Annotated in this window: 49 protein-coding genes and 1 pseudogene (2 of these 50 cut by a window edge); 10 read left to right on the forward strand and 40 right to left on the reverse strand. The window is 48.8% G+C overall.

Annotation, left to right across the window (positions count from 1 at the left end; translation table 11 throughout):
- The 20 genes from spoVAD to NYE62_RS12255 all read right to left on the reverse strand — a co-directional run.
- Positions 1-779: the 5' portion of a stage V sporulation protein AD gene (spoVAD, locus tag NYE62_RS12160; RefSeq protein ID WP_015240132.1), read on the reverse strand. 238 nt of this gene lie to the left of the window's left edge; only the first 779 of its 1,017 coding nucleotides appear in the window; its start codon is at positions 777-779; its stop codon lies off the left edge, out of view.
- Between the two features lie 11 nt (positions 780-790).
- A complete protein-coding gene (gene spoVAC, locus NYE62_RS12165; protein ID WP_003153353.1) occupies positions 791-1,243 on the reverse strand; it encodes a stage V sporulation protein AC in 453 nt (150 codons plus the stop codon).
- A 12-nt stretch (positions 1,244-1,255) separates the two neighbouring features.
- A complete protein-coding gene (locus tag NYE62_RS12170; protein WP_029326122.1) occupies positions 1,256-1,681 on the reverse strand; it encodes a stage V sporulation protein AB in 426 nt (141 codons plus the stop codon).
- Positions 1,671-2,291: a stage V sporulation protein AA gene (locus tag NYE62_RS12175; protein ID WP_007409412.1), complete on the reverse strand. Its 621-nt coding sequence runs from the start codon at positions 2,289-2,291 to the stop codon at positions 1,671-1,673. The genes NYE62_RS12170 and NYE62_RS12175 overlap by 11 nt, the downstream gene beginning before the upstream one ends.
- A gap of 126 nt (positions 2,292-2,417) precedes the next feature.
- A complete protein-coding gene (sigF, locus tag NYE62_RS12180; RefSeq protein WP_003153348.1) occupies positions 2,418-3,185 on the reverse strand; it encodes an RNA polymerase sporulation sigma factor SigF in 768 nt (255 codons plus the stop codon).
- Positions 3,186-3,196: 11 nt separating this feature from the next.
- Positions 3,197-3,637 (reverse strand): anti-sigma F factor, encoded by a 441-nt coding sequence (spoIIAB, locus tag NYE62_RS12185; protein ID WP_003153347.1) that lies wholly within the window; start codon positions 3,635-3,637, stop codon positions 3,197-3,199.
- Entirely contained in the window at positions 3,634-3,987 is a 354-nt protein-coding gene (gene spoIIAA, locus NYE62_RS12190) for an anti-sigma F factor antagonist (RefSeq protein ID WP_007409411.1), read from the reverse strand. The genes spoIIAB and spoIIAA overlap by 4 nt, the downstream gene beginning before the upstream one ends.
- Before the next feature lie 95 nt (positions 3,988-4,082).
- Positions 4,083-5,252: a D-alanyl-D-alanine carboxypeptidase family protein gene (locus tag NYE62_RS12195; RefSeq protein ID WP_007409410.1), complete on the reverse strand. Its 1,170-nt coding sequence runs from the start codon at positions 5,250-5,252 to the stop codon at positions 4,083-4,085.
- 136 nt (positions 5,253-5,388) lie between these two features.
- A complete protein-coding gene (locus tag NYE62_RS12200; protein WP_007409407.1) occupies positions 5,389-6,207 on the reverse strand; it encodes a purine-nucleoside phosphorylase in 819 nt (272 codons plus the stop codon).
- Positions 6,208-6,218: 11 nt separating this feature from the next.
- A complete protein-coding gene (gene deoB, locus NYE62_RS12205) occupies positions 6,219-7,403 on the reverse strand; it encodes a phosphopentomutase (protein WP_015240135.1) in 1,185 nt (394 codons plus the stop codon).
- A gap of 167 nt (positions 7,404-7,570) precedes the next feature.
- Positions 7,571-8,461, reverse strand: coding sequence for a site-specific tyrosine recombinase XerD (gene xerD / locus NYE62_RS12210; protein ID WP_020956024.1), 891 nt, complete (start codon positions 8,459-8,461; stop codon positions 7,571-7,573).
- Between the two features lie 7 nt (positions 8,462-8,468).
- Positions 8,469-8,696 carry a YqzK family protein gene (locus tag NYE62_RS12215; RefSeq protein WP_003153331.1) on the reverse strand — a complete coding sequence of 76 codons (228 nt, stop codon included), beginning with the start codon at positions 8,694-8,696 and terminating at the stop codon, positions 8,469-8,471.
- A 115-nt stretch (positions 8,697-8,811) separates the two neighbouring features.
- The gene (gene fur, locus NYE62_RS12220; protein WP_003153330.1) at positions 8,812-9,261 is read right to left on the reverse strand and encodes a ferric iron uptake transcriptional regulator; all 450 of its coding nucleotides are present in this window, start codon (positions 9,259-9,261) and stop codon (positions 8,812-8,814) included.
- 112 nt (positions 9,262-9,373) lie between these two features.
- Positions 9,374-10,018 carry a stage II sporulation protein M gene (spoIIM, locus tag NYE62_RS12225; RefSeq protein ID WP_003153328.1) on the reverse strand — a complete coding sequence of 215 codons (645 nt, stop codon included), beginning with the start codon at positions 10,016-10,018 and terminating at the stop codon, positions 9,374-9,376.
- Positions 10,019-10,051: 33 nt separating this feature from the next.
- Entirely contained in the window at positions 10,052-10,321 is a 270-nt protein-coding gene (locus NYE62_RS12230) for a hypothetical protein (RefSeq protein ID WP_032862885.1), read from the reverse strand.
- A gap of 56 nt (positions 10,322-10,377) precedes the next feature.
- On the reverse strand, positions 10,378-10,668 hold the full coding sequence (locus tag NYE62_RS12235; protein ID WP_003153325.1) for a hypothetical protein: 291 nt from the start codon (positions 10,666-10,668) through the stop codon (positions 10,378-10,380).
- Between the two features lie 112 nt (positions 10,669-10,780).
- Positions 10,781-12,094 (reverse strand): NAD-dependent malic enzyme, encoded by a 1,314-nt coding sequence (locus NYE62_RS12240; protein ID WP_199022019.1) that lies wholly within the window; start codon positions 12,092-12,094, stop codon positions 10,781-10,783.
- Positions 12,095-12,106: 12 nt separating this feature from the next.
- Positions 12,107-13,513 carry a Na+/H+ antiporter NhaC gene (gene nhaC, locus NYE62_RS12245; protein ID WP_045208087.1) on the reverse strand — a complete coding sequence of 469 codons (1,407 nt, stop codon included), beginning with the start codon at positions 13,511-13,513 and terminating at the stop codon, positions 12,107-12,109.
- A gap of 141 nt (positions 13,514-13,654) precedes the next feature.
- Positions 13,655-15,082 (reverse strand): aspartate ammonia-lyase, encoded by a 1,428-nt coding sequence (aspA, locus tag NYE62_RS12250; protein ID WP_003153322.1) that lies wholly within the window; start codon positions 15,080-15,082, stop codon positions 13,655-13,657.
- Positions 15,083-15,119: 37 nt separating this feature from the next.
- The gene (locus NYE62_RS12255) at positions 15,120-16,109 is read right to left on the reverse strand and encodes a type I asparaginase (protein ID WP_022553011.1); all 990 of its coding nucleotides are present in this window, start codon (positions 16,107-16,109) and stop codon (positions 15,120-15,122) included.
- A 176-nt stretch (positions 16,110-16,285) separates the two neighbouring features.
- Between NYE62_RS12255 and NYE62_RS12260 the strand changes: the two genes are divergently transcribed.
- Positions 16,286-16,639 carry a helix-turn-helix transcriptional regulator gene (locus NYE62_RS12260; protein ID WP_007409399.1) on the forward strand — a complete coding sequence of 118 codons (354 nt, stop codon included), beginning with the start codon at positions 16,286-16,288 and terminating at the stop codon, positions 16,637-16,639.
- A gap of 10 nt (positions 16,640-16,649) precedes the next feature.
- Here NYE62_RS12260 and NYE62_RS12265 read toward each other — a convergent pair whose 3' ends face one another.
- A complete protein-coding gene (locus NYE62_RS12265) occupies positions 16,650-17,813 on the reverse strand; it encodes a TIGR00375 family protein (protein WP_032870112.1) in 1,164 nt (387 codons plus the stop codon).
- Positions 17,813-18,367: an NUDIX hydrolase gene (locus tag NYE62_RS12270; protein WP_047935913.1), complete on the reverse strand. Its 555-nt coding sequence runs from the start codon at positions 18,365-18,367 to the stop codon at positions 17,813-17,815. The genes NYE62_RS12265 and NYE62_RS12270 overlap by 1 nt, the downstream gene beginning before the upstream one ends.
- Positions 18,368-18,445: 78 nt before the next feature.
- Between NYE62_RS12270 and mciZ the strand changes: the two genes are divergently transcribed.
- Together mciZ and NYE62_RS12280 are read left to right on the forward strand one after the other, a co-directional pair.
- A complete protein-coding gene (gene mciZ / locus NYE62_RS12275; RefSeq protein WP_003153315.1) occupies positions 18,446-18,568 on the forward strand; it encodes a Z-ring formation inhibitor MciZ in 123 nt (40 codons plus the stop codon).
- A 62-nt stretch (positions 18,569-18,630) separates the two neighbouring features.
- Positions 18,631-19,551, forward strand: coding sequence for an aldo/keto reductase (locus NYE62_RS12280; RefSeq protein ID WP_144664570.1), 921 nt, complete (start codon positions 18,631-18,633; stop codon positions 19,549-19,551).
- Positions 19,552-19,583: 32 nt separating this feature from the next.
- On the opposite strand, the gene NYE62_RS12285 is transcribed toward NYE62_RS12280, so the two are convergent.
- The gene (locus tag NYE62_RS12285; protein ID WP_007409396.1) at positions 19,584-19,808 is read right to left on the reverse strand and encodes a YqkE family protein; all 225 of its coding nucleotides are present in this window, start codon (positions 19,806-19,808) and stop codon (positions 19,584-19,586) included.
- A gap of 122 nt (positions 19,809-19,930) precedes the next feature.
- On the opposite strand from NYE62_RS12285, the gene NYE62_RS12290 reads away from it, so the two are divergent.
- A complete protein-coding gene (locus NYE62_RS12290) occupies positions 19,931-20,845 on the forward strand; it encodes an alpha/beta hydrolase (protein ID WP_342496966.1) in 915 nt (304 codons plus the stop codon).
- Positions 20,846-20,884: 39 nt separating this feature from the next.
- On the opposite strand, the gene NYE62_RS12295 is transcribed toward NYE62_RS12290, so the two are convergent.
- The 5 genes and pseudogenes from NYE62_RS12295 to NYE62_RS12315 form a co-directional block, all read right to left on the reverse strand.
- Positions 20,885-21,124 carry a DUF2552 family protein gene (locus NYE62_RS12295; protein ID WP_342496967.1) on the reverse strand — a complete coding sequence of 80 codons (240 nt, stop codon included), beginning with the start codon at positions 21,122-21,124 and terminating at the stop codon, positions 20,885-20,887.
- Positions 21,099-21,461, reverse strand: a complete 363-nt coding sequence (locus NYE62_RS12300) for an iron-sulfur cluster biosynthesis family protein (protein WP_014305346.1) — start codon at positions 21,459-21,461, stop codon at positions 21,099-21,101. The genes NYE62_RS12295 and NYE62_RS12300 overlap by 26 nt, the downstream gene beginning before the upstream one ends.
- Before the next feature lie 74 nt (positions 21,462-21,535).
- A pseudogene (locus NYE62_RS12305) lies at positions 21,536-22,501 on the reverse strand (GNAT family N-acetyltransferase); the annotation flags it as partial.
- The gene (locus NYE62_RS12310) at positions 22,498-22,842 is read right to left on the reverse strand and encodes an antibiotic biosynthesis monooxygenase (protein WP_199022022.1); all 345 of its coding nucleotides are present in this window, start codon (positions 22,840-22,842) and stop codon (positions 22,498-22,500) included. The gene NYE62_RS12310 and the pseudogene NYE62_RS12305, both read right to left, overlap by 4 nt.
- A gap of 12 nt (positions 22,843-22,854) precedes the next feature.
- On the reverse strand, positions 22,855-23,325 hold the full coding sequence (locus NYE62_RS12315) for a GNAT family N-acetyltransferase (RefSeq protein ID WP_012117908.1): 471 nt from the start codon (positions 23,323-23,325) through the stop codon (positions 22,855-22,857).
- Between the two features lie 215 nt (positions 23,326-23,540).
- Here NYE62_RS12315 and NYE62_RS12320 point away from each other — a divergent pair, with 215 nt between their 5' ends.
- The 5 genes from NYE62_RS12320 to NYE62_RS12340 all read left to right on the forward strand — a co-directional run bounded on the left by NYE62_RS12320 (position 23,541) and on the right by NYE62_RS12340 (position 26,836).
- The gene (locus tag NYE62_RS12320) at positions 23,541-24,767 is read left to right on the forward strand and encodes a DNA polymerase IV (protein WP_015417758.1); all 1,227 of its coding nucleotides are present in this window, start codon (positions 23,541-23,543) and stop codon (positions 24,765-24,767) included.
- A gap of 15 nt (positions 24,768-24,782) precedes the next feature.
- Complete coding sequence (locus tag NYE62_RS12325) at positions 24,783-25,127, forward strand: YolD-like family protein (protein WP_017418082.1); 345 nt, start codon at positions 24,783-24,785, stop codon at positions 25,125-25,127.
- A 99-nt stretch (positions 25,128-25,226) separates the two neighbouring features.
- Positions 25,227-25,433 (forward strand): YqzH family protein, encoded by a 207-nt coding sequence (locus NYE62_RS12330; RefSeq protein ID WP_003153294.1) that lies wholly within the window; start codon positions 25,227-25,229, stop codon positions 25,431-25,433.
- A 73-nt stretch (positions 25,434-25,506) separates the two neighbouring features.
- The gene (locus NYE62_RS12335) at positions 25,507-26,577 is read left to right on the forward strand and encodes an AI-2E family transporter (protein WP_039063280.1); all 1,071 of its coding nucleotides are present in this window, start codon (positions 25,507-25,509) and stop codon (positions 26,575-26,577) included.
- A 91-nt stretch (positions 26,578-26,668) separates the two neighbouring features.
- Positions 26,669-26,836: a DUF4083 domain-containing protein gene (locus NYE62_RS12340; protein ID WP_094032266.1), complete on the forward strand. Its 168-nt coding sequence runs from the start codon at positions 26,669-26,671 to the stop codon at positions 26,834-26,836.
- A 1-nt stretch (position 26,837) separates the two neighbouring features.
- Here the strand turns inward: NYE62_RS12340 and NYE62_RS12345 are convergent, their stop codons facing one another.
- The 5 genes from NYE62_RS12345 to NYE62_RS12365 form a co-directional block, all read right to left on the reverse strand.
- Positions 26,838-27,227 (reverse strand): VOC family protein, encoded by a 390-nt coding sequence (locus NYE62_RS12345; protein ID WP_342497483.1) that lies wholly within the window; start codon positions 27,225-27,227, stop codon positions 26,838-26,840.
- Between the two features lie 24 nt (positions 27,228-27,251).
- Positions 27,252-28,211, reverse strand: a complete 960-nt coding sequence (gene coaA, locus NYE62_RS12350) for a type I pantothenate kinase (RefSeq protein ID WP_144664567.1) — start codon at positions 28,209-28,211, stop codon at positions 27,252-27,254.
- A 75-nt stretch (positions 28,212-28,286) separates the two neighbouring features.
- Complete coding sequence (gene dsdA / locus NYE62_RS12355) at positions 28,287-29,636, reverse strand: D-serine ammonia-lyase (RefSeq protein ID WP_199022023.1); 1,350 nt, start codon at positions 29,634-29,636, stop codon at positions 28,287-28,289.
- Between the two features lie 16 nt (positions 29,637-29,652).
- Positions 29,653-30,429, reverse strand: a complete 777-nt coding sequence (locus tag NYE62_RS12360) for an SDR family oxidoreductase (RefSeq protein WP_031378961.1) — start codon at positions 30,427-30,429, stop codon at positions 29,653-29,655.
- Positions 30,430-30,434: 5 nt separating this feature from the next.
- On the reverse strand, positions 30,435-31,394 hold the full coding sequence (locus tag NYE62_RS12365; protein ID WP_076851371.1) for an MBL fold metallo-hydrolase: 960 nt from the start codon (positions 31,392-31,394) through the stop codon (positions 30,435-30,437).
- 396 nt (positions 31,395-31,790) lie between these two features.
- On the opposite strand from NYE62_RS12365, the gene proC reads away from it, so the two are divergent.
- Entirely contained in the window at positions 31,791-32,630 is an 840-nt protein-coding gene (gene proC, locus NYE62_RS12370) for a pyrroline-5-carboxylate reductase (RefSeq protein WP_144464508.1), read from the forward strand.
- A 36-nt stretch (positions 32,631-32,666) separates the two neighbouring features.
- Here the strand turns inward: proC and NYE62_RS12375 are convergent, their stop codons facing one another.
- The 7 genes from NYE62_RS12375 to NYE62_RS12405 all read right to left on the reverse strand — a co-directional run.
- Positions 32,667-33,413 (reverse strand): polyketide synthase, encoded by a 747-nt coding sequence (locus NYE62_RS12375; protein ID WP_144664566.1) that lies wholly within the window; start codon positions 33,411-33,413, stop codon positions 32,667-32,669.
- Positions 33,414-33,472: 59 nt separating this feature from the next.
- Entirely contained in the window at positions 33,473-34,720 is a 1,248-nt protein-coding gene (locus NYE62_RS12380) for a hydroxymethylglutaryl-CoA synthase family protein (protein ID WP_007409381.1), read from the reverse strand.
- Positions 34,721-34,777: 57 nt separating this feature from the next.
- Positions 34,778-35,932 carry a cytochrome P450 gene (locus NYE62_RS12385; protein ID WP_144664565.1) on the reverse strand — a complete coding sequence of 385 codons (1,155 nt, stop codon included), beginning with the start codon at positions 35,930-35,932 and terminating at the stop codon, positions 34,778-34,780.
- A gap of 81 nt (positions 35,933-36,013) precedes the next feature.
- Positions 36,014-42,229, reverse strand: coding sequence for a beta-ketoacyl synthase N-terminal-like domain-containing protein (locus NYE62_RS12390; RefSeq protein ID WP_144664564.1), 6,216 nt, complete (start codon positions 42,227-42,229; stop codon positions 36,014-36,016).
- Entirely contained in the window at positions 42,226-48,375 is a 6,150-nt protein-coding gene (locus tag NYE62_RS12395; RefSeq protein ID WP_342496968.1) for a type I polyketide synthase, read from the reverse strand. Before NYE62_RS12395 ends, NYE62_RS12390 begins: the two co-directional genes overlap by 4 nt.
- Before the next feature lie 22 nt (positions 48,376-48,397).
- Positions 48,398-56,116: an SDR family NAD(P)-dependent oxidoreductase gene (locus NYE62_RS12400; RefSeq protein WP_144664562.1), complete on the reverse strand. Its 7,719-nt coding sequence runs from the start codon at positions 56,114-56,116 to the stop codon at positions 48,398-48,400.
- 4 nt (positions 56,117-56,120) lie between these two features.
- Positions 56,121-57,671 carry the end of an SDR family NAD(P)-dependent oxidoreductase gene (locus tag NYE62_RS12405; RefSeq protein ID WP_342496969.1) on the reverse strand. 14,064 nt of this gene lie beyond the right edge of the window, so the window shows 1,551 of its 15,615 coding nt (coding positions 14,065-15,615); its start codon lies beyond the right edge, outside the window; the stop codon is at positions 56,121-56,123.

A 57,671-nucleotide genomic window follows, 5' to 3' on the forward strand; every position in this document is an offset into this window, starting at 1 on the left:
TCATCGTGTTTCGTTCCCACGGGATAGCCTTCTTCTTTGAGCAAATCTTTTACGATCGGCGAGCCGACGCCTGAAAGGTCTCCCGTTAAAATCAGATCATAATCATCCGCCGTGCGGTTTAAGTCCTGCAGGTGCTGTTTGATTGTGTCGGCGGCAGCGGGCGCCATGGCGGATCCCATATCGAACGGATCTGTTATTCCGAGGTCGCTTACTTTTCCCACTGTTGCGCTTGTAATCTTGATATCAGAAGGGTTTTGACTGATGATGACCGCCCCGCCCCCCGTGACCGTTGAAGTGGCGGTATCCGGTTTTTGCCCGCCGTACTCCGTCGGATTGCGGAATTGCCGTTCTGCCGTCGCGTTATGGCTGCTCGTGGCTGCGATCGCCCGGTTCGCAAAACCGCCGTCAATGAGCGCGGATGCGACGGCAATCGTTTCCATTGATGTCGAACAGGCGCCGAACAGACAGAGGAACGGAATTTTCAGATGTCTGGCGACGTAGTTGGCGGTCACATTTTGATTTAAAAGATCCCCCGCGAGTAACAAATCAATATCGCTCTTTTTCAAATTCTGTTTTTGCAAAGCGGAGTTGATGGCATCTTCCATTAACTGACGTTCCGCCATTTCCCAGTTTTTCTGATTGCAATGCATTTCATCGTATGTCTTATCAAACAGCGAACCGAGCGGGCCGTCTTTTTCTTTCGGTCCGGCTGCCGTCCCCGCCGCATTTACAAATAACGGGTTTTCAAACACCCAGGTTTGCTTTCCGGTCAATTTCATTTTTTCTCCTCCTACGAAAACAGTTTTTCACAAGCAAACCGTATCAGGCCTACGATATAGGCTGCCACCACGCCGAATACAATGACGTTTCCCGCCAATTTAAACATGTTTGTCGCTACTCCGAGCACGAGTCCTTCACTTCTGTGTTCGAGAGCGGCGCTTGTCATACTGTTTGCAAAACCCGTCACCGGCACGGCTGAACCCGCTCCGGCAAACTGCCCGAGTCTGTCATAAATGCCGAATCCGGTCAAAAGGGCGGAAATTAAAATAAGAGTGGCGGCCGTCGGGTTGCCTGCTGTTTTTTCATTAAAATTAAAAAAGTGGATGTAAAAGTCTTGAAGAGCCTGCCCGATCAGACAGATCAAACCGCCGATTAGAAAGGCTTTGACGCAATTCCAAACATATGGCGGTTTCGGCTGATAGTCTTTCACTTTTGTTTTGTAATTTTCTTTTAAGTTTGTCATGTCGGTTCCTCCTTATGAATGATGGATAAAATACAGCCAATGAAATAAAGAGCCGGCTATTTTGCCGAACACAATGGCCATCAGCAATATGATGATTTTGCTGCCGAAGCCGATCCGTTTGGCAAGAATGGGAAGCACATTCAGCACTTCTGTAAGCGCGGCGGCCAGCATGCCGACAAACATGCCGGCCAAAAGCCCGACCGGAACGGCCAGCCATTCAGATAAAAAAAAATGATTCATATTTAAGGTTTCCCAGCCGCCGAACACAGCTCCTGAAATAACAGCTCCTTCGTAAGCCTGTACAAAGCGCATTGTTTTTGTCAGCTGCATAAGGCGGGGGACGATTCCCATAACGGTTAAAAAAGCCACAAAGCCCGCACCCACGGTCAGCCCTCCGCCAAGCCCGACAAATATAACGAAAAGAATGCTAACGATCATGCAGATCTTTCATCGTCTCTTCATTTTCGTGCATTGCGACATAATGATCGAGATCAAGCTGATAATTAAACATCTCGACTTCCAGCGGGCTTGGCTCTTCATTCAGGCGTTTTTTGAAGATGTGATTAAAAAAGACGATCATACCGAGACCGAGGCCGATGCTGTATGGAATCTGAAGCAGATACGGATATTCATTCCGTTCGCCCGTTATGATTTCATATAAGGCGATATGAACTTCTCTCATACTGACATCTTCATGAAAATTCATAATGGCAAGACATGAACCGATAAAAAGCAGGAGCCAGACACCGACGAACAAAACGGCTGACAGCTGCTTTTTTTGGTAATGGATTTCCACTATCGTTTCAGCTCCGCCGACGGTCTGTACATCAAGAGCGGGAAAAGCGGTATGAATGGTTTTCAGCACTTTTATGATGTCCAGCACGACGATATTTTTATCTTTTTTCGTGACCTTATACAGCGGCAGTGCCGACAGTTTTTTTTTCAGCTTTTGCTGTCCCGCGATCTGCGCGGCATCGCCGATTGTGATGATATCTCCGGTATGAGCCTTCACGCGGTGGCGAAGTCTGAGAAATATTCGTCTTTCCATCTTGCATCACCATCTTTCGGGTGGTTATATATGTAGTATGCGGTTCACTTTTGTTCTCATTCATCAGCGGCAAAAGACCATAAATTACCACCGATGCACAAATAAAAAAAGCCGGCCCGTAAAAGGTCAGCTTTCCGTATGATCCATTTGCACTTTAATCTGCTTTAATATTTTTTTCTCCAGCCTCGATACCTGGACTTGGGAAATCCCGAGCCGTTCGGCTACTTCCGACTGTGTCTGATCTTTATAATATCTCAGATAGACAATGAGTTTTTCCCGTTCTTCCAAATCACTGATCGCTTCCTTGAGGGCGATTTTGTCAAACCACTTCTCTTCTGAATGATCGGCGATCTGATCAAGCAGGGTGATCGGGTCTCCGTCATTTTCATACACGGTCTCATGAATGGATGAAGGCGCCCGCACCGCTTCCTGCGCAAGCACCACATCCTCCGCATCAATTTCTAAATGGTCCGCGATTTCCTGGACGGTCGGCACTCTTCCGTATGTTTTTGACAGTTCATCTTTCGCCCGGCGTATTTTATTGCCGAGCTCTTTTAAAGATCTTGAAACTTTGACGGTTCCGTCATCGCGGATGAAGCGCTGGATTTCTCCGATAATCATCGGCACGGCATAAGTTGAAAAACGGACATCATAGGACAAATCGAATTTATCAACGGATTTTAACAATCCGATACAGCCGATCTGAAACAGATCATCCGGCTCATAGCCTCTGTTTAAGAACCTTTGAACGACGGACCACACAAGACGCATGTTTTTTTCTATGAGGAGGTCTCTTGCCTGCTGGTCGCCCTCTTGGCTCTTTTTGATTAATTCTTTGACTTCATGGTCCTTGAGCTGCGCGTTTTTGCTGTTTTTCTTAACCTCCACATCCATAACAAATCTCCTTAATTACAAAGCGCTTTGCTTTTTGATAGGTGTTTTGTTAAGCGTATCGTCGTTCCCATCTCCGGCGAGGAATCAATCGTGACATCATCCATGAAGTTTTCCATAATGGTAAAGCCCATTCCGGAGCGCTCAAGCTCGGGTTTTGTCGTAAAGAGCGGCTGGCGCGCTTCCTCAAGATCCGTGATCCCGAGGCCTTCGTCACGTATGGTCAGATAGACGACATGATCCTCCAGCGTAACGGAGATGTACACCTTTCCGTCACAGTTTTCTTCATAGCCGTGGATGATCGCGTTTGTTACCGCTTCTGATACGACGGTCTTGATTTCCGTCAGCTCATCCATCGTCGGGTCGAGCTGTGCGATAAAAGAAGCAACTGTTACGCGCGCAAACGATTCGTTCTGACTGAGGGCTGAAAATTCAAGATGCATCTCGTTTTTCATGATGCCACCCCCAACGTTAAAAGCGCTTTTTGTTCTGATTGTTCGAACCTGATGATTTTAAACAGGCCGGACATGTCAAACAGACGTCTCACCGCGGGTGAAATCGCGCACACGACCATTTCTCCGCCGAGCTGTTTAATTTGTTTATAACGCCCTAAAATCACACCGAGGCCGGAGCTGTCCATGAAGGTAAGATCTTCAAGGTTCAGCACAATGTGACGGATGCCGTCAGCCTCCAGCGATTCAGTAACCTTTTGTTTTAATGATTCTGCCGTATGATGGTCGAGTTCACCTGTTAATCGAATACAAAGCACGGATTCTTTGACATGAAAGTCAATTCCAAGGCTCATGCTCATTCCTCCTTGATATGATCGGATAATGAGTGTTTCGATTTTCGGGAAAGCAATTCCTTCACTATGACAAAACTAGTGCCCGTTCGCCACGATTATTTAAATTTAGTCCAATCTCCCATCGTCCGCTTCAGAAAAGTGAGAAAACCCGCTTTTTCCATGTCGTCTTTTGCCGTGACCGGGCTTTCAACGAGCACCTTTCCGTCTTTTTTCAGAACGAGGCTGCCGAGCACTTCTCCTTTTTTAACCGGAGCCGTTACATTGCCGTTGATTTTCACTTCTTTTTTTACTTTGTCCATGTTCTCTCCCTTTTTGGCCAGAAGAGAAATCGGCTCAGATGTGGTCAGCTTGATCAGTTTCTGTTTTCCTTTTTTCACTTTTACCGTTCCGACGATTTGATCCCGTTTGTACAGCGGGTGTGTTTTAAACTGGCTGAAGGCGTAATCAAGCATTTTGGTCACTTGGGCATTTCTTTCTTTCGGAGTGCTGGCTCCGAAAACAACAGCAATGACCCTCATATTTCCTTTTTTAGCGGTGGCGGTTAAACAATACTTCGCTTCGCCTGTAAAGCCCGTCTTCACGCCGTCTACACCCGGATAAAATTTGATCAGCCGGTTTGTATTGACGAGCCAGAACTTTTTGTCTGTATTTTCTCTTAAATAATCCTCATACGTTCCCGTAAATTGAGTGATTTTATCATACTTTAATAATTCCTTCGCCATTTTCGCCATGTCATAAGCAGAGCTGTAATGGTCTTTTTCAGGCAGTCCCGTCGGGTTTTTGAAGGAGGTATCTTTCAATCCCAATTCTTTTGCTTTTTTGTTCATCCGGCTGACGAAATCCTCTTCTGAACCGGCAATATACTCCGCCATTGCGACGGATGCGTCATTTCCGGAAGCTATCGCAATTCCTTTGAGCATTTCTTTTACCGTCATTTCTTCTCCGGGTTCAAGGAAAATCTGTGATCCGCCCATGGACGCGGCATGTTCACTCGTCCTGACTTTATCGCTCATCTTTATTTTCCCTTTGTCAAGCGCTTCCATGATTAAAAGCATGGTCATAATTTTTGTCATGCTTGCCGGCGCCAGACGCTCCCGGCTGTTCTTGTTATAAAGAATGCTTCCCGTATCGCGTTCAATCAGCACGGCGCTTTTGGCTTCATGAGCGAGCTCCGATGTATGTTTTCCGTCCGGCTTTGCAAAAGCGGACGGTGCTGATGCCGTTAATAAAATGCCAATCAACAAAGTGGATATAAGACGTTTCATCTCCAAAGCCCTCCATTTCATAATCCTTTTTATTTTTTCCAAATCCGGTGGTTTTATACGCCTCATCTGGAAAATGTTTCGTGTTGAGGGCACAAAAAAACAGCTGCTTCCGAAGAAACAGCTGACTTATGCTGACTTATTTTTGAGATCGTGCGACTACGGCTTTTACAAGCTTCAAGAAGCCGCCTTTTACTTTTTCCGTCATTTCCATTACTTCTTCATGGGATAACGGCTGGTCAAGAATACCTGCCGCCGCGTTGGAAATGCATGAGATGCCGAGCACGCGCATCCCCGCGTGGTTGGCGACGATGACTTCCGGCACGGTCGACATGCCGACAGCGTCAGAACCCATCGTTCTTAAAAACCGAACCTCAGCAGGCGTTTCGTAAGACGGCCCCGTAACAGCTGTATACACCCCTTTTTGAACAGGAATGCCCAGCTCATCGGCCGTTTTTTCAGCCAAGCCTGACAGCTCTTTGTCATAGGCTTCTGACATGTCCGGGAATCTCGGTCCGAATTCAGCTTCGTTCGGCCCGATTAACGGGTTGGTGCCCGTAAAGTTGATGTGGTCTGTAATAATCATCAGATCGCCAGCGCGGAATTCAGTGTTGATACCGCCGGCTGCGTTCGTCACGACAAGAGATTCAACGCCGAGCGCCTTCATCACGCGGACGGGAAATGTGACCTGATCCATTGAGTAGCCTTCATAGTAATGAAAGCGGCCCTGCATCGCGATGACCTGCACGCCTTCAAGCGTTCCCATCACAAGCTGGCCGGCATGGCCTTCTACCGTTGAGACCGGAAAATCAGGGATCGTTTCATATGTAAGCTTGACAGCTCCTTCAATTTCATCGGCCAATACGCCGAGCCCTGACCCTAAAATCAGACCGATCTTTGGTGTTTCTTTCACGTGTTCTTTAATAAATGCAGCAGCACGTTCGATCTTTTGTTTCAAAAAAAGTCCCCCTACTGTAATCTTGATAAAAAGCTTTTTCCGTATTTCGGCTTTTCCGTTTTGAAATTATCCGCAATGGTTGCGCCGATATCGGCAAATGTATCCGCAAGCGGCAGCTGTTCAGTGTGTTTGTGCTTTTTGCTGTACACAAGAAGCGGCACATACTCCCGCGTGTGATCCGTGCCGTGATGGACAGGATCATTGCCGTGATCCGCAGTGATGATAAGCAGATCGTCTTCTTTCATTTTCTCAAACACTTCCGGAAGCCTTGCGTCGAATTCCTCGAGCGCTTTTCCGTACCCTTCCGGATCGCGGCGGTGTCCGTACAGCGCGTCAAAATCAACGAGATTGGCAAAGCTCAGGCCCGTGAACTCTTCACCGAGCGTTTCAATCACTTTGTCCATGCCGTCCATATTAGATACCGTCCGGCGGGAAGATGTAATGCCTTCTCCGTCATAAATATCAGAAATTTTGCCGATGGAAATGACGTCTAATCCGCTGTCTTTCATTCCGTTCATTACCGTGCGGCCGAACGGTTTGAGCGCATAATCATGACGGTTCGGCGTGCGTTTGAAGCTGCCCGGTTCTCCGACGAACGGTCTTGCGATAATCCGGCCGACCATGTACTTCGGATCAAGCGTCAGTTCTCTTGCCGTTTCACAGATGCTGTACAGTTCGTCAAGCGGAACGACATCTTCGTGAGCCGCAATCTGCAGTACGGAATCTGCTGATGTATAAACGATCAGCGCACCCGTTTCCATATGTTCTTTTCCGAGCTCATCCAGAATCGCCGTGCCTGAAGCCGGCTTATTTCCGATGATTTTCCGTCCTGAACGCCGCTCAAGTTCCTGAAGAAGTTCATCCGGAAATCCTTCCGGGAACACTTTAAACGGTTTTTCAATGTAGAGGCCCATAATCTCCCAGTGCCCCGTCATCGTATCTTTCCCGTTTGACGCCTCCTGCATTTTCCCGTAATACGCAAGAGGGTGCTCCGTTTTTTCCACGCCCTTAATGTCTCCGATCAGTCCGAGACCGAGCTGCGCCATATGGGGCATATGTAAGCCGTTCATGTGCTCTGCGATGTGTCCGAGCGTATTTGCGCCTATATCATTAAAATCGGCGGCGTCCGGCGCTTCACCGATTCCGACAGAATCCATTACGATCAAAAATACCCGGTTATATTTGTATTCAGACATCATAAAAGCCTCCTTTTCTTCCATCTGTCCATTGTAGCTTACAGAGGTCAGACAACTCAAGTATAAACCGTTTACATTCTTGTTGACAATGCCGATTCAAATAATTAGAACCTTCTCTGTATTCCGCCAATCCGGCAAAAAAGCCGCGGCCCCTCTGGCAGCGGCTCCTAAGCGCGCGGATGATACTGTTTGTACACGTCCTTCAGCCTTGTTTTCGTCACATGCGTATAAATTTGCGTCGTGGAAATATCGGCATGTCCGAGCATCTCCTGCACGGCGCGCAGATCCGCCCCGTTTTCGAGCAGGTGCGTTGCAAAGGAGTGCCGGAGCGTGTGCGGTGTCAGCTCTTTTTTAATCCCCGCTTCAAGGGCGATTTTTTTCAGGTTTTTCCAGAATCCCTGACGGCTGATCTGCCTGCCGTGATGATTCAAAAAAAGCGCTTCGGTTACATTTTTCTTTAATAATTTCCCTCTGGCTTTTTCAATGTATGCTTCTATCGCATGGGAAGCGGCTTCGCCAATCGGCACAATCCGCTCTTTCCGCCCTTTTCCGAAGCAGCGGACAAATCCCATCGTCAAATGGACGTCGGATAATTTCAGCTCGATCATCTCGCTGACCCTGATGCCGGTCGCGTACAGCAGTTCAAGCATGGCTTTATCCCTGAGGCCGAACGGACTGTCAAGCTTAGGCGTGTCCAATAACCGCTCAACTTCCTGAAGCGCCAATACTTTCGGAAGCGTCCGCTCTGTTTTTTGTGTTTCAATATGTACCGAAGGATCTTTATCCGCGGCTTTTTCCCTTAACAGAAATTGATGAAAAGACCGGATCGACGCCAAATGCCTCGCAGACGTCTTGCCGGATTTCCCGGAGTCCTTTATATGCTTTAAATACTGAATAATATGAAGACGGGTCACATCATTCCATGAAGTGATCTGAAGGGTTTCAGTTAAGAAGAGAGAATAACTTTTCAGATCACGCTCATAGGACATCATCGTATTTTGGGACAGCCCTCTTTCAACCCTCACATAATGGATGAAATCCTTAATTTGATCCTTCACTCTTGATCTACTCCCCGTTTTGGTAAAAAAAGATCAATCGGCCGAACCAGCCGTCTTTCTCCTCATGTTCCGTTTTGGCCACTTTGACGGCGGAGCCTTCCGGTTTATCGTACCGATGATAGTTTTCATACTCTGAATTCACCCATATCATAGCATAATAGAACAGCGCGGTAAAACCCGTGAACAGAATAAACACTTTGATCGTATCCGCGGCTGTTTTTAAGAATCTGCCCATCTTTCGATCGACCCTTTCTGTTGGCGGCTGTTAGTACACCTTATGCCAATTTCAAAGGCTTTTATACATAAAAACAGCAAAAAACCCTTTCCTGGCAGAAAAGGTTCGTAGGCTTTTACTCTGTTTCATCCCCGCGGCAGCGGTGGCAGATTCCGTGAAAAGTCAATCTATGATCTTTAATTTTAAATTTCCAATCACGTTCAATCACTTCTTCAACGTCTTCAAGCAGATCTTCTTCAATTTCATCGACGGCTCCGCACTCCATGCACACCAAATGGTGATGAAAGTGAGCCGCGCCTTCTTTGCGAAGGTCGTAGCGGGATACGCCGTCCCCGAAGTTAATTTTATCAACGACTTTTAATTCTGTTAATAATTCTAATGTACGGTATACTGTAGCGAGACCAATTTCAGGAGATTTCTCTTTTACGAGGAGGTATACATCTTCTGCGCTTAAATGGTCTTCTTCGTTTTCAAGCAGCACTCTTACCGTTGCTTCCCGCTGTGGCGTAAGCTTGTAGCTTGACGAGTGCAGCTGCTTTTTAATTCGATCAATACGGTTTTCCATGTCTTTCCCTCCTACGCCGCATTCCATGACTCATTATAACAAAATACGCGCAGAGTTCCAACTATAATTATTATAAACTGATAAATAAAAGTATTATTTTGTGATAATCATTCTAAAATATGCGTGATGACAGCTTTTCCATAAACAGCGGAGACACGTACGCCTCGAGCAGCGAAGCGATGACCGAGAAGAAAACGATGAGAATCAGCACGAAGGCGTAGCGTCCGAACCATTGGATCGGCGCGTCATGAAGGCTGCGTTTGACAAACAGCTGCCGGATCAGTTTCAGTGAAAAAGCGATAGAGCATGTCCCCATGATAAGATACGCCGGAATGAGAACGACGTTTTGCGGCAGAACCGAAATAAATGACAGGAAAAACCCGTTCATCCCCATTTGATTCACTAAAAAACCGACCGTGAAGCCGACGACGATTCCTTTTAAAAACACCATAATGAAAATAACCGGAAGACCGATCACGGAAATACCGAGGATCCACATCAGCCCCAAATATTTTACATCATGAAAGACGGCCTGCCAAAACATTTCTGAAGCGCCGGCATGTTTTCCGTCAGACAGCTGTCCGAAAAACTTGCTTAAATAGTAATACAAATCTTCTTTCTGCGTGATGGTCATGCTGTTGACGATGATCGCCCCGAAAATGACTCCCATCAAAAACAAGACGAACACAAATATATAAAGTGACAGATGATCCTTTACATGGCGAAAAAACAGTTCTTTGTACGATTGTTTTCTCATACCGCTTTCCTCCCGCTAATCTATTGACTTGATTTAGTAGATTGTATGAAAGAAAAGAGAAAACATGACAGAGAAATCATAGAAAGGCGCGAGATTCGGGCATAAAAAAAGAACCCCGTCATCACTCCGGTGATCATAGGGGTTCCTTTTTTTATGCTTTATTCTTTCAAGCCTGTCTTTTTTGGTTTTCGTCACTCTTTCATGGGTGCTGAAAGACGGCGCCGTCCCCCTTGACAGGACTGCGTCACGCATTCCGTTTCTTTTGAGATGCTCCCGCATTTTTTTCGTTTTGCTCTTCGCCATGTGCCAATCGCTCCTTTTTCCCTTTTCTTTATCATAACAAAAAAATCCAGATGTGTTCATGAATACGGCTCATGTTTCGACCGGTAAGCGCGCAGAGACGTTTTGGCAGATGAATAGCTCCCCATGGCGGCGTATCCGTAAAAAAACCCCATAAAAATCCCCGCATACACGTGTTCATGATGACCGAAAACGATAGACACAACATTTCCGGCAGCAAGGGCAATCGTGGGAACGAATATGCCCGGAACCCGGCAGAACACTTTGATCAGCTGTGTGACGCATAAGACGACCGGCACGCCGATCACAGCATCCCAAATATTTGTATGGATCAGCGGAAAATAATCCACATCGACACCTCTTTATTCCGTCTTTTGCTATCTATTAGCCTGCCTAAGAATTCCGCTTCCTATTCATGATAAAAAAACAGCACCGGCACATGTCCGGTACTGTAAAAGTTGTTTATTTTCCTGCCGCGGCCCGTTCTACGGCTGCTGATACGGCTTGATGCACGTCCGCATCCAAAGGCTGAGGCACGAGATCGCCGTGTTTTGTGCAAGAGGCGATGGCTTCTGCGGCCGCCACAAGCATTTCATGGTCGATTTTCTTGCTTTTGGCGTTCAGCGCGCCGCGGAAAATCCCCGGGAAGCCGAGAACATTATTGACCGAACGGCCGTCAGCTGCATAAGCGGCTCCGGCTTGTAATGCCTCTTCCGGTTCAATCTCCGGCTTCGGATTAGATAAAGCCAGAATGACGTGTCCTTTTCTGACATCCTCTTTTTTAATGAGACCCGGAACTCCTGTGGTGCTGATCACAATGTCACACGTGTCCATTAATTCTTTGATGCTTCCAAGCGGCTGACCTCCGTACTGAGCGAGGCGGTTCATTGCGTCTTCTGACTTATCCGTTCCGCAGACCGCTTTGACTCCGTATGCCATAAACATGCGGCAGATGGCGACGCCTGCCGCGCCGAGACCGATCTGACCGACTTTCGCTTCTTTTAAATTAAGACCGGCGCTTTTACAAGCGGAAATGGCGGCGGCGAGCGTGACGACCGCCGTGCCGTGCTGGTCATCGTGCATAACCGGAATGTCCAGTTCTTCTTTCAGGCGGTCTTCAATGTCAAAGCAGTGGGGCGAACCGATATCTTCAAGCAGAATTCCGCTGAACCCCGGGGAAATATGTTTTACCGTGCGAATGATTTCTTCCGGATCAGAGGTATCGAGCAAAATCGGAATTCCGCTGATACCCGCCAGCTGGTCAAAAAGCGCGGCTTTCCCTTCCATTACGGGCATTCCGGCGACAGAGCCGATATTGCCGAGGCCGAGAATCGCCGTTCCGTCGGTGACAATGGCGACAGAATTGCTGATTGTCGTATAGATGGACGCTTTTTCAGGCTCGTTTTCAATCAGTCTGCACACATCGGCGACGCCCGGCGTATAAACACGGCCAAGCTCAGCCAGTGTCCGGATCGGCATTTTGCTTTTCATCTGAATTTTGCCGCCTTCATGAGCAGAGAGCACTTCATCTGAGACTGTATGAAGCCGGATGCCTTCACCCAGAGCTTCAATGGCTTGAATGATTTCCTGCAGCTGCTCTTCATTTTCGGCCTGCACCGTAATGTTGCGCATTGTGTAGTTCGGGCCGACTTTAACGGTTTCAACTTCCCCGATATCTCCGCCCATCACTCCGATGGCGGTTGCCACTTTTCCGAGATTTCCGGGAACAGTCGGCGTTTCAATCATTAACGTCCGAATCATATGCTTTGTAATCATGAAATGAACCTCCTAACCCAATTTTTGAGATTGCAAGGATTTTTCTTTCGTGTACCAAATGAATTTCCCCGTGTATCCGTACAATATTGCCAGTCCGATAGATACAAAACTGAGCCACATGAACGGCAGATAAGAAAATGTGGATACGCCGAGAATGCCGGCCATATAGATGCCGTTATCAGACCACGGCACCATCCCTGAAGTAAGCGTGCCGCCCACCTCTGCGTTCCGGGATAAAACTCTTCTGTCAAGTTTCAGTTTATCATAACTGTTCTCCATGATTTTCGGCGTCAGGATCAATGACACGTACATCGCACAGCCGAAAATGTTTCCTAAAAGGGCGACGATCAATGTCGAAAGCGTCACATTTCCCGGTGTGGTCAGCTTTTTCTCAAAAGTTGAGACAATCACTTTTAATACGCCGAGCTTCTCAAGAATTCCTCCAAAACCAAGACCGAACAGGATAACGACTAACGTATCCAGCATACCGGTAATGCCTCCGCGGTTTAACAGGCCATTTAAAAATTCGACGTCCGTTTTAATAGAAAAACCATTATAAGCAGTCGCGATGGCACTGGCAAAATTCATTCCCTGAAAGACGGAAGCCCAGATTGCGCCAAGCAAAGCACCGATGACGATAACGGGCATAGACGGCTTTTTCAAAATCAGAAGGACAACGACGACAACAGCCGGAATGAGCATCCATATATGAATGTCAAACGTTTTCTGCAATGAAGATTTTAAAAATTCCACTTTGTCGAGATCAATATTTTTTCCGCCGTATATAAATCCCGTTACGGTAAACAGAATGGCCGTAATAATATAGGACGGAATTGACAGATACATCATCGCTCTGACGTGTGACAGCACATCCACCTTAGAAAGCGTGGAGGCAAGCACCGTACTGTCAGACAGCGGTGAAAGCTTGTCTCCGAAGTAAGCGCCGGACAAAACGGCTCCCGCTACGATCGGAAGCGGTATACCCATTCCCTCTCCGATGGCAATCATGGCGATTCCCGCGGTTCCCACGGTTCCCCACGACGTTCCGGTCGCAACGGACATAACGGAACAAATAACCAGTGTAGCCAGAAGGAAAATATGAGGATTAATAAACTCTAAACCATAATAAATTAACGTCGGCACAACGCCGCCGGCAATCCATGTCCCGATGAGCGCACCGACCGAAACAAGAATCAACACCGCTTCAAGACCGTTTGATATCCCGGTGACAATCGAATCCTGCAAGTCTTTATATGAATATCCCAGCCTGACTCCGAGAATAATAGCGAAAAACCAGGATATTAATAGAGCTAGCTGGATCGGCAGGTCTAAAAACACTGTGAACGATAAGACAAGTGCTAAAAACCCGAATAATAAGATAATAATTTCCAATAAATTTGGCAATCTGACCTCTTTCACAAGAAAATCCCCCTAGAAGAAAAAAGCTAAAACGCTTTCATCAAATGATATAACAAATTATACTATACTGCCTCATCCCTTTGTATGGCAACCGCCTATTCACTAAAAAACGTGAAAAGGCGGCTGTTGTTGCTTTAAAATTTATTTTTCTAATAGATCTTTTCCGGCAATCCCCGGTTTTGTCATTTCATACGGATTCAAAATGATATCCAATTCTTCTTCTGTCAGTACATCATTTTGAAGGCAAAGATCTCTTACAGATTGCCCCGTCATGATTGCTTCACGGGCAATTCGCGCAGCCGCTTCATACCCAAGGTGCGGATTGACCGCTGTAATGACGCCGACGCTTTTTTCCACGTATTGCTTCAGACGTTTTTCGTTGGCTTCAATTCCCGCCAGACAATGATCGGTAAATGAACGGAACCCGTTATTCATGATGCTGATGGATTGAAGCAGGTTAAATACGAGTACCGGCTCCATTACGTTAAGCTCCAGCTGGCCCGCTTCTGAAGCGAGGCAGATCGTATTGTCATTCCCGATGACCTGGAAGGCGATTTGGTTGATCAGCTCTGCCATTACAGGGTTGACTTTCCCAGGCATAATGGATGATCCCGGCTGACGGGCGGGCAATGAAATTTCCGCAAGTCCCGCGCGCGGACCTGAAGCCATTAAGCGCAGATCGTTGGCGATTTTAGACATGTTCATCATGCATACTTTCAACGCGGCTGAAACTTCCGTATACGCATCAGTGTTTTGTGTGGCGTCAACCAAATGGCCGGCGCCGACAAGCGGCAGTCCGCTGATGTCAGCCAGGTGCTTCACAACCTGTTCTATGTAGCGCGGATCGGCGTTAAGTCCCGTACCTACGGCCGTTGCCCCCATGTTTACTTCATACAGATGCTGGCGGGATTGTTTAATTCGCTTTATGTCACGCTCAAGCACGCGGCTGTATGCTTCAAATTCCTGTCCGAGACGGATCGGCACAGCGTCCTGAAGGTGTGTGCGCCCCATTTTAATGACAGAATCAAATTGTTTCGCTTTATCTTTAAAGACACTGAGCATATGCGCCATCGTATCAAGGAGCTTATCCAAAAGTTTCAAGGTTGAAATATGGATTGCCGTCGGGAACACGTCGTTCGTCGATTGTGACATGTTGACGTGTGTGTTCGGGCTGAGGTGAATGTATTCACCTTTTTTATGCCCCATGATTTCAAGAGCCCTGTTGCCGATTACTTCGTTGGCATTCATGTTCATGGACGTTCCGGCTCCCCCTTGGATCGGATCGACGATAAATTGGTCATGCCATTTTCCCTCAAGTATTTCATCTGCGGCCTGTACAATCGCATTTCCGATTCCTTCATACAGCCGTTTTACATCCATGTTGGCAAGCGCCGCCGCTTTTTTGACGATGGCGAGCGCATTAATCATTTCTTCGTGGATGCGGTAGCCGGTAATCGGAAAGTTTTCTTTCGCGCGCAGCGTTTGTATTCCGTAATACACATCAGCTTCAATTTGTTTTTCTCCGAGGAAATCTTTTTCCTGACGATATTCTTTTTGCGCGTTTGTCATGCTAAAACCCTACTTTCTCTTTGTGGTAGTCATGTTTTTACAGTACAACGTCGTCTGCGATCGGTGTCTCCATAATGTTTTTGACTTCAGCCAAGTTGTGAGACTGGCCGAGCGCCCACATTAATTTCGGCACGATGGCTTCCGTGTTCATATTTCTGGAGCGGATAATGAGATCTTGATTGACTCTTCGGCCGACTTCATAGACGCTCATGTCCTCTCCTTCTTCAAGACATTGTGTCGTAATGACGACGACAATGCCGCTTTCAATCATTTCATTGACTTTGGCGAGAATGTCTCTTCCTTCAAAAGGCACGCCGCCGCTGCCGTAGCTTTCAATGACGATTCCTTTGTACATGCCCTTTAATGCGTCAAACATTTCCGGTTTCAGCCCCGGGTGGAGCTTGAGCAGGCACACGTCCGTGCAAAGTGAAGTATTGACCGTAAAAGCATCGTCTTTTGGGATGTGCACTTGTTTGTTGTATTCAATTCCGTTTTCGGTAATAAACGCGATATACGGATAGTTAATGCTCTCAAATGCATCATAGCTTTTCGTTCTTAATTTAATGGCGCGTGTGCCTTGAATGACTCTGCCGTCAAATACGACGTATACGCCGCCTACCCCTTCACATGCGAAGCGGATCGCGTCCGTGATATTTTTTTTGGCATCGGTTTTTTGAAATGTAATCGGGATTTGCGAACCCGTAATGACGATCGGTTTATCAGCATGCTGAAGCATATAAGACAGTGCCGCTGATGTATAAGCCATTGTGTCTGTCCCGTGCGTAATGACGAACCCGTCATATGCGTCATATTTTTCTTTGACAGCATTTGCGATTTCGGCCCAGTATTCAGGCTGCATATTTGTGCTGTCGATGTTCATTAACGAATGGGTTTCCATCGTGTAATCGTTATCAAGTTTTGATACGTAGGTTAACAATTCGTCTGCTTTCACCCCGGGTGCAAGCCCGTTTTCTCCTTCGACTGAGGCGATTGTTCCTCCGGTTGTTAACAGCAATAATTTTTTCATACCCTGCACCTCTTCATCCATTTCTCAAGATGTGTTAAGCATTCGCTTTTCGCATACTTTTAATCAAATTATAGACAGACGAATGAAATTAATCAAGTGATTATTATTCAATTCGCGTACACTTTTGCATATCGATATGATATAATTTGCTCAAGTGAAAAGGAGCGGTTTTGAATATGAATTTAGATCGTTTAACTGAACTGAGAAAAAAGAAAAATTGGTCTCTTCAATATACGGCTGATCGTCTCGGCATCGCCAAAAGCACGTACGCCGGGTATGAATCAGGATACCGGCGGCCGTCATTCGAGGCGCTGGGCACGCTTGCCGATCTGTTTGACACGACGTGCGACGATTTACTCGGGCGCACTGAAAAAAAGGCGGAGCCGTTTGCCCAGACCATCGAATTAACAAACGCCGCACAAGGCCGCGGCACACTGACCGTTGACGGACAGCCGCTGAACCAGGATGAAATCATCGAATTGATTGCGTTTGTCCGGACGAAAAAGAAGGTGCAGGAGGAGCTCCGCTAAAAACCGGCTTTTACGGCTTGATTCTGCCGTACGTCCCTCCGCCCCCGGCCTCAAGGACGAGCTGCCCGGTACGCGCTTTATGAATGACAGCCGCTATTTTAGGCTGGACGACACGCGCCAATTCCTCTTCTTGCGCCTGATGAAGAATCGCCATCTCCGTCCCGAAGGCCCGCTTCAGTTTTTCTAACGTTTTCGGCCCGACCCCGGGAATGAACTGCAGCGGGATTTGATGAATATACGGCGGCCGCGGCATGCGGCTTTTTTTCGGTCCGCTCAGTTCCTCCAGCCGTTCACTGACCCCTTTTGTCATTGTTTCCCCCCCGCACTCCGGACATGCGGAAGCTCCTTTTTCAACCGGGCTGCCGCAGCGGTCGCAAGCCGTCCGGTAATACTTCCCGAGCTTCGGGTTCAGCCCGTAATTCGCCGTGATTTTTCTTCCGTCTTTCCCTTTTAAAGCCAGCGAAAATTCCGTGAAATTCGCTTCTTTAAGAAGCATTTCATTATATTCTCTGCCAATTTTTCCTAAGGAATGCGCATCAGAATTTGTTAAAAATGTATACGGATCAAGTTCTGTTACCCGCGAAGCCATGTCGGTGTCACAGCTTAATCCGAGTTCCGCCGCGTCAATGAGCGCCGGGTCGAAAACTTCTGTCAAAGAAGATATGACTCCTTTTCCGTACAGGCTTTTATGCGGGGTGAACATATGGGCGGGAATAAACAGCCCGCCCAATTCCTTTGTTTTCCTTTGAAGATTCAAACCGGTTTCATAAATGCGCTGGGAACTGAGATGGATATTTTTAAGCCTTTTTGCAAGCCACTCAGAAAACATCTTCATTTCGGCAAGAGACGGCATAAAGACGAGAACGTGAATCGGCCCGCGGCATGTGTGATCATAGATTTCAAGCTCACTGCCCAACAGAAGCGTCGTATTCCGATACCGGATGCCGCCTTCTTTCAGCTCACGGTATCTGCCTTCATCAATTCCGCGCTCGATTTCTTCTATGACTTCCGGGGAATGGCAGTCGATGATGCCCAATAGTTCAATTCCCTTCCCCTCACTGGCTTCTTCTAAAATCCGGTGCAGCGTCAACGTTTTGGCCCCGGTGATTTTGACCGGTTTTCCCGTATAAGTGCGGCCGATATGAATATGCAGATCCGCATAGATGGTTTTCATCATTTTTCCTTCAGCGCTGCTTTCAGCTGGAGATACTGAATCGCGTACGCCGTTTTTGCGTCATACACCCTGCGGGATTCAATCAGCTTCACGGCCTCTTCAAGCGTGACTTGCATGACTTCGACAAATTCATCCTCATCCAGCTCTCGTTTTTCTTCCAGCGGCGAAAGCCCTTCCGCAAGAAAGAGATGCACGATTTCATCAGCAAACCCGGGTGATGTATAAAAAGCGGTGATTTTCGTCAAGGTTTCCGCCGTATATCCCGTTTCTTCCTCGAGCTCTCTTAACGCCGTATGTTCCGGCTCTTCCCCCTTTTCAAGCTTCCCGGCCGGAATTTCAACGATTGTCCGTTCCAGCGGCTTTCTGAACTGGTTCACCAAAATAATTTTTCCTTCCTCGGTCACCGCAAGTACGGCCACCGCTCCCGGATGTTTGACGATTTCCCGCTTGCTTGTTTTTCCGTTCGGGAGCTCTACATCCTCTAAGTAAAGATCTATGACTTTCCCGTCATACAGCTTTTTTTTCGCAAGTGTTTTTTCTTCTAAATGTTTCATCATGTCATCTCCCGTTCTGTCTCTCTATTATGCCTCATATATTTTATCATACATGCATGAGAGGGAGGTGCTTTTCGATTGAAGGTGTACCGGAAGGATAAGAGTATCGTATTGGTCGGAAAGGCGTGGGAAGTGCGGGCTAAACTGAAAGAATACGGACGGACATTCCGCTATGTCGGAGATTGGATCACCGGGCCTTAACAGTTGAAAACTTCGCGCCTTTATATTACGGTCAATAAAAGACTATAAAAAGGAGCGAAACGATGAGAAAACGCACACTGGGACATTCTGATTTAGAAATAAGCGAAATCGGGCTCGGCTGTATGTCGCTGGGCACGGATAAAGCTAAAGCGCTGTCTATTTTGGATGAAGCGATCGAGCTTGGAATCAATTATTTAGATACCGCTGATCTTTATGATTTCGGCAGAAATGAGGAAATTGTCGGGGAGGCCGTCAAAAACCGCAGGCACGACATCATTTTAGCCACGAAAGCCGGAAACCGCTGGAATGATGATAAAGACGGCTGGCATTGGGACGCTTCCAAAGGCTACATAAAAGAAGCGGTTAAAAACAGCCTGCGCCGGCTGAAAACGGACTATATCGACCTTTATCAGCTGCATGGCGGCACGATGGAAGACCATATTGACGAAACGATCGAAGCATTTGAGGACTTAAAACAGGAAGGTGTCATCCGGTATTACGGCATTTCCTCGATTCGTCCGAATGTTATTAAAGAATATGTGAAAAAATCAAATATCACCAGCGTTATGATGCAATACAGCCTGCTGGACCGGCGTCCCGAGGAGTGGCTTCCCCTTTTAGAGGAGAACGGAATCAGCGTAGTCGCAAGAGGGCCTGTCGCTAAAGGGCTTCTTACGGAAAAACCGCTTGATCAAGCAGCCGCAAGCGTAAAAGAGAACGGCTATTTAACATATTCTTTTGCAGAACTGGCAGAAACCAAAAAAGCGATCAGCGCTGCCGCACCTGACTTGAGCATGACGGAGCTTTCTCTTCAATACTTACTGTCACAGCAGGCCGTCGCTTCTGTCATCACCGGAGCCAGCTCACTTGAGCAGCTGAGAGAAAACTGTTCGGCTGCAGAGGCCCGGCGTTTAAGCAGCCAGGAAATCAAAGCCTTGCAATACCATACAAAACGGGACGTATACGAAGCCCATCGTTCTTAAATAATAAAACCGGCACCTTTTCAGATGCCGGTTTATTTATATTTGTGCCAATCGAGACTGCTTTCATTCAGCAGCTCTTCAAAGCTTTTATGTTTTTCTTTTTCTTTTCGTTTTCTGATTTGTTCCGCCTTTTGCTGCGCCTGTTTTTTCTCGTCTTCTTCCTTCAGCTCACTTTTCATTTGCAAAAGCCTGGCCTTCAGATCTTCCTCCAGATCGTCTTTTAAGCTGTGTTTTTCTTTAGGCAGCTGCTTTTTCATCATCACGCCCCCCGTATCTGAATATGGTGAAGCAAGTGTACCACGGAGCGCCGGAGGCCGGCAACGTTCACGGTCCTGAAAAGCCGGAGGAAGGATTTTTCATATGAAAGGAGGGTGCCTGTGTGAAAAAACGGCTGGCGGTGTTCGGTTCGGCTTGCGCAGTCTTTTTGGCTGCCGGATTCGCTTTTACGAATCTGATTATGTTTATGAAGAAAAAGACGGATGAAGATATCATGAAAAAAGAAACGGCGGACGGGCATGATAGATTTGATTCCTTTCAGGCCATGGAAAAAGAAGAGGCTGTCATCCTGTCACGCCACGGGTATGAGATCAAAGGCTTTTACGTCGCCCCGCATCATACGGCAAACACCATGATTATTTGTCACGGCGTTACCGTAAATTCGTTCAATTCATTGAAATACATGGATTTATTTTTAGATTTAGGCTGGAATGTGCTCGTATATGACCACCGCGGGCACGGAAAAAGCGGCGGCAGAACGACGAGCTACGGCTATTTTGAAAAAGATGATTTGGAAGAAGCCGTGAATTGGGTGAGACACAAAACCGGAGACGGCGGTCAAATCGGCATCCACGGGGAATCGATGGGAGCGGTGACGGCCTTATTATACGCGGGCGGGCATCAGGATGAAAACGGCGCTGATTTTTATATTGCGGACTGTCCGTTCGCAAGCTTTCGCGATCAGCTCGCCTACAGGCTGAAGCGGGAGTTCCGGCTGCCTCCGTGGCCGCTTCTGCCTTTGGCTGATTTCTTTTTGCGGATGAGAGAAGGATACCGTATCCGTGATGTATCGCCTCTATCGGTTATCAGCCGAATCCGGCAGCCCGTGCTGTTTATTCACAGTAAGGAAGATGATTATATACCTCCCGCTTCTTCCGAATTGCTGCACCGCAAAAAACGCGGCCCTAAGATGCTCTATCTGGCCGAATCGGGCGGGCATGCCATGTCGTACACCAAAAATCCGGAGAGCTACCGTAAAGCCGTTCAAACCTTTTTAGATACCATGACGCAAACGTAAAAAAGCGAAAGAACGTATGCTGGTTCTTTCGCTTTCACGTCATAAAACGTCGGTAATCTCGTCCATATTTTCTCCGATCCAGTCAATGGCGAGGTCGATTGTCGTAAACTCCTGCGCTTTGAAGGTCATCTCATCCTGAAGCAGCCAGACATCCTTCTGAACGGATTCAGCGCCTCCGATGGACCAGTGCAGCAGACTGTACGGGTGGTTGTTGTTCAGAAAGGATACCCACGTTTTATGCTGTGCCGTCTGTTTAATGGCTTTCAGCTTTTGATTCACTTTCCGTTTCTCCCTGCTTTACTAATATGCTCATTCTCGGGCTCAGCATCTCTGCCGGGCTTTTTAAGACGAGCGTTTTTGCCTTTTCATTGTAATCGATTGTCATTTCCTCGTCAAAAAACACTTTTTGTGAGGTCTGGATGTAAAGCGGAAGTCCGTTGGTTTCAATGGCTTCGCATTGTCCCGTTAATTCGTCCGCCAGCCAGATGGTCGGCACGCCGCTCACCGCGCACCCGCAGCCTTCTGCGTCATAGCGGAGCTGCGCTTTTTTCCCCGGGTTGGCGTCCATTGCCTGCTGAAGTGTGTGTTTCGCCGCATCCGTCACATGTATTTGCATAGATGATCCTCCGTTTTTCATTTTCGCCATTGTAGCATACCGAGCCGCTGTATGCATTGTTTCTGCTTTCTTTACAGCAGCCCGCTCTCCCAGACCTTTGCCTCTTGTTCAGCCGCCTTGATCCAGTCATTTTTCCCTTCACTATACTTTGCCATATCGTATGGGTACGTCTTAGCGAGGTGCCGTTTCAGTTCCATGTATTGAGCCGCTTTTTCAGGCTTTGCGGTGAGGTAATCCCGGAACAGCAGATGACGCTTCACGTCCGGATGCCCTGTTTCGTATATGTGAACGTGGTGTGTGCGCCTGTTGCCGCCTTTTTGAAAGAAACGCCGGCCCTCTATCCCGTTTTCCCCTTTCGCCTCATAGCCGAGTGCTTCCAGCTGCGGACTGAATCGGTCAGCGTCCGAAATATCTTTAACCTCCGCCAGTATATCGATGACGGGTTTGGCGGTCATCCCCGGGATGGAGGTGCTGCCGATGTGGCTGACAGAATGAAGTGCTGGGCCGAAGATTCGGATCAAGTCCGCCTTCTCTCTTTCAAACATTCCTTTCCATTCCGGCTTGTACGGAACAACTTCCGCTTTCCTCTTCGGATAAAGATGAAAAAACGAGAGGGTCAGCCCTTCCGGCGTCTCTATCTGTCCGGCTTCTGTGAACCCGGTTTTTAAATAGAGAGAGACTGCCGGAACGTTTTGGCTGGCGGTAGCCGCCTCTATTTTTTGGGCGTCCCGGTTCTCGTCTATCACAAATTGAATAAGCGCCCGTCCGATTCCTTTTCGAAAGCCGGACGGGTGCACCGTCAGCCTGCATATGACAAGGTCATATCCCTTTTTTTCATACGAAATGACGCCTGCAAGCTGATCTTTTTCCTTGAAACCGGCAAACGTCTCCCGTGACCGCTGTATATCATCGGGTGTTTCATGCAAGGCGGGGATGCCGAAAAAGCCGATCAGCTCTGCTTCTTTTTGATAAGAGCAGCGCTGAACCGCCGCAATTTCCCGCGCGGTCTGTTCTTGTGTATGCTGTAAAAATGTAATCAATCTTCCGCCCCTTTTGACGCAAACATCCGCTGTGACTCCGTCTTCGTAATGCGGACCGCGTACGCTTCATACCAGGCGGTTTTTCCTTTTTGTTTTGCCGCCTGGTGGTCAGTATGATCTTTCCACCTTTTAATCGCCTCCAGGCTGTCCCAGTAGGAAACCGTGATGCCGCAGCCGTTTTCCTCCCGAACGCTTTCCGTGCCTAAAAAGCCCGGCTGTCCGCCTGCCAAATTCATCATGCGCTCTGCCGTATGTTCATATTCCTCATCATATTTTCCCTTTATTGATGAAAAAATGACCGCATAATAAGGCGGTTTGGGCGTGTCAGCTAAAAAACCCATATTCATCCCCCTCTACATATATTTCACAAACAGAATCCGGTCTTCTCCCGGACCGTCATAATTCGCAAAAACAGGGATTCCGTTTACGGTTTTGGTTCCTTTTTCAGCTTCAAAGCCTAATTTTGTATGATAAGCGATTGATACTTTATTGACAGGCGCCGTCACGCAATTGACTTTTGTGCAGCCCCTTTTTTTCACCGTCTCCATAAATCGATCGTAGAGCTGTTTTCCAATTTGCATTTTTCTGAAATCCGGATGCACACCGGAAAAATGAATGTAGGCTGTCTCAGGGTCTGATTGTGACTGAAAACCGATTAAAAAACCGGTCATTCCCTCCGGCCCGTACGTGATAAAGCTTGTGTCCTGAAAATGTTCAAAAAACAAGCGCGGCAGTTTGTCTTTCATCTGCCTGCCGCCCCACCATTCATTCAAAACAGACGTAACCATTTCATAGTCTTCAGAGGTAATTGTTCGAATATCCATTATCGATTGACTCTCCTTTTCGTCCGGCAAAATGAATGTCAGCTCTTCTCATTGGAATATAAAAAATTATATGTGGGTTGTTTGCAATTGTAAATGATTTCTTTTCAAGCAAACGAATCAGCACGTCTTCCAGCCAGGGAATGATTTACCAGTATAAACGTGATCATTGTTCGGGTACAATGAAAAACAGAACAAATGTTCCCGGAGGTTTTTTTATGGCTGATATTCTTCTTGTAGATATGCAATCGTTTTATGCGTCTGTGGAAAAAGCGGAAGCGCCTCATCTCAAAAGCCGGCCCGTGATTGTCTCGGGAGATCCCGAAAGACGCAGCGGCGTCGTGCTTGCGGCTTGTCCGCTCGCCAAACGATACGGCGTAAAAAATGCCGAACGGCTGTGGGAAGCGCAGGCCAAATGTCCCGATGCCGTTATTGTCCGTCCGCGGATGCAGCGGTATATTGATGTATCCGTCATGATTACCGAACTGTTTGAACGGTATACCGATCTTGTAGAACCCTACTCCATCGATGAGCAGTTTCTCGACGTGACCGGGAGCAGGCGGCTGTTCGGTGATCCTTTTACAATTGCCAAAAGCATTCAGCAAGCGATTATGCGTGAATTCGGAATTTATGCCCGTGTCGGCATCGGGCCGAATAAGGCGCTCGCGAAAATGGCTTGCGACCATTTTGCCAAAAAAAACGCATCCGGCATCCACAGATTGGATATGTCAAATATCAGGCAGGATCTGTGGCCGCTGCCGGTCGGAAAATTATTCGGCATCGGAAAACGGATGGAGCATCATTTAAGACGGATGGGCATCAGCACAATCGGCGGGCTTGCCGGACACCCCGCCGAATTGCTGAAAAAACGCTGGGGCATTAACGGCGAATTGCTTCAGCGGACAGCCCGCGGCATCGATCCCTCTCCGGTCACCGTCAACACGCACAGCCGGCAAAAAGCGATCGGCCATAACATGACCCTCCCGAGAGACTACAGCCGCTTTGAGGATATCAAAGTCGTGCTGCTGGAGTTAAGCGAAGAAGTGGCCCGCCGCGCCCGTTTCAAACAATACATCGGCCATACGGTTTCGGTCAGCATCAGAGGCGCTGATTTTGAATTCCCTTCAGGTTTTCACAGACAGAGAAAGCTGGTGTCTCCGACTAATTTCGGAATGGATATTTTTAAAACGGCGGTCAAGCTCTTCAAAGAGCATTGGAACGGTGAGCCCGTCCGCAGCGCCGGCGTCTCCCTTTCCCAGCTGGAGCCTTGTGATTATGTTCAGCTGAGCCTGTTCGATGCCCAGGAAAAAAAGATCAGTCTCGGCAAAGTATTGGATGATATTCATGAGCGGTACGGCCCTGCGTCGCTCCTCCATGCCGCTTCACTGACAGAGGCCGGCCAAGCCTTTCACCGGGCTGAAAAAATCGGCGGGCATTACAAATAATTTGAGGTGATATACATGAATCCGAACAAATTAACACCCGGGTATAATGTCATGTGGGAATCAAGCCGGATGATGCTGCCCGAACATCGGGAGCAGCTGCTTGCAAAAAAACGAAAAGAACGGGAATTCCGGCCTCCGGAACTGAGCGAAGAGCAACTGAACGACATGAACCGCATCATTGCGGCGTCAATTGAAGAAGACAGGGCCATTTCGGTCACCTACGCTTCCGCACACGGCCCCCGCCGCTTTTGGGGCTGGGTAAAACAAGTGATGCATGACGAAAAGCGTTTAAAAATCATAAACGATGAAGATGCGTTAACGCTGCCGTTTCATCGTATTCTCTCGGCTGAACTGGAATAAAAGCCTAAATCGTCCTGACAGAAAATATGATAGAAGAGTGGGAGGATCACATGATATTTAGTAGAATAAAGATGAATGACAAGAATAGGAGAATATATGATGGATCAATTTATAGAAAAAATGCTGGGACAAGCCCTCCGCCAGTATGGACGGAATGTGTCGACAGATCCGCTGAGCCCCTATGAAAAACAGAGTTTAAAAAAAGCTTTAGAAGAAAGAAGGAATGAAGAACCCGATGAGGATCTCCATGCCCATGTAGAAGATATTATCTACGATTACGTCACCAATCAAGGGCAGTTTTCCTGACACGGACGTTTATGCACCGGGCGATAAGGGAAATGTCCGAGAGTAAACCCTTAAAGATTGCGTGGTGCAGGATATGCCTGTCGGGCCTTATTTCAGGATCGGCTATGCCGTTCTTCTGTTATTTCTCATCATTTATCTCGGAACATTAATAGACTTTTTGTTCCAGCCTGTTGTGATTACGGTTAAAACCTTGTTTCCGCCCATTGTATTATCGGGCGTCCTTTACTATTTGTGCCGCCCGCTCGTCAGAGTGCTGCATGCGAAATTAAAGCTGCCCGAAGGAATCGCGATTTTAGCGATTTATGCGGGAACAGCCGGCCTTTTTGTCCTCTTCCTTTATACGGCGGGCCCTGCCGTTCAAAAACAGTTTACAGCCTTCACAGATCATATTCCGGAGCTTTCCGCAAAAGCTGAAAATTGGATCGGGCATCTCCAGGACAGCAAATGGTTTTCCCGGCTTCAGCATGGGGATTCCTTTAAAAAATTAGCAGACAAAGCCGCAAATTATTCCGGTTCAATCGCTGATTCTCTCAGCAGCCTGGCCGGTACGGCTGCCAATGCCGCCATCACCGCAGCCATTATTCCGTTTGCGCTGTATTACATGTTAAAAGAAGGAAACAAAGCCCCCCGGCGACTGCTGCGGCTTCTTCCGGAAAAACATCAAAAAGAAGGAAAACAAATCCTTCGGGATATGGATGAAGCTCTCAGTTCATACATACAAGGACAGCTGCTCGTCAGTTTCTGTGTCGGCGTTCTCGTCACGATCGGCTATTTTATAATCGGGCTCGATTATCCGCTCGTTCTGGGCGCGTTCGCCATGGTGACAAACCTGATTCCGTTTATCGGGCCTTGGATCGGCACATTTCCCGGAGTCATTGTCGGATTGTTCGATTCACCGACCGAGGCGGTGCTGGTGATTACGGTCGTCGTCATTGTCCAGCAGCTTGAAAGCCAGCTGATTTCCCCGCAAATTATGGGTCGGAAGCTGGACATTCACCCGCTGACCATTATTTTTCTTCTGCTTGCCGCCGGCAAATTCTCAGGAATTGCCGGGATGCTTCTGGCCATTCCGGGATATGCGGCCGCAAAAGTGGTCATAAGCCATATGCAGAAACTATTCATTCTCAGAAAAAAACAAAGCTAGGAGAGAAATGATTCATCCCCCATGTCTTCATATCGGTCAAAATGAAAAAACGGCGGGCTGAAGAAGCCCGCCGCACACGGAGGTAAAAAAGATGAACATCGGTGATGTCATTTTTCAATTGATTTCATTTACTGCAGCCGCATTTTTCCTGTTTGCCGTGATATACGTATTCAGAAGCTTGAACAAGCGCCGCATACAATTGGACAGAATCGAAAAGAAACTCGACGCGCTGCGCGAAGAAAAAAACGAAAAGTTATAGTTCATTCAGAAGCAGGAGCAACGAGCTCCACTTTTATCCGATCCGGGTCCTCCGTGTATACGGCGTAATGCGTGCTTCCGCCTGCATATGGATGGCGGTCCCTGTAAAGCACGGGGCATCCTCTGGCAAGCAGCTTTTCTGTCATCTCGTCAACCTGCTCTCTTGATGCAGCATGAAAAGCCAGATGGTTCAGCCCGACCCGGCATCTGTGATACTCCGGTGTTAAAAAACGCTCCTCTGTCTGTACAAGCACAACATAAAATCCTGCGTTTTTCCAGCTGATGCCGGAGTCCCAATTTTGAAATTCCCTATAACCGAGCTCATCTAAAAACCATCCCCAAAACCGGGCGGAGGCTTTCAAGTCAGATACATACAACTCAATATGATGTATCATAATATTCGCTTCCTCCTCACATCACACCCGCCTTACCAGCACCTCTTCAACTTTATGGCCATCACCTTTTCTCAAAATCAAATCCGATCTGAATTTTGTCGGCAGGATATTTTCATACAGATTCGGACGGTTGACGCTCTCCCAAATGGAGGCGGCCATGGTATCCGCTTCTGCATCAGACAAATCCTTAAATTTATGAAAATAAGAAGCCGGATCCTGAAAAGCGGTTTCTCTTAAGAGGCGGAAACGCTCCAAATACCACGTGAAAATCCGGCTTTCTTCGGCATCCACATAGATCGAAAAATCAAAGAAATCCGATACAAAAATCCGCGGATCTTCCCTGTCGTCCTCTAAGGTCGGCGACTGCAGGACATTGATTCCTTCGATAATAACGATATCCGCACCTTCGACAACCTCGACGGCGCCCTCTTCCCTGTCATACGTAAGATGGGAATATACGGGCGCCTCCACTCTCTCTTTCCCCGACTTTATATCGTTCAGAAACTCAAGCAGCGCTTTCACGTCGTAGCTTTCCGGGAATCCCTTTCTGGACAGAAGGTTTTTCCTTTTTAATTCCTCCGTCGGATACAAGAAACCATCGGTTGTCACCAGGCTCACCTTCGGCCTGTCCGGAAGACGGGAAAGAAGCTTTTGCAAAATTCTCGCCGTCGTGCTTTTGCCGACGGCGACGCTGCCCGCGATTCCGATGATAAACGGGATTTTCGCTGAATGCGGATGCTTCAGAAACACATTGACATGCTGATTCCGTCTTGCGGCAGACGTGACATGAAGATGGAGAAGGCGCACAAGCGGAATGTAGATCGTTTCTACTTCTTCCACCGACAGGTAGTCATTCAGCCCCTCTACCGCCTTGGCTTCTTCCTCTGAAACGGCAATGGAAAGATGGCCGCCGAATCCGGCCCACGACTCGCGGCTGTGCTGCGTATACAATGTATGTAAGTTCAATTCTTTACTTTTCACAATTCACACCAATCTCTCTGTATGGCTTTCCGATAAAAAAACAAACGCTTACAAAGATTGTAACGGAAAACCGCTTCACTGTCTGCCCATTTTTTTCAAAAATGAGGAACCGATCCGGCTGTACTCTTCCATTTCCTCCTCCGGAACCATGCTTCCGCCGGTGCTCCACACAAGGTGCACGGCATTTTCCATCTCAAGCCCCCGCTCTTTTATATAACGGTTTCCGGCTTCGGTCTGAACGACCTTGACGGCTCCGGCCAGTCCGGCGAGTGCAGAGGGTTCAAGGCTCTTATTCTCGGCCGCCCTTAATTGATAAAGCAGCGAAAAAAGCGTGCCGTCATCGGCGGTATAACAGCCGCTGATTATAGGCTCCATCAGAGGGCCGGCCAGTCCGGACGGCCTTCCCACCGCGAGTCCGTCGGCGGCCGTTTGATTATCAAGACCGATATCCTGCACGCTGATTCCGTCATGCAAGCCGGAAAACAGTCCTAACAGCATACACGGTGAATGCGTCGGCTCACCGAAAAAAATATGGACATGCTCGCCATAGATCAGCTTTAGCGCAAGCGCGACGCCGCCCGGGCCTCCTCCGACCCCGCACGGCAAATAAACGAAAAGCGGTTCATCTGCATCAGGCTTTATGTTCATTTGGTCGAGCTGCTTTTTCACACGGCTTCCCGCAACAGCATACCCCAAAAACAGATCCCGGGAATGCTCATCATCAATAAAATAACAATAAGGGTCCTGCTTCGCCTGCATGCGCCCCTCTTTGACAGCCAGACTGTAGTCTGCTTCATATTCGATGACGCGAACCCCCTTTTCCCGGAGCAGCTCCTTTTTCCACTGCTTTGCGTCACTGGACATATGAACGGTCACACAAAAGCCGAGCTTCGCGCCGATTATGCCGATACTCAGACCTAAATTGCCCGTAGAGCCGACGGCTATAGAGTATTTTGAGAAAAAAGCGGTAAACCGTTCTTCAGTCAATATGCTGTAATCGTCGTCTGCTGAGAGCATTCCCGCTTTTACCGCGAGATCTTCGGCATGCTTCAGCACTTCGTAAATCCCGCCGCGCGCTTTAATGGAACCGGAAATCGGAAGTTCGTCGTCGCATTTCAAAAGCAGACGCCCGGGGAAAGCCTGAGCGGCGCTGTGTTCCAGATGCTTCTTCATTTCATTAATCAAGACAAGCGGAGATTCAATGAGGCCTTCCTCCGCTTCCGTCTCCGGAAAAGCCGACGCGATATAAGGCGCAAACCGGCGCAGCCTTTCTTCCGCTTCGGCAATCTCCTTTTTCCATTCAGCGCCATGCTTTACTGGATCATCGGTTTTATGCGGATTGATCCAAAATACTTCACGCGCCTCCGCCATTTGCCTGACTAGAGGCTCTGCCATCAATGCCTTGTGTATATCCCGGTCGGACATTCCTTTTTCCCCCTTGTTACTTTTTCTTTAATGCGCGGCCTGCCAGTTTTTCTGTAAACGATGGGAAAAGCTGATACAGCTTCGTCCCGAGGCTCATCCATCGCGGAAGATTCATTTCCCGTTTATCCGTCAGAATCACGGATGTAATACGCTCTGCCACATGGTCGGCATCAAGCATCCATCTGCCGACGCTTTTCACATAACCGCCCTCTTTATCTGCAATTGTAAAGAAGTCTGTTTTGATCGGACCGGGATTAACCGTTGTCACAGCTACACCCGTACCGTCCAGCTCAAGCCGCAGCGCATTGGAATACCCTAACACGGCGTGCTTCGTTGCGGAATAAAGGCTTGATTTCGGCGTCGCCAATTTGCCGGCCTGTGAGGCGATATTGATAATATGGCCGCTTTTCGCATGAAGCATCACAGGAAGACAGGCCTTCGTACAGGCGATTAATCCGAAGACGTTGACTTCAAACATTGCCTTCATATCATCCAAAGATGAATCAGCGGCCGTTTCAAAAATGCCGAAGCCGGCGTTGTTGATTAATACGTCAACATGACCGATCAAACGCCTTACGTTTTCAGCCTCTTCTGCATGCCGGACGTCAAACGGAACGACATCACACTGTCCGCCGCGCGCGGTAATCGTCTTTTTCACTTCCTGCAAGCGGTCCTCCCGCCTGGCGGATAAAAAAACATGAGCCCCTTCTGCCGCGCAGGAATATGCAAGCCGTTCTCCGAGTCCGCCGGATGCTCCGGTGATCCAAATCCGCTTATCCGTTAATCTGCCCATTTCCTTCACCCCTTCACAGCTTTAAACTTCAGAGTGTTCCCCGACTGAAAGGATACAGCCTTCCCTTCGGCGGCCAGCACGTCAAGATGGCCGATCGTTTCTGACATCGTTAAAAACAATTCATTTTCATACACAGCCGGAAACAGCCGCCGGCATACCTGGAAAGCCGTCAGCGTTTCCTCTGACAACAGGCGCAGCACATATTCCGACCGACTTCTCTGTTTTTCAAGCCGCCTGTCAAAAGCAGGCTTTACGTCTGTCAGCAGATCGCCGTGTCCCGGATATAAAAAGGACGGGTTTACGTCATAAAGCCGCTTCATTGAGTTCAAGTAGTCGAGCATCGGGGCCGCGCGCACGCCCCCCTTTTCCGGAGCTTCCAGAATCGGATTGGTGGAGCTGTTGGATAAAAGCAGATCGCCGCTGAACATTTCACCGCTTTTTTCATGGTAGAGCGCAATGTGAGAAGCGGCATGACCCGGGATTTCGAGCACCGTCCAGCCGTTAAGCCCGTCAATTTTTCCGCCTTCCCTCACTGTTTTCGTTAACGGACGGTTTGCAGAAAATAAGTATGACAGCTTAACTGTTTTATGTATGTCTTCAGGCGTCAGGGGAACGTCCATTTCAGTCATAAGCGACAGAAAAAAGTCCTCCTGCCGGGCGATATACGACTGATCCTGAGTAATGTACCTGTCATTCAGCGGATGCCCTATTACTTCCGCATCATCGGAAAAAAGGTGCAGCAGACCTGAATGATCTGCGTGATGATGAGTGAGCACCACCTGTTCTATATCTGCCGCAGAAACGCCGTGTTCCTTAAGCTGCAATGAGAGCGATTCAGCCGCTTCCTTTGTATTCGGGCCGCAATCAATAAGGGTTAAGGCTTCATCTTTTACTAAATAAACGATAACGTCGCCGACTGCAAACGGAGTCGGCACACGTATCGGAATGATCTTTCTCGCTGCCATGTTTACGCTCCTTCGTTCTTTTCATTCCTGAATAATCATATTTTAGCGTTTTCTTTTCACTGTGTCATTATTGCCGCATATCGGAAAAAAAGATTGACATCCCGCTCTTGCGCATAGCATAATGAACAACAAACTAGAAAACACGGAACGCGATGACGAGGAACTAGTATATAAACAACGGCAGCAGAGAGCAATGTCCCCGGCTGAAAGACATTGCGGCCCTCTTGTTTACAGAACCTGCCCTCAGAGCGGTTAGGAAAACCTAAACGTATCCCCTCGTTACGGGATTTGAGCTGAGCACGGCTGATTCGTGCTAATGTAAGGTGGTACCGCGAAACCTTTTCGTCCTTTTTGACGGGAAGGTTTTTTTGTGTTTTGAGAAGAAGGAGGATTTATATGAAGAAAATCGGTTTTATCGGGGCCGGAGCAATGGCGGAAGCAATGGTGAACGGACTGCTGCAAAGCGGAATGACAGCCCCCGGACATATATATATGACAAACCGGTCAAATGACAGCCGGCTTGAAGAGCTCCAAAAAACGTACGGAGTAAAACCGTGCCGGGATAAAGAAGAGTTTTTCAGCAATACCGACATTCTCGTTCTCGCCTTTAAACCGAAAGATGCGGCAGAAAGCATTGAGAACATTCGCGAATACGTGAAAGATCAGCTTGTGATTTCTGTCATCGCAGGGCTGACGATTCACACGATTCAGCAATATTTCGGCAGAAAGCTCACCATCATCCGGGCGATGCCGAATACATCCGCGGCCATTCAGCAATCGGCGACCGGTTTTTCCGCAAGCTCCGAGGCGAGTGAAGCTGAAATCCGGACGGCAAAAGAGCTTCTGGAAACAATCGGAGAAGCGACGCGCTTTGAAGAAAAACACCTTGACGCCGTCACAGCCATTGCCGGAAGCGGTCCCGCCTATGTGTACCGGTATGTCGAAGCAATGGAAAAGGCCGCCCTTCAAGCCGGCCTGCCGGAAGAAACGGCAAAAGAGCTGATTTTACAAACCATGGCCGGGGCGACGGAAATGCTCAGAACAAGCAGCAAACGGCCTGAACGCCTGCGCAAGGAAATCACAAGCCCGGGCGGCACGACTGAAGCAGGCCTTCGCGCATTAGAAGAGCGCCGCTTTGAAGAAGCCATCATGCACTGCATCGCAGAAACCGCAGCCCGGAGCGCCGAAATTAAAGAACAATTCGCAGGCTCCGTTCTGCAAAAGACGGACCAGTGATAAAGCATGGGGCTTCCCATGCTTTTTTCATTCTGTTTAACTGCCGTATAAGCGGCTGATTCTCTCTTTTACTTCAGGAAGATGGAATGTGGCTTCGTGCATGTTCACCTCTTCCTCAACCGCTTTTGTCAGCTCTCTTTTGATCCGTGCCGTCACATTGGTTTTCAGCGCAACCAGTGAGGCTCTCGGTTTATCCGCCAGCAGCCGGGCCAATTCGCGGCCTCTTTGAAGGACGTCTTTTTTCGACAGCACTTCAAACGGAACTCCCCGTTTTTCCAGAGCGGCGCCGCTGAAATTCGCGGCAGTAAACAGCATTTCTTCCCCGAGGACAATTCCCAGTTTTTCAGGCACAATATACGTCGCGCCCATTCCCGGTGTAAATCCGTACTTCATATAATTACAAGAATAAAAACTCTCTCTGCTTAAAATCACAAAATCCGAGCTCAGACCGATCGTAAAGCCGGCTCCGATCGCATGCCCCTGCATGACGGAAATCACGGGAATCCTGCAATCCAATAAAAGACTGTGAAGCTTTAAATCTGTAAATTGGAGCTTTCCGCTCTGAATGGTCAAAAGCCCCTCCTGCGTTCCTCCCGTGCAGAAATAATTTCCGTAACCCGTCAGAAGGACGGTTTTATAGGACGGATGGGCATTGATGTCTTGGAATACCCGGTGCAGCTCTCTGACAAACTCTTCTGACAGCCCGTTTTTCCCGGCCGTATCCTGCATTGTGACCTGCACAATGCCCGGTTCTGTTTCCTGTACATCAATCATTGGATTCATGTTTATTCTCCGTTTCTTTAAAAATACTCAAGCCTTTCCGGCTCTGAGTGTTTCTGATATTAAGTCGTCCATTCATACTTTCTGTGAAACTCTTTTATTTCAGTCAGCACCAATCGCGTTTTTCCTTGATGCGCATTCGGGATGTCTGCTGCGGGCGCGGCATTTCTTGTGCCGAATTTTACAATGCCGCTGTCTTGGAGCAGCCGGTCGTAATCAGCCATCGATAAACGGACGCGTTCATCCAAATGCCGGCTGATTTGAAATTGGTTCTGCCGCGTACGGCTTTGCGGCATAACGACACCGCTGTAAAATTCAGAGCAGCAGCCCGAACCGTATGAAAAACAGCCGACGCGTTTCGGCGTTTCAAAAGAGCCGTTATCAATCGTGCTGGCAAGAGATAAAAATACGGTAGCCCCCATGATGTTGCCGACGCGCTGGCAGTATTGAATCCCAGGCAGCACGCGTTGCTGAAAATCCGCTTCAATGTCTTGCGGCTTAGCCTTTGCTAATTTTCTCATCATCGTCCGATGCGCTCCTTTTACCATTCCGCCAAACGGAGTATGAAAAGAAAGGTATTGAAATGTATTCTTATAATCCGCCCCGCTCACACGCTTTCGGTATTCCTGAAATGATTTTTCACAGCAGTCCAAATAAGACATGAGCGACAGATCAGCATCCCCCGCTTCACTATCCGGAATCGGGCGGCAGGTATCCATGACTTCATACCCGTAATACCCGCTTGCGCCTTGATCAAGCAAAAAGACATGAGGGGTGCTGCTGACTAAAAGCGCCACAGCTCCCGCCCCCGCACTCGGTTCGGCATAGGACCATTCCTCCGTCAACGCGTCACCGCCTTCAGCCACTAAAAAGCGGGAAATATCCGTTCCGATGATGAGCGCTTTCGCTCCCGGCGATGTTTGCGATAAGATGAAATTCACGCCCATTTGAAACCCGGCCGTTAAAGAATAGCAAGCCTGTTTCACCTCAAATAACCGGCAATTCCGCTTCAGCTGCAAATAATCATGGACGTATGTACTGATGGATTTGCCAAAATCAATCCCGGATTCCGTACAGGTGATGACCATTTCAATCTGATTCCGTTCCTCTTCTGACAGAGAATCGATAATCGGTTTTGCGGCATTTACGGCGAACGTAATCGGATCTTCAAACGGAAGCGCCACCACTTTTTCTTTCATCAGCAGGTTCTCAAACCTTTTTTTATCCAGGTTCCGATGTTCCGCAAGCTCCATGACGTCTACATACGCGGTTCCGCCAAACACGTTCATTGCTTCGATTCCTACATTCATTTCTCCAAGCCCCCAGAGTAAAGAGGCTTCCTGTGGAAGCCTCTTTTATTTTTTCGTTCAAAACTCAACAAGCAGCCTGTCAACGCCGTGAAATACAGGGCTCGGAACCAGATTCGGCTCTTGATCCTCAGTAAAACGCCATGCGGACATCTGTTCAAAAAAGTGGGAAAGCGCGATTTTCGCTTCAAGCCGGGCCAGCGGCGCTCCTAAACAATAATGGCTGCCCTGACCGAATGACAGATGCTGATTCGGCTTTCGTCCCAAGTCAATCTGATCGGCATTTTCAAACTTCTTTTCATCTCTGTTCGCCGATCCAATCCACGCATACACTTTTTCTCCGGCCGGAATCGTTTTTCCGCCAATCTCGCTTTCAACCGCGGTGTAGCGGGTTACCCGCTGAATGGAAGGTCTGAGGCGGATGACTTCCTCAATAAAGTCAGGAAGGAGCGCCTTGTTTTCAAGCAGCCGGGGCAGAATGTGCGGGAACTCCTTGAGACTGAGAAATGAATTTCCGATCACATTTTCCGTCGTTACGTGCCCCGCGACGATCAACAAGCCGCAAAAACCGATTAATTGCTTGTCTGACAGCGGCTCTCCGTCTAAATCAGCTGAAATTAAATGGCTGATTAAATCATTTTGCGGCTGTTTTCTCCGCTGTAAAATAAACTGCATGAAGTATCCGATCATCTGCTTTTGCACTTCATTCATTTTCTTTTCATCTTTTACATTCTGGCTTTGGTCGACCCAGCTTTTAAAGATATCTCTGTCTTTCGGAGGGAATCCTAAAAGCTCTGCGATCACGATAATCGGAAGCGGAAATGCGTAATCTTCAATAATGTCCATCCTGCCTTTTGAACGGACGGCCTGAAGCAGGTCATCAGCGATAGCGGCTATACGCGGTGCAAGAGTCTCAACCGATTTCGGCATGAACGGCTGATTGACCAATTTTCTGAAGACGGTGTGTTCAGGCGGGTCCATTTTCAAAAGGCTGTCTTTGTTAATATGCCGGATCATTTTTTCCTGTTTGTCCGCACTTAAGTATTTATGATCGGAAGAAAAATGACTGTAGTCAGAAATCACCCGCTTCACTTCATCATAGGTGAAGATTTCCCAGCAATCTTCCTTTTCATTGTAATGAACGGGAGAGGTTTCTCTCATCGTTTGGTACCACTTGTACGGCTGCTGCTGTCTGATTTTTGTTAAACTGGTCATTTTCATTCCTCCAAGATGTGTCCAAGATTTGAAATGACCCGCCAAAGCTTACGAGTAAACCCGGCGGGCGGATATGTGAATTTACGGTCTTGTTTTGGCGGGCTGCTTCAGCATCTCACCATGCACGTTCAGTATCTTTTCCTGCAGCTGCAGGAAGCTGTGTTCTGTCATTCCGTCTGCCGAATATAAAACGCCGCAAAATTCAGAAATCGTTTCGGCTGTGCTGTCTTCTGCCAATAACGTCATATGGTTGGATACCGCCACATCCATGATGGCGATGTTTGTCATATGCTCTTCCCACTGGCTCCAATAGTTGACGAAATCAGCGGATAAAATATCGGCCCTGATCGTAAAATACGGATCAAGCTCACCCAAGAAAATACCGTTTTTATTTCGGAAATAATAGCATGTCACCCCGTTCGGATCCGGAAGCGGCAGGAGTTCGTAATCAGTGATTTCGTAAGCGTCCTGAACATTTATATTCTGCCTGATCAGATTTTTCACCAATGTGTCCGTCTTCGTTAACCCCCGCTGTTTGGCTTTTGCGATTAATTGCTCTAAAAATATGTCTTCATGAAGATCGGCATTCAGTTCATCACGATGAATTAACGTTTCAGATATGCGTTCCGGATGTTGATAGATCGGTGCAAATAAAGCCATGTTCACCGTCTGCAGCATCATATTTTTATCAAATAATTCATCAGGAATGTTTATTTCCCGCGCACCCGCCGCGTCAAAGGAGTCGAGCATGACGATTGACTCAACGGTTTCTCCAGCCAGCTGCAATTGCCGGGTGACTTCATAAGCGAGCATGCCCCCTAATGAATAGCCGCCTACATCGTAAGGACCCCGGGGCTGCACGGTACGTATGAGCTTAACGTAATATTCCGCCATGTTTTTAATGCCGCGGATCGGTTCCCGGTCTGTCATCCACCCTCTTGCCTGAATTCCGTAAAAAGGACGCCCGGTCCGTTCGGCAACAGGCTGGTACAGCTCCACTGCCCCCAGCGCGGAATGAAACCAGAAAATCGGTCTTCCCTTTCCCCCCGGGTTAAGACAGATCAGCTCGGGCGGTTCTTGATCATCTGTCTCTTCTGATATATCGTTTTGTTTCGTATGTTCCCCATGTACTTCCTCGGTGTCTTTTTGGACAGAACCGGTCAGATACCCGGCTAATGTTGCGATTGTCGGGTATTCATAGACCAGATTTGCCGTAATAGACGCTTGATAGGTTTTATTAATGGACTGAACCCATTCCACACCGATAATAGAATCCAGCCCCATCTCAATGAATGCCTCATGCTCATCAATATCTTCCGGCTTCAGAAACAGGATGTCCGCAAGGCTTTCTTTGAGCTCTTTGCGCAAAGTGCCGTCAGAGATGCCGGCAAGGGGAGTTTCTGCTTCCGGGATTTCCGGACGTACCGCGGTTTCCTCCGCTTCAGCATACTCGGGTTTCTTTATTTGTCCCGCTATATATTCCGCAAGCTCTTCAAGCGTCGGGTGTTCATACACCTTATTGGCAGTAATCTCAGTGTGGTACGTTTTATTTACTGTTTGTATCCATTCAACCCCGATAATGGAGTCAAGACCCATATCGATGAAAGGCTCATCAGCATCAATATCTTCCGGTGACAAAAATAAAATATCTGCCAGGCTTGTCCTCAATTCTTCAAGCAATGTTCTATTGTCTTCGGAAACGGCTTTTTCCGGCTGCTGGACAGAAACAGTACAATCCAAAGGCTGTAACACGATTGGCTTTTGCAATGTCTCCGGTTCAAACGCTGTCATTTCGATCTCAGTTAAAGGACTCAGAGAAATCAGCCCTTCATGTTCAGGCTGCGGCGAAGACGGGAGAACGGTTTGCGTTTCAGACTTTTTCATGGCTTGGCCTGGTAAAGAACTGTTTACATCAGCCGCCCAATACCTTTCTTTTAAAAACGGGTAGGCCGGCAGCGGCGTTTTATAATATTGTCCTCCGTCAAAAAGCCGTGTAAAAGGAAGATCATACCCTCTGCAAAAAAGGTCAGCGATATGTGCCAGGTTTTCTCTGTACTGTGCGGGCGAAGCTGCCGAGCGGCACTGTTCAATGCATTCCATTCCGAATGTTTTCATTCCGGCTTCTTCTGCCGGCTTCTGATCCTTCAAATTGGACATAAACACACCCGGAAGCTCTCTTTTTACAAGCCACTCCGATAATACCCGCTTCAGTTCGTCCGCACTGCTTACGATACAGGCAAACCGGTGATGTAAATGCTTTCTGCCGAGCAGGAGCGTATAACTTATATTTCCCAGATCGCTGTCTTTGTTCTTGCTGAGTGAATCCAGCAGGCGTTCTGCCTGAATTTCCAGCTGACGCTCCGTCCGCGCAGATAAAGGAATGAAGCAGACCGGTTTTGCCGGCGACCGGCGCACGGTTTGCGGCGCCTCTTCAATCACAAGATGGGCATTTGTTCCGCTGAATCCGAATGAACTGATGGCGGCTCTGCGCGGTGCATCCGGATTCCGTTCCCACGGTATCAGCTTTTCATTCACAAAAAACGGGCTGTCCGCAAATTGAATATGCTGATTGGCTTGATGAAAATGCAGGGAAGCCGGAATCTGCCGATGCTTCAGCGACAGCAGGATTTTAAACAGTCCGGCCATCCCCGCGGCCGCAGCGGCATGTCCGAGATTGGTTTTCACAGAGCCGATGGCGCAATATCCTTTTTTATCCGTATAGCGGCGGAAAGCGCGCGTTAAGGCGCCGAATTCGATCGGGTCGCCCAGTGCAGTGCCCGTTCCGTGAGCTTCCACCATTTGAATGGTTTCCGGATCAATGTGAAAAGTATCATAGACATGACGTTCCAATCGTTCTTGAGAAAGCGCGCTTGGAGCGGTGATTCCGTTTGTAGCGCCGTCCTGATTCATTGCAGATCCTTTTATGACGCCGTACACATGATCTCCGTCACTAACGGCGTCGCTAAGACGTTTCAGCACCACCGCTCCCACGCCTTCACCCGGCACGAACCCGTCCGCGCTTTGATCAAACGTATGGCAGCGTCCGGTCGGTGACAGCATATTCGCCTTATTTGACGATTGATAAAAAGCGGGAGTGGATTGAATGAAAACCCCGCCCGCCACCGCCATTTCCGTTTCTTTCGTCCAGAGCCCCTGACATGCCAAATGAATGGCTGTCAGCGAACTGGAACATGCTGTATCAACAGTGATCGCCGGCCCTTGTAAATTAAGATGATAGGCGATCCTTGCCGGAGTGACGGAATTGTGATTGCCCCAAAACGCCTGCGCGGGCCCCTGCTGTTTAAAAATGGCCTGGTAATCTCCGCCGCAGGAGCCGGCATACACGCCGCATTCCCGGCCTCTTACCGAGTCTCCCGCATATCCCGCATCTTCAAGCGCTTTCCATGATTCTTCCAAAAACAGCCGCTGCTGAGGGTCCATATAGGTCGCTTCACGTCCCGATATATGAAAGAAAACGGGGTCAAAACATTCAATGTCCTCTATAAAACTGCCATACTGGCATTGGCTGTCAGAGATATCCCATCTGTCTGCTTTTTTAATCAGATCCCGTCCGGCGGCTAAGTGTTCCCAAAACTCATGGAGATTCTCCGATTCAGCAAACCGCCCGCTCATCCCGATAATCGCGATCGGTTCTTTTTCAGGTAACACAGCTGCTGATTTTACTGTATCGGCCGGATCCTTTTGTTCGGGGCGGTACGTCATTTGATACGGCTCAGAAACGCTGATGACGATTTTCCCGATATTTCCGCGGTCATCCAGACAGTGATACGCTTCTTTTATGTCTTCAAAGGAAAAGATTTTTGAGATGACAGGCTGAATGACTCCCTCTTCCGCCAGCCGCTGCAGTTCCAATTGATAGTCCTTGACCTGGTCCGGATTTTGAAGGGACAGCTTCCGCAAATCCACGCTGTGAAACGATTGATTGTTATGAAGGACGGACAAGTCGACTGATTTAGCGGATTTCAGCGCAGTCATGGCAATTTCGATATATCTTCCGCCCGGCGCCAGGCAATTCATTCCTTTTTGCAAGGCATCACCGGCCAGGGTATTAATGACAACATCCACCCCACGGCCGCCGGTCATTCGCATGATTTCCGTTTCAAAATCTTCTTCTAAATAGCAGATGGTATTGCGGACCCCGAGCGAATGCAAATACTCAATTTTTTTCTGTGATCCGGCCGTGGCATATATTTCCGCGCCGATATGCCGGGCCATTTGCACCGCGATCAGCCCCGTTCCTCCCGTCGCGGTCTGAATTAATATTTTTTCGCCTTTTTTAAGTCCGGCTTTCCGGAAGGCGTCTATCATGGTCACCGCCACGGTGGGAAGAGCGCATGCTTCTTCAAAGGTCAGCCGGGCCGGTTTATGATAGACTTGATGTTCTTTACATGTGATGAGATTCGCCTGAGATCCAAATTCCTCTCCCATGCCGACAATCACTTCATCACCTGGAATGACGGATGTTACATGCCTCCCTGCCTTGATCACGACGCCGCTTGCTTCAAATCCCGGAGTGAACGGATAAGGCGGCATCGTCGGGTACAGCCCTCTGACACAAAGCAAGTCTCCGAAGTTTAAAGAAAAGGCGCGGACGGCTATTTGAACTTCGTCATCTTTTGTCTCGGGCACCTCACTGCGGGCAATCGTCAGATCTTCAATGCCGCCCGGACGGTCAATCACAACCCGGAACATTCCCGAGTCATCGGACTTTGCGAAAGAAGGCGGCATACGTTCTTGTTTCGGTTTCTGATAACCGTTTTCCTTTCTTTCCGTCTGCAGAGGTTTTTCAGCAGGCCGTTCTTCCTGAAGCGCCGGGCGGATTTTCGCTCTATCGGTCTTCAGAGACGAGGCTATGATGGTTTCGTATTCTTCCGAGATATAACCGGTCAGCAGTTTCACATGATAGTAATCAAATAAAATCGTTGTCTGCAGTGTAAGATTCAATCGCTTATTAATCTCGTTAATCACATTGACGGCCAGAATGGAATCAATGCCGTATTCAGAGAAGTTCAGTTCTTCCTGAATATCCTCTTCTTTCATTTTTAATACATCGGCAATACTTGTTTTGATGACAGAGCGGACATGGGAAGCGACCGATTCCCCATCAGCCTTAACAGCTTGATGCACCTCTGGCGCGCGGCTGCGGGAAACAGGCTGCGCGGGCTTTCGGAAAACTTCGGCCGGGGCGGCGTATGGCTTTCTGCCGTCTCTGATCCCTTGCATCCGAACGAGTCCGTCACTCTCAGCTGCGATAATCTGCTGGCCTAAATCATGAGCCGTTTCAGCAGGGAAACAAACCGCTCTGTATCCTTCCGAATGCAGCACACGCTCCCACGATTTTGGATATAGGCCGGGACTTCCCGGAATCCGAAGCTCAGCATCCTCATAGGACCACCAGCCGTCAAGCAGCCCGAAGGTTAAATGGGTAAAAACAGAACGATCGCTGATTTCGTTTATCAAAATCATCCCGTTGTATTTCAGGAGCGCTTTCAGACGGCGCAGTGTCAAACCGATATTTTTTGTGGCGTGAAGCACATTGGCGGCGATGACAATATCGTAAACACCCGTTTTGATATTTTGTGATTCGCAAGGCTCCTCTGCATTAAACAAGGCTGTTGTCAAATACGGCACATCAGGTCCGTATTCCTGTTCGGCATGCATTAAAAAAGCTTTAGAAACGTCCGTATAACAATATTCCGCAATCTGTTTTGCAAATGGTTTCAGTTTTGTAAACAGCATGGCGCTCGTTCCGCCCGTCCCGGCCCCTACTTCTATCAGCCTGATACGGGCATCGGGGTGTTCTGTAAGATAGGCTTTCAGGTAAGCGGCCGCGGAATCTGCTAACACTTCATTAAAATAATCCGCGACAGGATTATGCTTATAAACACCTTCAACGAGCCGCATTGATGAATCGGGAAATACGATATCCGTAGCCGGACGTTCTCCTTTTAAAATGGAAGGCATCGCTTTTATCGTCGCCTCGGCCAATTCAGCTTGCGCAAGCTCCCCATTGGGAAGCAGGCGTTTATGGGCATTCCACTCATTCCAGACTGTGCGGCCGTCCGGGCGCTGATCCGTGAGAAGAGTGACCGTGTATCCGTCATACGCGATATATCCGTTTTCTTTTAATAGATTCAGGCTTTCTTCCAGCCATCTGCCGTATGTGCCGATCACGCCGGCGCTCCGCATGGATGCTGCAGGTGTAGTGACAGGCTCGCTGAAAAAACCGATTGACTGTAATTGGTAAAAGAGCAGTTTGCAAAGAAGGCTGTTCATATGCGCAACTCCATTTCTCGTTTTAAAGTCTCAAGCCGTTCATTCCGATCCGGATTTTGCCGCTTGACGCTTTCCATAAATGAAGGCTTCGGGCCGGATACAACCGATATTGCATCTTGATCCGTCAGCGCGGCTAAGCCGTGCGGAGCAGCTTTGATGAATGCCGCTTGGCTGAACGGTTCTGATAGTAAGACTTCCAGCGCCTCCATTGCTTCATCGGGTTCAATAGAACCGATCCCTGACGCCTCCATCCGTTTTCTGTAAGACGGGTCTGATACAACACCCAGACTGCCCCAATATCCCCAATTCATGACTTTCACTTCACAATCAAGCAAGGAAGCGATATGGCGGGCAAAGGCGTCTTGAAATGTACACCCTGCCGCATAGTTGCTTTGCCCGGCATTTTTTGTGAAAGAATTAACGGATGAGAAAAACAGCACAAAATCAAACGGTTCTTCCTTAAAAGCTTCGATCATTCGGACGCTCGTATTCACCTTAGCTGAATAAGCGTTTCTGAAAGAAGCTTCATCCATATTCGCCATACTTTTGTCGGCAAGCGTTATCGCGGAATGGATGACTCCCGTTATATTGCCGTATTGCTCTCTTACGGAACGGACGGCCGCTTTAAGCGCTGCGGCATCTTGAGCATCAGCCTGTATATAATGCGGCGCGGGGCCTGATAGCGCCAGCCTGTCTATTTTGCTCTGAATCTCCTGATCCTTCGGCCGCCTGCCGATCCATATCATCCGTGCCTTGTAACGGGTGATCATGTATTTGCTCCATGCTTCTCCGATGCCGCCCGCTCCGCCGATGACAGCATAAACGCCGCCTTCTCTGTACGACATACGCGGAGCGGAACTTGTCAGCACCCGGACTGTTTTTTGCTTGTGCCAAGCTCCGTTACGGTACGCGGCAGCATTTCCGTCCGGATCTGGAGGAAGGCGCCAGATGTTTTTCATCTCAGACGAATCACTGCCTTCTTCTGCATCAATCAGCCTGATGTCCCAGTTCGGATATTCTTTTGCCAATGAACCGATCAAACCGTGTACGCCTGCATGCTCAGGCTGCGGCAGATCACCCGGATACACGGACTGTGTCTGCCGGGTCACCGCCGTAAAGCTGATGTTTCGGTTTCCATACCCGAGTGACAGCAGCGCTTTGATGAAACGGAAACATTGAATCACCCCATTCTCCTGCTCATCAAGCATTTCCTGACTGACGGATGCGGGTGCGAAACGATCCGGCGCAATCCATAAGAAATGGCGGATATCCTGATACCCGGCTGTCAATTCACGTAATGTTTGCTCGCTTGAATGATCCGGCGTCTCCGCCAGATGGGCGCGGGGCCACATTTTTGCCGCAGCCTTTATGGTATTTCCCGGCTTTCCGATGATCAGCAATTGTTCCTCAACCGCTCGATTTTCTTCCAGAGAAAAGAAAGTTTTGTCCCAAACAGGGGCAAGCATCGCCGTCTGAACTTCCTGCCGTTTGCTTTCGGTTTGGTTTGTCTGCTGGACAGCCCGGCAGGAGAAGCCTGTTAATCTCATACAAACAGCGCCGTTTTCATCACATAAATCAATATCCAGCGTCAGCGCTCCGTTATCTGACCGATCGCTCTGTTTGCGGACAAGCGCCCACATCGTTTTCTGAGTCGGCTGAAATATTTCTGCCTGCCGCAGGGAAAACGGCAGCATCGGAGTGTCTCCGGCAGTATCTGAACCGGCACCCAGTGACGCCTGAAACGCGGCATCTAAAAGACTCGGATGGATGACAAACTGATCGGCGGTACTGTCTGCCGATTCCGGCAGCGACAGCCGGGCTGCAGCTCCCCTCTCTCCGATCATCAGCTGATCAATTCCTTGATGGCTCGGCCCGTATATCATACCCGCATGCCGGAAAGCCTGATAAACCTCATCAGACGTCATAACCGATTGGCTGCAGCCGGACAGCCAGCCCTCTAAGTGAACTGACGGAACCGCTGCTATCTCTCCTGATACCGCGGTGCCTTTACTGTATATAATCCGTTCTCCCCCGGGTTCTTCCGATAGGCTGTAAATCGTAAATTCAATGTCTTCATTTCCCTTAAGGATAAGGCTGATATGGACTTCTACATCCGTCCCCTTATGAACGACAGGCCTCATCCATATGAGATCTTTCAAATACATTCCTTCACGTCCGTCCGGCACAGCGTATGCGGCACGCTCAACGGCCGCCCTGGCCATTTCGATCACGGCGGCTCCCGGGAGCACCTTCTCCCCATTGACTGTGTGGTCAGTGAAAAAGAATTCCCGTCCGGTAAAAACGGATGTGAATTTCAGCTCCCACAGATCGGATGTGTTTTCATGAAGCAGCGGATGGATCACCGTTTTGCCGCCATCCCTTTTTGAAACCGCCTCTGCTTCATCTTGAATCCAGCATCTGACCTTTGCAAACGGATAGGCGGGAAGACTGATTCTCCGGGGTTTTTGTCCCGAATATAACAAGTTCCAGTCCACATCGACTCCCTGCACCCACATGTTCAGCAAATGACCGTACTTTCTCTTTTTCAGCCATTTAACCATGGCTTCCTGCAAATCTTCATCAGATTCAAACACAGCCACTGTCTCATGATTTCGCTTCGCCCGCCCCCTGTAAAGATGCGGTGCGTTTTCATTTTCCAAGTACGATCTGAGCTTGTCCTCCAGCTCCTTAAGAGAGTCCGCAATGAAAGCCAGCCGCTCATCCATCGCTTCCCGCCCCGCTTGTAAAGTGTATGCGACATCAAATAAGTCCGGCTTATCCGTATGCTTCTTTTGAAGAAAAGCAAGAAGGCGCTCCGCGTATTCTGTCAGACGCTCCCCATTTTTCGCAGACAGCAGAATGACAGCCGGCTCTTGGCTGCTGATTGCTTGTTTGACAGGAGCCTCATATTCTTCAATAATGATATGCGCGTTAGAACCGCCCGCACCAAAGCTGCTGATCCCCGCCCTGAGCGGCTGTTCTGCTCCGTCTGCGGCAATCCGTTTCCAATCTGTTAATTCCCGGCAGACGGAAAACGGTCCTTCGTCAAATTGGATATTCGGATTTAAAACATCTGCATGCAAAGATGGGGCGATTTGTTTGTGCTTCATCTGCAGCAGCACTTTTGTGACAGCGGCGATGCCTGCTGCCGATTCCCCATGTCCGATATTTGATTTGACAGACCCGATGAGACATGTTTCAGGAACATCACCGAATGCATCGGTTAAAGCCCGGATTTCAATCGGATCGCCTAATTTCGTCCCTGTCCCGTGCGCTTCCACATAGCTGATCTGGCCCGGAGAAACCCCCGCCTCCTGTAAAGCTTGAGAAATGACTTCGCTTTGCGCCTTGGGGTTCGGTACGGTGTAACCGCTCGCTCTTCCGCCGTGATTAATGGCAGCTCCCTTAATGACGCCGTAAATCCGATCTCCGTCTTGTACGGCGTCTTCTAAACGTTTAAGAAGCAGCACCCCGACCCCTTCTGCCGGAATATAGCCGTCACCCCCGGCGCCGAAACTCCCGCAGTGTCCTTTAGATGAGATGAACTGCCCCTGGCTCAGCATGAAGTACTTGTTAGGATGAACGGTGAGATTCACTCCGCCGGCAAGCGCCGCGCGAATCCGATGATCCCGCAGATCCCGGCACGCCATGTACAATGAAGTCAGCGAACCCGAACACATCGTATCGACCGAAATGCTCGGCCCTTGAAAATCACAAAAATAGGAGACACGGTTAGCAATGGATGAAATCCCACCGGGGAGCCCGATATGCCGTCCTTTCACTCCCGCTTCAGCGGCGAATAGCGGGTATTCCTGATACATGACACCGGCATACACACCTACCTGACGGCCCAGTTCAGGTGATGTCCTCGTATATCCCGCATCCTCCATGGCCATCCACGCATGCATTAAAAACAGCCGTTCCTGAGGATCAAGGTGTTCCGCTTCACGGGGGGAAATCTTAAAGAACTCAGGATCAAAATCGGCGATCCCGTCAATGAATCCGCCCCATTTGCTGTAGATCGCTCCCGGCGCCGTCCGGTCCTCGGAAAAGTAATGTTCCCATTTCCAGCGGTCTTTCGGAATTTCGGTAATACAATCCTTTCCTTGTTTGAGATTTTCCCAAAACGCATTGATATCATCGGCCTGCGGATACTTGCCGGAAATCCCGACAATGGCAATATCCAGCGGTTTTCCTTTCGTTTTCTGACGGCTTTGATTCCCGGACGGGGCAAAAGACGCATTTTCAAGCCGATTTGGCTGAAGCACTTCTTTCACAGACGCGTTTTTCAATTCCGCCAGCTGTTCCCCGGTATGACTGAGGACTGCGGCATCAAATGAGAGAAACCCGTCTTTTTTATGTTTGATTGTATTCACCACATAGGCGGTATCAGACATGACAGGTCCGTAAAGCGTCAGCCTCTCAATCATGAGCGGGACGTGAATCCGCTTTTTCAGCTGCAATTCTTCTTCACCGAGCGACATATAACAAGAATTCAATATAAGCGGGTCAAATGCAAAGTGACGCAGATCGCCTTTTTCTTTTTTTCCTGATAAGTCCAGCTGCAATAAAAAGGAGCTCTCACTCATTTTGTATCCCGCCGTTACCGTTTTCAGCATCGGGCCTATCGTGAAGTCGGCAACCGAATCGTACAGACGGGAAATAACATCCGGCGCCACCTTTTGTGCATGCGCCTTCATTTGTTCAACGTCATACGATTTTTTTACGGGTGCCTCTGTATATCTGCTTATTTCTCCTTCGGCACACGTCTTCCGGCTTTCTTTACCGGAGACAGTGCAGCTTGCGGTAAAGCGTTCGGCACTCTTTTCTGCCGCAAATGAAATGTCAATCTGTGCGGCCTCTCCCGGCTCCAGCGTGACGGGCCCGCCCGTAAAGCGGATATCTTTCAGCTCGGCGGGATACGTGCCGGAATGAGACGCTCCGGATGCTTCAAGCACCAGACACGGATACACTACACCCATCAGTGCCGGTTTGCCGAAAACCAGATGATCCTGAAGGAATGCTTCATGTTCATAGAAAGTAAATGTCTGACTGACTGATTGCGTTTCAGAGACCGGTGCTGCATCCGCGACAAGGCCGGAAGATTCTTCTGTTCCTTTTGTTTTTATGTCTTCAAGCAGTTCGGATATGCTGCTGCACTCAAATAAAAGAGTCGGATTCAGCCGCAGATCAAACGCCCCTTCGATGTCTTTAATAATGGCCAGAAGCTGTGACGATTCAAGGCCTAATTCAAAAAATACGGTGTGCGCATCATTTCTTGTGACAGGACGGCCTACGTATGTTGAAAAAATGCGGTATAAGGTTTCCTCCATCTGCTGAACGCCTGGTATCAGCTGCCGGTCTGTCCGCACCTTTTTGGCTGTCAGGCCGAGCAGTGAAGCAATATGCGCACCGCTGGGGTTGTAAAAGTCAATATCCATTTTCACCATTTCAGAAGGCGTGCCGAATTTTTTCGAAATCACCGCGTAACAGCGCTCCGTAACGGTTTCAGCGGCAATAAACGAATCATAATAAATCGGTAAAAACAAACCGGCGCCTGCAGCTGTCTGCAATACGCCGGAGGCCATGGCGGCACCGTCCATCAGCGCGGGATGAAAGAGAGCGCCGGGGAGATTTTCCTGGCATGAATCAGACTGCCGAATATCAAGGAAACATTCCTCTTCATTTGCATAGATCTCTCCCTCCGGCTTCATCAGCCCGTCATGCGACAGTCCGCGGCTTCTCGCGTCTTCGTAAACCGTATGCAAGGAGACTGATGGAAGCGCAACTTGTTTTTTCTCTTCCGCGTCAAGGCGCTTATCTGATGAGAAAACCCCTTCATGCACCTCCGCTGATAAGAAAACCGTCCCGGAATCCGCCCCGCAAATCGAGGCAGTCCAGAACTCCTTTTCTTTACTGAATATGACACTCACATCAAGCCGCTCTGACCGTTTCACTGATAAAGGATGATAAATGGTCACCCGTTTCAGACAGATGGAACGGAATGAAAGATCAAGGCTTTGCTTTGCCAGCTGATACAGCATATCAATATAGGCCAGACCGGGCATGACAGATTCTCCGTGAACAAGATGGTGTTTCATAATGGGATGTTCTGCGGTCAGGCGCAGATTCACTGTTTTTTTCATGGTTCGTCCCCTTTTAAAAACGTCACGTTGTCACCTGCCAAAACGAGTCTGCAGGTGCAGTGCTTGTCTCTGCTTTTTTCTCATATTTCTTTAAAAGATCCGCAATGTCTGTTTTTTCATTACTTGTTTTTTCCGCTTCATTCTCCGTGCTGTTCCAGCCGCCCAAAAGCGGGTAGTGTTTTTTTCTGAATTCCGGCGGCTGAGGCGCCCGGTGATGTTCCCCCTGTCTTTCACCTCTGTATTCTTCAACGAGGATATGAGCATTTGTCCCGCCGTCAGGAAATGAACTCTGAGCTGCGACGCGGGGTTTCTTCTCTGAATGCCAATCAACGGGTTCACGATTAAAATGAATACGCGACGCTTCAAAGTCATAATGTTCAAATGGCTCACGCGCTGATAAGAAAGGCGGAATCTGCTTATGATAGACGCTCAGCACACATCGGATGAAGCCCGCAAGACCTGAAGACAGAAGCAAATGCCCCACATTCGGTTTCACCGATCCGATCCGGCAGGGCAGAAGCGTTTTCCGGTTCAGCTGATAGACATCTGAGAGTGCCTTGATTTCCACCGAATCAACGATTGGGGAACCGCCTCCGTTCACTTCTATATACCCAATGTCTTCGGGCGACTTTTCCGCCATGTCAAGCGCAGTTTGAATGGCGTCTCTCTGCGCTCTTATATTCGGTGAACCGGGACCGAGCGTCCGGCCGTCATTGTTTACCGAGACGGCTTTTATGACGCCGTAAATACGGTCTCCGTCCCGTACCGCATCGCTCAATCGTTTGATAAAAACCGCCCCCGCTCCTTCTCCGAGCACTTCTCCCGCTGATTCACGGTCGAATATATGAAACACGCCGTTCTCATTTAAAATATGGCGCGCTCCGAATAACCGGTGCGCGGACGGAGATAAGAGCAGACTCACCGAACCGACTAAGGCCGCGTCAATCCTTCCGGCCAAAAGGGCGTCTTTTGCAAAGGACAGCCCGATCAGCCCTGAGGAACATGCTGTATCCACGACAAGGCTCGGCCCTGTGACATTCAAAAATCGTGAAATGTTGGCCGCCAAATAGTTTTGTCCCGCCCCCAAAATCGGGTTAGGCGCCTGCAGGATATGTTCCATACCGGCTGAAGGCTGCGCCCTGCCGCCGATGTACACGCCGACTTTCCGGCCCGATAAATCCTTTTGGCCGTACCCGGCATCATAAACAGAATGAACCGCTTCTTCTAATATGATCCGCGCCTGCGGGTCCATAATTGCCGCGTCTTTTTCAGAGATGCCGAAAAAGCCCGCATCAAACATGTCGATATCATCAATCCACCCCGCATAATCCTTTGCATGTGCTGTTGCATGCCAGCGCGATGCGGGAACAGGCCGAATGGCGGTGTTCCCTTTCATCAGCAGCTCCCAAAAAGCATCCGTTCCGCCCGCCCCCGGAAAACGGCAGGACATGCCGACGACGGCAATATCGTCTTCGGTATCCGCTTTCGGCTTCATGGATGTTCTCTCTTCAGCGGCGGCGGTTAAATCAGGCTCTACGTCCCTGTCTTGAACGAAACCATTTTCTTTTGTCACAAAATCAGCTTCATGATGCGCTGCGAAATAGTCAACCATTTCTGTAATCGTTTGATATTGAAGCATTAAGGACGGTGTTAACTTTATGCTGATCCGTTTTTGCAATGATTGAACCAATTCCGCAAAGAGTATTGAGTCAATCCCGTATTCATCAAACGGCATATCATCTTTTATCTGCTCATCCGTCATTTTCAGTTCTTCGCTGAAAACGGTGCGCACCCATTGACGAATCATATCCTTCACCTTTTGGTCACCGGCAGTGCTTTTTTTCATGGGAGCTTCAGCTTTCTTCACCTTCAGAAGATCACCAAAATCAGGCTCACTGTCTTCGGGAACACAAGGAATTCCGCAGCTTTGTCCGTTTAAAATGATGTAATCTAAAAACTTCAGTCCGTCTTCGGCAGACAGCCTGGAAAGTCCTGATTTTTGATAAGCAGGTGTTTCCGGCAGGCCTTCAGCCATGCCGGTTTCTTTCCAGACGGGCCATTGAACGGCTTTAACAAACACGTTTCCTTTACCTGCTTGATGATTTGCAAAAGAGTCCATAAATGAATTAGCCATCGCGTAGTCACTTTGCCCCGCAGCAAGCGAAGGGATCAGGCCCGAAACGGATGAGAACAAAATAAAAAACGACAGCGGCTCATTCTGAACGGCTTCATAGAGACCGCGAAGCCCTGTTACTTTCGGCTCACAAACGCTTTCGATTTCAGTTTCGGTTTTGTTATAAAAAGCGGGGTGTTCTCCCATTGCGCCCGCGCAATGAAAAACGCCGGTAATCGGCCCCATCGTGCCGCGGATGCCGTCCGTCATGTTCCGGAGCCCCTTTTGATCCGTAAGAGAAACGCTGTAATAACGGATCTCCGCGCCCCGCTCGGCTAACCTCTGCATCCGCTCGGCTTTTTCCGGGAGAATGCCGTCCTTTTTCATGTCTGCCCACTCTGAGGAATCGGGAAGCGGCTCCCGCCCCATGATGACCAGTTTCCTGCAGCCGCGTGAAACGGCATGCTCCGCCGCAATTGCGCCGATTCCGCGCGATCCGCCCGTTATTAACAGCACATCATCAGACGAATAGGAAAGCTCAGGCGCCGCCGAAACATTCATACCCTGCTTCAGAAACGGCACATAACGGCGATTCAGCCTGTAGCAGCATTCACTGACGCTTTTGGCCCGCGGCTGTAAAAATTCAATCTCAATCTGTCTGCTTAATTCTTCTGTATGCTCAATCTCACAATCGCTATCTATCGTAAAAGAATGAATGTTGGCATACTCAGCGCCCAGCATCCGGTACAGCCCCGCCGTTTTCGCCCCTTGCATCAGAGGTTTACTTTCCTTGAAAGGCTGGAGGCGGTGTGTCACTTGGCTGAACACAGCGCCGCTATGACGGAGTGATTCCAGAGCCTGCTGTAAAAAGGCAAGCTTTCCGTGTTCTATCTCTTCCTGCCGTTCATATTCCGCGTCATATGCGGTTATGTCGACGACCCCGAGTATCTGTTTGTTTTGAAGAGACTCCCGCACTCTGCCGTAAAGGTTTCGCCCCGATGCGGCGGCATAATAATCGGCGCCGTCTTTTGCCTGATGGATGAAGCAGATCGTTTCAATATGGCCGTTTCCTTTAAAAAGAGCATCGGCCAATCGGCTCGTCTTATCAGTTGCAAGTATCATTACTGTTCCTGATAATGCTTCAGATTCCGCCGGATCTTGCTGCTTCCAGTCTTTTTGAAGAATGATCTTTTGGTTTTCCGCCGGTTCGTCTGTCTGTTTCCGGATATCCGCAGGCACAGGCACCCAATACCGCTCCTTCGCGAACGGATATACAGGAAGGCTGACCCGTTTCGGCTTCTCTCCTTCGTATAACAGGCTCCAGTCAACGGCGGCTCCTTTTGCCCACTCAGTGAGCAATCTGGAATATTGCTTGTTTTTCAGCAGCTCGGCCATTCCACTTGATGAAATATCATCTTGAGCACGTCCGCGGAAACATCCTTCAATTTCTGTTTTCCGTTCAAGCACATCCTTCAGCTTCGCTTGCAGGCCGCAAACGGATGTAACGATAAATGCCAGCCGTTCAGGCATCGCTTCTCTGCCAGCTTGAAGCGTGTAGGCCAGGTCTTTAAGGTTGACTTCTTTTTCCCGTAAAAAGCGGTCATACCGTTTGACATATTCTAATAGGCGTTCTTCATTTTTTGCCGAAAGCAGAAACAGAACCGGCTCGTCTTCCCGTATATTTACCGATTTCTTTTCAGCCTGCGGCGGCAGATATTCTTCTATGACAAAATGGGCATTGCTCCCGCTGGCGCCAAAAGAACTTAAACCCGCTCTTCTCGGCTGGTCAGAATGTGACGGCCGTTGCCATTCTTCCAGCCGGTCCGCCACATAAAACGGCGTGTCCGGAAACGGAATATGGGGATTCAGCGTGTCCGCGTGCAATGACGGAAAGATTTCTGCATGCTTCAGCTGCAAAAGCACCTTTGTTAATCCGGCGATTCCGGCTGCTCCTTCTAAATGGCCGATATTTGATTTGGCAGAGCCGATGGCGCAAAACCGCTTCTTGTTTGTCCATTTGCGGAAAGCGCGGCTCAGCCCTTCAATTTCAATCGGATCACCCAGAGACGTGCCTGTTCCGTGGGCTTCAATATAGCTCAGTGTCTCCGGATCAATGCCGGCACCCCGAAAAGAATCTGTAATGACTTCCGCCTGTGATGCCGGATCAGGCACGGTCAAACCGGATGTTTTTCCGACATGGTTTAAAGCGGAGCCTTTTATGACGCCATATATCGGACAGCCCATTCTTTCCGCTTCTTGAACGGTTGTCAGTAACACCGCGCCGACGCCTTCTCCCGGCACATAACCGTCACCGCCGTCGGCGAAGCTTTTGCAGACGCCTTCTGAAGACAGAAATCCGGCATTCGCCAAAAACGCATATTTATGCGGGTGTGTGACCGCATTCACACCGCCGGCAAGGGCGAATTCGCACTCCCCCCTTTTAATGCTTTCACATGCCAAATGTATGGATGTGAGCGAAGAAGAGCACATCGTATCCACAGCCATTGACGGTCCCGTAAAGTTCAGGCAGTGAGACACGATATTCGGAACAGAGGCAGGCGTCACGCCCATAGACAGCGGTGTGCCCCGCTGTGTGATTTCAGCCCCGAACAGCTCATAATGGCTCCAAAACACACCTGCGAATACCCCGACGCGTTTTCTCTTTTGCGAAGATGGCCCGCGCGCCGTTCTGTCCTGATAAAAACCGGCATCTTCACAAGCTTCCCAAGCCGTCTCTAAAAACAGCCGCGCCTGCGGGTCCATCATTTCAGCCTGGCGAGGAGTCAGATTGAAAAACAGCGGATCAAAGCTGTCTATGCGATCTAAAAATCCTCCGTAACGGTAGAACTGATCTGCTTCATATGAGAAAGGATAACCTTTCCATCTGTCTTTCGGCATTGTTGTGATGCAGTCTTTCCCCGAGCGCAGATTTTGGTAAAATTCATCAATGCTTCCCGCCTGCGGGTATTTTCCCGCCAATCCGATTACCGCAATATCGCGCTCTTCTGTATGTCTCTCTTGTTTTCGGCTCCTTCTCTTTACAGCTGCATGGGATAATGAAGAGCGGTTCTTGTCTGCCATCGGAACCAATCGGGCCATGCTCTCAGTTACAGCGGGCTCCTTCCCGTATAAAATAACGGATTGCAGCTTGCCGAGACGCAGCATATATTCAAGTGCAGCCATCCCTTCCCCGGCCGGAAGCGGGCTGGTGCCAGTTGCATCATTCATGATCTCTTTCATCAAGCTGTCAACCTGCATGCCACCATCTTCCCAAAGCGGCCAGTTGATCGTCATAGAAGCCCCGGTCCGTTCGCCTTTTTCCGCTCTGCAATCGCGATATTTCATATATTCATCCATAAAAGCGTTCGCTGCGGCATAATCTATTTGGCCCGCATTTCCGGCCAACGCCGAGAATGAGGAAAATACGGCGAAAAACTCAAGCGGTTCATTCCGTGAAGCTTCGTCCGCATGAATCAGGCCGCTGATTTTCGGCAGGAACACCCCCTTCAAGTCAGAACTGTCTTTTTGGATGATAAATTGATCTTTTAAAACACCGGCGCAATGAAAAATGCCCGTCAGCCGGCCGAAGGTTTCTGTAATCTGAGCAAATGCCCGCTCTGTTTCGGCTTTGCTGCCGATGTCCGCTTGAACGTAAAGAACTTCTGCGCCCAATGCTTTCAGTCTGCTGATCTTCTCAGACTGTTCCGGCGAACGGCCGATGAGTGCGAGCTTCACTTTTTCTTTTTCTGCAAGGTGACGGGCAAGCAGAAATCCAAGACCGCCGAGGCCTCCTGTAATGACATATACGCCGTTTTGTTTCCAAGGAGACTGTGTCTGCCCGTCCAGTTTCTCAATACGTTCGAACAATCTGATCTGCCGCATATTGTCTTTATACCGAATGTCTGTACATCCTGCATGAGAGCAGTCTGCTTCTGTTCTAATGATTGCGGCCGTCTCACTTGGCAATTTCTCATTCTTTTCACAGAAGGTGATGACCTGAATGCGAAGAGCCGGATTTTCCAGATGTGCCGTTTTCAGCATAGCCCCGAGAGCGGAAGACAATGCCGCTCCATTCTCAACGGCGCATACAAGCTGAATCAATGTATGTTCTTTCGGATGGTCTGTCAGTTCCCGTTTGAGCATACGAAATATGCGCTCGGCATCTGCTCCAAACTGCTCATCTGCAGCCTCATGCTCCCTTTTCAGTTCTATCACTTCCGCTTCCGGGCAATGTATGACGAGTTCACCTGTGAGACGGGGTTCTGCATCGGCAGCGATAATGAGATGACGGGTGTGTTTTTGCCCGTTCTGCACCGCCGTTCCCAGCGGATGATCTTTCCAGGCGGGTTCAAAAAACAGAACTTCATCAGCAATGTCAGCGTCTGATGTATGCCGTTCTTTTGCCGAACCTTTCAGCACACAGCCCGCTTCATTGATAAGGTAATCCGCAAGGCGGCGGACAGATGAATATTCAAAAAGCAGTGTCGGATAAAACTGCTGCTGAAAAGTCTGCTCTAATATCTTTACAAGCTTCAGCAAATGCGCCGAGTCAAGCCCCATATCATAAAAGCCTTTCCTCACATCAATATCCTGTGCCGGACGATTGACCAGCCTGGCGATTTCCGACTTTATGTAAGTCACCATGTTTTGTTCCGGCGTTTGCTGTTCAGACACGTCTTCTGCGGCCACAGAATTTTCCGACTCACCACGGCCGCTTCTGTTCTGCTGAGGCGGCTTCTCTTTGTCTATCAGATGGGTAATCATATTCGCTTGTCTGACCCTTTTTACTGTCAGTTTCTCACATTCGGCCAATACGTTCCCTGCCCTGTCGTAAATCGTGAAGTCGGCCGAATAAACATCAGGTTCGCTATCTGATACGCCGCTTTCAGTGCGGCTGTTTTTCGCAGAATAAGTGTAAATCGTTTTCGGAAACGGCTGATACATGCAAAAACGATTGATCATAAAAGGAATATAAGGTGTGTCATTCTGCTTTTGGGCCGACAATGCAAAGGAAGAGCCGGCAAGGGTGGACGCATCCAAAAAAGCCGGATGCGCCTTAAATTTCTCCCGGAATCCTTCAGCCAAATCACTCAGAGTAAGCTCCATTAATTCTTCTTTATCCTGAAGCTGATAAACGGCCCCTTCATTTTTCATAAACTCGCCATGCTCAATATGGCTTCTTCTTGCAATTCCATAAATGTCATGCATGTCCCATTTTCGGCTTGCGTTTTTCATGAACGCTTCAATATTCAGTTCTTTTGCCCGCGGCGTGTCTTCTTGCAAATAAAGCTGGCATTCCATATTCTCATCCCGGTTTCCGCCAAGCGGTGTGCCGTTTTTTGCTTTTTCGCTAGTAATCTCAACTTTCCAGCTGTCACACGCCGGCGTAAAGGTCACATACAGGTGTTTATCAAACTCTTCAGATGTTACAACAGGCTGCTTAAAAATAATCTGTCTTAATTCTATAGGCCGTTCACCGAGATACCCGGCGGCGAGCCGATACAGCATATCTATTAAAGTCACGCCCGGGAGGACGCGGATTTGATGAACGCGATGATCCCGGACGATATAATTCGTATGGCTGATTTTCTGCAGGAACGTTTTGACTTGATCGGTGGCAACTGCCAATCTATCACACCTCGCTTATTTCAAACATTGCTTCTGTGCCCGCCTCATTTTCTTCCGCTTCGGACAACTGTGCTTTTTCAGGCCAATACCGTTGTTTTCGGTATACTGTCTGGCCGCCTTTCGGTTCCATGGCCGCTTTTCGCTCTTTCGGAATTCCTTCGTTGCTGACAATGATATGGGCGTTATTCCCGCCCAAACCGAACGCGCTGACCCCGGCCCTGAGTATCTCTTTTTTTCCGTTCCACCGCTTCAGCTCAAGCACAGGATAAAGCGGAGAATCTTTAAATTGGAAGCGGGGGTTCGGTTTATGGCAATGCAAAGTCGGCGGCAGTTCTTCATTGGCAATCGCCAGCAAAACTTTGATGATTCCCGCCGCGCCCGCCGCACTCAGCAAGTGGCCGATATTGCTTTTGACGCTTCCTACACCGCAAAATTGTTTTTCATCGGAATAAGCAGACAAGACATTGGTTAATCCCTTTAATTCTATCGGGTCGCCGATCAATGTACCGGTTCCGTGCGTCTCTACGTATGTCATGGTGTCCGGCTCGATTTCCGCTGATTGAACCGCCTGCTCAATCAAGTCCTGCTGCGCCCGGGGATTCGGCGTCGTCACGCCCATTGTGCTGCCGTCATTATTAATCGCAGAGCCGTCAATAACGCCGTATATTTTATCTTCGTCTTCTATCGCTTTTTCAAGCGGCTTCAGCATCAGCACTCCGCAGCCCTCTCCGATTCCTGTTCCGTCCGCATCGGCATCGAAAGATTTTGAACGGCCATTTGGCGATAAGATTCTCGCCGCGCTCATTGTGAGAAAAGGTTTTTCATCAAGCAAAATGTCAACCCCGCCCGCAAAGGCCGCTTCCGCTTCTCCATTTTGAATAGCCTGCACGGCCAAATGAATTGCCGTAAGCGAACTGGAGCAGGCTGTATCCACGACCAGGTTGGGCCCTGTAAAGTTATAAATGTGCGCCATGTGTGCGGTAATAAAATTTTGCCCCGCGCCAATAATCGCGTCTTTTTGCAAATATTGAAATTTCTGATGAAACGCACCTGCCCTTGCACCGGCAAAAACGCCGATACGGCGGCCCCAGAGATCCTCTTTTTGATAACCGGCATCGGCCAAAGCTTCCGCGCTCACTTCGAGCCACTGCCTTTGCAGCGGATCTATCATCGGTGCCAGCGTTTCTGAAATATTGAAATACTCCGGGTCAAATTGATCAATATCGTGAATAAAACCGCCCCATTTACTGATGCTTTTTCCCTCTTGGTATTCACCCGGCTGATAGTGTTCCCCAGCGTTCCATCTGTCCGGCGGAACTTCAGTGACGGCATCCGTTCCGCTGCGGAGATTCTTCCAAAATTCTTTTATATCCCCCGCTTCCGGAAAATGGCAGGCCATGCCGATGATCGCAACCTTTCCCCGTTTCCCGGGGTTATCTGCCGTTTTTTTGCTCCGTTTCGGCGTCTTCTGCAAAGGGACCTTCTCCGCGGGAACTGCTGCATCTGCCGAAAAAGCTTCCGGACAATGTACGGCTAAATAATCCGCGAGCTGTTC

Origin of the sequence: Bacillus sp. FSL K6-2861, from assembly GCF_038630725.1 — a bacterium.
Lineage (GTDB): Bacteria > Bacillota > Bacilli > Bacillales > Bacillaceae > Bacillus > Bacillus velezensis.

Bases quoted from the DNA above. Each gene is read 5' to 3' on its own strand.
- spoVAC (WP_003153353.1), bottom strand. From the start codon at position 1,243: ATGACAAACTTAAAAGAAAATTACAAAACAAAAGTGAAAGACTATCAG.
- NYE62_RS12170 (WP_029326122.1), bottom strand. From the start codon at position 1,681: ATGATCGTTAGCATTCTTTTCGTTATATTTGTCGGGCTTGGCGGAGGG.
- NYE62_RS12175 (WP_007409412.1), bottom strand. From the start codon at position 2,291: ATGGAAAGACGAATATTTCTCAGACTTCGCCACCGCGTGAAGGCTCAT.
- sigF (WP_003153348.1), bottom strand. From the start codon at position 3,185: ATGGATGTGGAGGTTAAGAAAAACAGCAAAAACGCGCAGCTCAAGGAC.
- spoIIAB (WP_003153347.1), bottom strand. From the start codon at position 3,637: ATGAAAAACGAGATGCATCTTGAATTTTCAGCCCTCAGTCAGAACGAA.
- spoIIAA (WP_007409411.1), bottom strand. From the start codon at position 3,987: ATGAGCCTTGGAATTGACTTTCATGTCAAAGAATCCGTGCTTTGTATT.
- NYE62_RS12195 (WP_007409410.1), bottom strand. From the start codon at position 5,252: ATGAAACGTCTTATATCCACTTTGTTGATTGGCATTTTATTAACGGCA.
- deoB (WP_015240135.1), bottom strand. From the start codon at position 7,403: ATGTCTGAATACAAATATAACCGGGTATTTTTGATCGTAATGGATTCT.
- NYE62_RS12215 (WP_003153331.1), bottom strand. From the start codon at position 8,696: ATGGGCAGATTCTTAAAAACAGCCGCGGATACGATCAAAGTGTTTATT.
- fur (WP_003153330.1), bottom strand. From the start codon at position 9,261: ATGGAAAACCGTATTGATCGAATTAAAAAGCAGCTGCACTCGTCAAGC.
- spoIIM (WP_003153328.1), bottom strand. From the start codon at position 10,018: ATGAGAAAACAATCGTACAAAGAACTGTTTTTTCGCCATGTAAAGGAT.
- NYE62_RS12230 (WP_032862885.1), bottom strand. From the start codon at position 10,321: ATGGCGAAGAGCAAAACGAAAAAAATGCGGGAGCATCTCAAAAGAAAC.
- NYE62_RS12240 (WP_199022019.1), bottom strand. From the start codon at position 12,094: ATGATTACAAAGCATATGATTCGGACGTTAATGATTGAAACGCCGACT.
- aspA (WP_003153322.1), bottom strand. From the start codon at position 15,082: ATGACAAACGCGCAAAAAGAATATCGTCAGGAAAAAGATTTCCTCGGA.
- NYE62_RS12255 (WP_022553011.1), bottom strand. From the start codon at position 16,109: ATGAAAAAATTATTGCTGTTAACAACCGGAGGAACAATCGCCTCAGTC.
- NYE62_RS12260 (WP_007409399.1), top strand. From the start codon at position 16,286: ATGAATTTAGATCGTTTAACTGAACTGAGAAAAAAGAAAAATTGGTCT.
- NYE62_RS12265 (WP_032870112.1), bottom strand. From the start codon at position 17,813: ATGAAAACCATCTATGCGGATCTGCATATTCATATCGGCCGCACTTAT.
- NYE62_RS12270 (WP_047935913.1), bottom strand. From the start codon at position 18,367: ATGAAACATTTAGAAGAAAAAACACTTGCGAAAAAAAAGCTGTATGAC.
- NYE62_RS12280 (WP_144664570.1), top strand. From the start codon at position 18,631: ATGAGAAAACGCACACTGGGACATTCTGATTTAGAAATAAGCGAAATC.
- NYE62_RS12285 (WP_007409396.1), bottom strand. From the start codon at position 19,808: ATGAAAAAGCAGCTGCCTAAAGAAAAACACAGCTTAAAAGACGATCTG.
- NYE62_RS12300 (WP_014305346.1), bottom strand. From the start codon at position 21,461: ATGCAAATACATGTGACGGATGCGGCGAAACACACACTTCAGCAGGCA.
- NYE62_RS12310 (WP_199022022.1), bottom strand. From the start codon at position 22,842: ATGGGTTTTTTAGCTGACACGCCCAAACCGCCTTATTATGCGGTCATT.
- NYE62_RS12315 (WP_012117908.1), bottom strand. From the start codon at position 23,325: ATGGATATTCGAACAATTACCTCTGAAGACTATGAAATGGTTACGTCT.
- NYE62_RS12320 (WP_015417758.1), top strand. From the start codon at position 23,541: ATGGCTGATATTCTTCTTGTAGATATGCAATCGTTTTATGCGTCTGTG.
- NYE62_RS12325 (WP_017418082.1), top strand. From the start codon at position 24,783: ATGAATCCGAACAAATTAACACCCGGGTATAATGTCATGTGGGAATCA.
- NYE62_RS12330 (WP_003153294.1), top strand. From the start codon at position 25,227: ATGGATCAATTTATAGAAAAAATGCTGGGACAAGCCCTCCGCCAGTAT.
- NYE62_RS12335 (WP_039063280.1), top strand. From the start codon at position 25,507: ATGCCTGTCGGGCCTTATTTCAGGATCGGCTATGCCGTTCTTCTGTTA.
- NYE62_RS12340 (WP_094032266.1), top strand. From the start codon at position 26,669: ATGAACATCGGTGATGTCATTTTTCAATTGATTTCATTTACTGCAGCC.
- dsdA (WP_199022023.1), bottom strand. From the start codon at position 29,636: ATGTCCGACCGGGATATACACAAGGCATTGATGGCAGAGCCTCTAGTC.
- NYE62_RS12360 (WP_031378961.1), bottom strand. From the start codon at position 30,429: ATGGGCAGATTAACGGATAAGCGGATTTGGATCACCGGAGCATCCGGC.
- NYE62_RS12365 (WP_076851371.1), bottom strand. From the start codon at position 31,394: ATGGCAGCGAGAAAGATCATTCCGATACGTGTGCCGACTCCGTTTGCA.
- proC (WP_144464508.1), top strand. From the start codon at position 31,791: ATGAAGAAAATCGGTTTTATCGGGGCCGGAGCAATGGCGGAAGCAATG.
- NYE62_RS12375 (WP_144664566.1), bottom strand. From the start codon at position 33,413: ATGAATCCAATGATTGATGTACAGGAAACAGAACCGGGCATTGTGCAG.
- NYE62_RS12380 (WP_007409381.1), bottom strand. From the start codon at position 34,720: ATGAATGTAGGAATCGAAGCAATGAACGTGTTTGGCGGAACCGCGTAT.
- NYE62_RS12385 (WP_144664565.1), bottom strand. From the start codon at position 35,932: ATGACCAGTTTAACAAAAATCAGACAGCAGCAGCCGTACAAGTGGTAC.
- NYE62_RS12390 (WP_144664564.1), bottom strand. From the start codon at position 42,229: ATGAACAGCCTTCTTTGCAAACTGCTCTTTTACCAATTACAGTCAATC.
- NYE62_RS12395 (WP_342496968.1), bottom strand. From the start codon at position 48,375: ATGAAAAAAACAGTGAATCTGCGCCTGACCGCAGAACATCCCATTATG.